This is a genomic window from Pseudomonas sp. B3(2017), from assembly GCF_002113595.1.
In the GTDB taxonomy this organism is placed as follows: Bacteria; Pseudomonadota; Gammaproteobacteria; order Pseudomonadales; family Pseudomonadaceae; genus Aquipseudomonas; species Aquipseudomonas ekonensis.
The window spans coordinates 286,904-341,899 of the sequence record NZ_NEIU01000001.1 but is presented as its reverse complement, the minus strand read 5'-3'; the positions used below and the strand labels follow the sequence as shown (position 1 = coordinate 341,899).

The window sequence follows — 54,996 nt, the reverse complement described above, 5'->3', positions numbered from 1 at the left end:
GGCGGGAGATGGGGGGATTGTAAGGACAGTTCTCAGCCCGGCCTTGTCGCCAAGCGACAACTTCTTATAGCGCAAACCCCGGTTTTTCCCGGGTTTACGGCAATGCGACAAATAGGGTCGCAAAGGCGCAGTTTAACTGGCGACCGGGGTTTGCGGCAGACCTGTCACTTTGTATCCGATGCCGTTTTTCCGTGTGCGGTACATATGTACCGCACATGGCGCTCACCGATGGAGTCTGCTGTCCGCCCATCAATCAGCACGGCTCGCCCTGCGATGAACCCCCACCCTGTTGCCATCATCCGACCGACAATGCCATCACCGAAATGCCCCCCCGGATATTCTGGAATTGCCCATGGAAATCGCCCAAATCATTGAGTTGCGCGGCAATCCGCTTGCGCAGGAGAGCATGCGGTGCTGTCGGCTTGTTTCCGAACGGCAGCGGTCGATTTCGGCGCGCAAGCCATCATCGAACAAACGGAGGGGAGATTACGGACAGCGGGGCCTGCGGAACCGAAGAGCAAGCGCCCTCAAGCGCGGATCAACCGCGCTCCGGCGGCACCGAGGACAGCTCGAACGGGCTGCTGCTGCGCCGCTGGTTGCGGTCTTCCCGCGGCGTGGCGCCGAAGAAGTTGCGGTAGGCGCTGGAGAAATGCGGCCCCGAGGAGAAACCGCAGGACAGGCCGATCTGGATGATCGACTTGCTGGTCTGCATCAGCATCTGCCGGGCCTTGTTCAGGCGCAGCTCCAGGTAGTACTGGCTCGGCACACGGTTGAGGTACTGCTTGAAGATCCGCTCCAGCTGCCGGCGGGACACGCACACGTGCTGGGCGATTTCGTCGGTGGTCAGCGGCTCTTCGATGTTGGCTTCCATCAGCAGCACCGCCTGGGTGAGCTTCGGATGGCTGGAGCCCAGGCGGTTCTGCAGCGGAATGCGCTGACGCTCGCCCCCTTCGCGGATGCGCTCGACCACCAGTTCCTCGGAGACCGCGCCGGCCAGTTCAGCGCCGTGGTCACGGGCCAGCACCGCCAGCAGCAGGTCGAGCACCGACATGCCGCCGCAGGCCGTGAGACGGTCGCGGTCCCAGTCGAACAGATGGCTGGTGGCGATGACCTTGGGGAAGCGCTCGGCGAAATCGTCCTGCCAGCGCCAGTGCACGGCGGCACGGTAGCCGTCGAGCAGCCCCAGTTGCGCCAACGGGTACACGCCGGCGGACAGCCCGCCGATCACGCAACCGGCGCGCACCAGTTGCTTGAGCGCGCTGGTGAGGTTCGGCGCCAGGGCGGCCGGCGGCTCGTCGGCGAGCAGGAACAGTTTCTGGAAGTTCTCCAGCTTGCCGGACCAGGGTTCGCCAGGCAGTTGCCAGCCGCTCTCGCTCGGCGGTTCGGCCTGCAAGAACGACAACTCGTAGACCACCTCCGGATGCACCCGCTGAGCGACACGCAAGGCTTCCTCCGCCAGCGCCAGCGTCAGAGCTTTAGTGCTGGGCCAAATCAGGAAACCAATTCGATGGGCAGTCATGGGCGGGCAATCCGAAACGAGGTAACAGTATTGAAGGCATGGGCCAATGCTAGCCCGTAATCCTGAACCCGACATAGATCCAGTGTGGGAGCGAACCCGCTCGCGAAAGGGTTGGGTCAGTCAACGATGAGAATGACTGACCTGCCGCTTTCGCGGGCAGGCTCGCTTCCGCAGGGGAAATGAGCCAGCATCCAGGCTGCGAAGCATGCACTAACGTGGTGCATAAAGGGAGCGTTTACTTGAGGCTGCCCGAGAGGAATTGCTGCAGACGTTCCGACTGCGGGTTGACCAGCACTTCGCGCGGGTTGCCGCTCTCTTCCACCAGGCCTTTGTGCAGGAACACCAGCTGGTTCGACACTTCACGGGCAAAGCCCATTTCGTGGGTCACCACCACCATGGTGCGGCCTTCCTGGGCCAGGGACTGCATGACCTTGAGCACATCGCCCACCAGTTCCGGGTCGAGGGCCGAGGTCGGCTCGTCGAACAGCATCACTTCCGGCTCCATCGCCAGCGCACGGGCGATCGCCACACGCTGCTGCTCGCCACCGGACATGTGCCCCGGGAAGGCGTCCTTGCGATGGGCCACGCCCACCTTGTTCAGGTAGTGCTCGGCCTTCTCGCGGGCCTCGGCCTTGGACACGCCCAGCACATGCACCGGCGCTTCCATGATGTTTTCCAGCGCGGTCATGTGCGACCACAGGTTGAAGTGCTGGAACACCATCGACAGGCGCGAGCGCATGCGCTGCAGCTGTTTCGGGTCGGCCGCCTTCAGCGCGCCGTCCTTGTTCGCCACCAGCTTGAGCTCTTCGTTGTTGAGCAGGATCTTGCCCGCGTGCGGCTGCTCGAGCAGGTTGATGCAGCGCAGGAAAGTGCTTTTGCCGGAGCCACTGGAGCCGATGATGCTGATCACATCGCCGGCTGCCGCCTTCAGGGACACGCCCTTGAGCACTTCGTGACTGCCGTAGCGTTTATGCAGGTCTTGGACTTCAAGTTTGTACATGCGGTCGGTTCTCACAAAAACAGTCAGTCAGTCGTTGAGCAAGCGCCCGTGACGCAGCGCTTCGCGCCCCGCCACCTTGGCCAGCCAGAAACCGGGTTGGGCATATCGCAGCCGTTCAATGGCAAACAGCACCCCGGACGTACCAGCACACACCGTGCTGACCCGATCGGACACAGGGTCGATCACTTCAAAAATCTCATCGCCGGCCTCGACCCATTCGCCGGGCCTGCGCAAAAAGCTCACCACACCGGGGTGCGGCGCGAACAGCAACTCAGTGCCCTCGAACGGCATGCCTTCGCAAGGCTCGTGCGCCGGCTTCGGCCACTCGCCGCCGATCAGGCCCTGCTCGGCGAGGAACGCCAAGATACCTTCGGCCCAGTCCTCGGCCTGCGCCCGGCCGGTGTCGGCCTGGCCGCCCAGCTCGACGGTGGTCGCCAGGCAGGCCAGGGGAATCGACGCCTCCGGGAACTGGCGCGACAGGCGCAGCCACGGCAGCGAGCAGGCTTCGTCGAAGGAGCTGCCGCCGGAGTCTTCCGCCAGCAATCCCACTTTAACGTTCAGGTGCGCGGCCAGCGAACGCCACTGCGGCCAGTGCTGCGGCAACGCGTACAGGTGCAGCGCGGCTTCGGCGTCGCAGTGCAGGTCCAGCACCACGTCAGCGGTGCAGGCGTGGCTGAGCAGCACGCGCTGCATGCCTTGCAGTTGGCTGCTCGCCTCGGGCAACGCCGCCAGGTGATCGGCCATCGCCTGACGGATCAGCCGGACGTTGGCGTGCGGATCATCGCCCAGGCGTTCGCCCAGCGCCGCTGCGACCGGTGCGCTCAACTCGACGAAGTCGCGGTTGAAGTTCTTGCCGCTGCCCGCCTCGAACCGGCCCTGGTGATTGCCTTGCAGCAATTGGCCAAGACCCAGCGGGTTGGCCACCGGCACCAGTTCGATGACGCCGTTGAGCAGGCCTTGGGCTTCGAGCTCGCCGAGGCGCTTCTTCAGTTCCCAGGCGGTACGCATGCCCGGCAGTTCGTCGGCGTGCAGGCTGGCCTGGATGTAGGCCTTGCGCTCCCCGCCTCCGAAGCGGAACACCGAAATCCGGCGCTCGCTGCCCAGGTGGCTCCACGGCAATACGTGGTCGATGCGTTCCATGTCAGTGCTTCCGCGGGGCCAGGTAGCTCAGCCAGCGGCGCTCGGCCAGCTTGAACAGGCGCACCAGGATGAAGGTCAGGCACAGGTAGAACACGCCGGCGGTGATGTACGCCTCGAACGGCAGATAGAACTGCGCGTTGACGGTGCGGGCCGCGCCGGTGATGTCGATCAGGGTCACGATGGACGCCAGGCTGGTGGTCTGCAGCATCATGATCACTTCGTTGCTGTACTGCGGCAGCGCCCGGCGCAGGGCCGACGGCAGCAGGATGCGCTTGTACATCTTGAAGCGCGACATGCCCACGGCCTTGGCCGCTTCGATCTCGCCGTGCGGCGTGGCCTTGAGGCTGCCGGCGATGATTTCGGCGGTGTAGGCGCTGGTGTTGATCGCGAAGGCCAGGCATGCGCAGAACGTCGCGCTGGACAGCCACGGCCACAGGAAGCTTTCGCGCACGGCCTCGAACTGGGCCAGGCCGTAGTAGATCAGGAACAGCTGCACCAGCATCGGCGTGCCGCGGATCACGTAGGTGTAGAGCCAGGCCGTCATGTTGACCACCGGGTTCTTCGAGACGCGCATCAGGCCCAGCGGCAGCGCCGCGAGCAGGCCGAACAGCAGCGACAGCGCGAGCAGTTTGAGGGTGGTCACCAGCCCGCCGAGGTACAGCGGCAGCGACTCCCAGATGACGTTGTAGTCGAAGATCATAGCTCAGCCGCCCTTACGCCTACCGAGTAGCGCTTCTCGAGGTGACGCAGCGCCAGCAACGAGACGCTGGTGATCACCAGGTACATCGCCGCCACTGCCAGGAAGAAGGTGAAAGGCTCGCGGGTGGCGTCGGCCGCCTGCTTGGCCTTGAACATCATGTCTTGCAGGCCGACCACGGAAATCAGCGCGGTGGCCTTGGTCAACACCAGCCAGTTGTTGGTGAAGCCCGGGATCGCCAGGCGGATCATCTGCGGCACCATCACCCGGAAGAACACCTGCACACCGCTCATGCCGTAGGCCATGCCCGCTTCGGCCTGCCCCTTGGGAATGGCCATGAACGCGCCACGGAAGGTTTCCGAGAGGTACGCACCGAAGATGAAGCCGAGGGTGCCGATGCCGGCGGCCAGCGGGTTCAGGTCGATGTATTCGTCGTAGCCGAGCATCGGCGCCACGCGGTTGAGCATGTCCTGGCCGCCGTAGAAAATCAGCAGGATCAGCACCAGGTCGGGCACTCCGCGGATCACCGTGGCGTACAGGTCGCCCAGCCACGCCAGCCAGCGCACCGGCGACAGCCGCAGCGCGACACCGATCAGACCGAGAACGATCGCCAGGGCCATGGACGACAAGGCGAGCTGAAGCGTCAGCCATGCGCCGTCGAGGATGACAGCCCCGTAGCCTTTCAACATGATTCAGGTCCTCGAAAGTTGGGATGAAAAAATGGCGCAAACCGCAGAGATTCTGTTGCTTGCGCCATTTCGGACGGATCGTGCGACGAACTTACTTGCCGTAAATGTCGAAGTCGAAGTACTTGTCCTGGATTTGCTTGTACTTGCCGTTCTCGCGGATGGCCGCGATGGCAGTGTTGATCTTGTCCTTGAGCGCGTCGCCCTTGCGCACGGCGATGCCGACGCCGTCGCCGAAGTACTTCTCGTCGGTGAACTGCGGGCCGACGAACGCGAAGCCCTTGCCGGCGTCGGTCTTCAGGAAGCCGTCATTCAACAGGGTAGCGTCTGCCACGGTGCCGTCGAGGCGACCGGCGGCCACGTCGAGGTAGATTTCGTTCTGCGAGCCGTACGGCTTGATCTCGGCACCCAGCGGGGCCAGGACCTCACGGGCGAAGCGCTCGTGGATCGAGCCGCGCTGCACGCCGATGTTCTTGCCCTTGAGCTCGGTCAGGCCGTCGCTGACAGCGGTGCCTTCCTTCATGACCAGTCGGGCCGGGGTGTTGTAGTACTTGTTGGTGAAGTCCACGGATTTCTTGCGGTCTTCGGTGATCGACATGGACGACAGGATCGCGTCGATCTTGCGCACCTTCAGGGCCGGGATCAGGCCGTCGAACTCTTGCTCGACCCACTGGCACTTAACCTTCATCTCTTCGCACAGGGCGTTGCCGATGTCGTAGTCGAAACCGACGATGCTGCCGTCCGGGGCCTTGGAGGCGAATGGAGGGTAGGCCGCTTCGATACCGATCTTCAGAGGCTTTTCGTCAGCGAACGATGGCAGGGACAGCACGGACAGTGCCAGGGCGCCAAGCAGCACAAGTTTCTTCATCTTGGGACTCCATCGGTAAAGGGCAAAAACGGCAGAGTGAGCGACAGCCCAATATGCGAATGGGTGGATCGGAAAGCGGCGCTGCATCGGTCGGACGTTTCCCGGCGAAAACGCCTGGGGTTTAAACACGAGCCACGACGAGCGAGTGATCGGCATTCTAGCGACAGGCCCGAAGCCGATATTTCTTCAATGCGACAACTAATTACAGATGCACCGAGAAACCCGCCCGAGCAGATTGACAGCTCCGCAATTTCATGCAAGAGCAAAAGACAGTGAACCGATCTATGTTGCAAATTGCGGGCCTATTATTCGCAAACCCTTCTAATCCGGCAAGCGCAGCGTTCCGTCTAATTTTGCGCAGGGCATTTTGAGGCCCTGAAACCGGGCGCGGCGTTTCCCATTGCCCCGTTGCGGAGCGGGCGGTTACACATTCAGTAACTTGAAGACGGGCCGGTAACAGCGGGAAGCGTCTGACGGGGGAAACCGATAATTATTGGTTGGGGAGTTTTCGCAGATTCTTCACTTGCCTGACCGATTGCCATCGCTGGCAAGCCAGCTCCCACAAGGTTTCGTGGCGGGTTAGGGATATCGGTTTCCATGCAAATCCCTGTGGGAGCTGGCTTGCCAGCGATGACGCCAACCCTCCCGCCCGAGAATCCGCAGACAGAAAAAAGCCCCGCCCGGCATGCGCCGGACGGGGCTTTTCAGCACGTCAGACCCGCCGCTTACGCGACATTCATGGTCTTGTGGGTATCGATCAGGTGCTGCACCACGCTTGGGTCCGCCAGGGTCGAGATATCACCCAGCCCTTCGTACTCCGCGGTGGCGATCTTGCGTAGGATCCGGCGCATGATCTTGCCCGAACGGGTCTTCGGCAGCCCCGGCGCCCACTGGATCACGTCCGGCGAAGCGATCGGGCCGATTTCCTTGCGCACCCAGTTCTTCAGTTCCAGGCGCAGTTGCTCGGTCGGCTCCTCGCCGTTCTTCAGGGTGACGTAGACATAGATGCCCTGCCCCTTGATGTCGTGCGGCACCCCGACCACCGCCGCTTCGGCGACTTTCGGGTGGGCGACCATCGCGCTTTCGATCTCGGCGGTGCCCATGCGGTGGCCGGACACGTTGAGCACGTCGTCCACCCGCCCGGTGATCCAGTAGTAGCCGTCGGCGTCGCGACGGGCGCCGTCACCGGTGAAATACATGCCGCGGAAGGTCTTGAAGTAGGTGTCGACGAAACGGTCGTGATCGCCGTACAGGGTACGCGCCTGGCCCGGCCACGAATCGAGGATCACCAGGTTGCCCTCGGCCTCGCCCTCGATGATGTTGCCCAGGTTGTCCACCAGCGCCGGCACCACACCGAAGAACGGACGCGCCGCCGAACCCGGCTTGAGGGCGTGGGCGCCCGGCAGCGGGCTCATCATGTTGCCGCCGGTCTCGGTCTGCCACCAGGTGTCGACGATCGGGCAGCGGGACTGGCCGACGTTCTTGTAGTACCAGTCCCAGGCTTCCGGGTTGATCGGCTCGCCCACCGAACCGAGCAGGCGCAGGCTGCTGCCGTCCGCCCCTTCGACGGCCGCCGTGCCGGACGCCATCATGGCGCGGATCGCGGTCGGTGCGGTGTAGAGGATGTTGACCTTGTGCTTGTCGACGATCTTCGCCACCCGGGTGATGTCCGGGTAGTTCGGCACGCCTTCGAACAGCAGCGTGGTCGCGCCGTTGGCCAGCGGGCCGTAGACGATATAGGAGTGCCCGGTGACCCAGCCCACGTCGGCGGTGCACCAGTAGATTTCCCCCGGACGGTAGTCGAACACGCGCTCGTGGGTCATGGCCGCATACAGCAGGTAACCGCCGGTGGTGTGCTGCACGCCCTTCGGCTTGCCGGTGGAGCCGGAGGTGTAAAGGATGAACAGCGCCTCTTCGGCGCCCATCTCTTTGGGTGCGCACACGGTGCCGGCCACTTTCATCAGGTCTTCGTACCAGATGTCGCGGTGCTGGTTCCACTTGATGTCGCCGGCGGTGCGCTTGCACACGATGACTTTCTGGATGCTGCTGGTTTCCGGGTTGGTCAGCGCGTCGTCGACGTTGGCCTTGAGCGGGATCTTCTTGCCGGCGCGGATGCCTTCGTCGGCGGTGATCACCACTTTGGAGCGGCAGTCGATGATGCGCCCGGCCAGGGCTTCCGGCGAGAAGCCGCCGAACACCACCGAGTGGATCGCGCCGATCCGGGTGCAGGCCAGCATGGCGACCACGGCTTCAGGGATCATCGGCATGTAGATGGTGACCACGTCACCGCGGTGCACATCCTGGCCGCGCAGGGCGTTGGCGAACTTGCAGACTTGTTCGTGCAGTTCGCGGTAGGTGATGTTGCGGCTTTCGGAAGGGTCGTCGCCCTCCCAGATGATCGCGATCTGATCGCCGCGCTCGGCCAGATGACGGTCGAGGCAGTTGTAGGAAACGTTCAGGGTGCCGTCGGCGAACCACTTGATGTCGACGTGATGGTCGTCGAACGATGTCTGCTTCACCGCGGTGAAAGGTTTGATCCAGTCGAGGCGCTTGGCCTGTTCGCGCCAGAAGCCGTCCGGGTTGACGACCGACTGCTGATACATGGCTTTGTAGGTTGCCTCGTCGGTCAGCGTATTGGCCGCAACTTCAGGGCGAACGGGATACAGGGAAGCCGCACTCATCTTTCCTACCTCGGTGTAATAGTTGTTTTTGTATGACCCTGTTGTAGCCGGGGCGCCCGTATAGAACCATTCGACGATGGTAGTAACAAGCCCCTACAAAACATCCAGACAATCCCGAAGCACGCCATAACCGAGCCCGCCCAGTTAACCGCAGCCCTTGTGGGATCTGGCCTGCCGGCGATTCCGGCGACTGGGTATTCCAGGCGGTCCACCTCCGCGGTAAGCCTCCGCTTACACGATATCGGGCGATTGTTACGAAATCTGCCAAAGGTGTTTATCAAAACCCGCTCTGTTTACCCCCACCCCGCCTCCCTAGAATCTGCCTCGCCGACAAGGCAAAGCGATTAACAACGTTACAGCCCCCACGAAGGCCGTTAATCACGCTCCGCTTCAAGTAACCCAAGCAATGAAGTTCCACACGCAACCCCAAAAAGGTTGCGTGCCCCCACTCGACCTCAAGAAGGTAACTTTGAAATGAAAGCTTTATTGGTTCTGGCCCTCAGCAGTCTGTGCGCAACCGCCATGGCAGACGAGGTCCCGACTGATGTCGCGCAGCAACAACCGGTGATCGAGGAATACACTTACTCCACCCACCTGGACATCGCCAAAGTGGTGTCCATGAGCGAAGTGCCGAATGTGTGTGAAGTGGTGCCGATGAAAATGGAATACGACGACTCCAAGGGCCAGCGCCATATCCTGCGTTACAGCGTCATGGGCAACGGCTGCTCCAACGGCTGACCGGGACTGCACCGCACCGGCCCGTTCAGCGATGCGCTGAACGTCGATTCCAGCCCGGCTTCGGCCGGGCTCAGTTGTGTTTTCCGATGCCGAAAGGGCTTGCAAAACACAACATATAGTGAAAACACGGTTTTTTTGTTCGTTTTTTGAACAAACCCGCAAACGCGAGATTTTTGCGAAAAAAAATCTTCTGCCGCCAAAGCCCCATAAACTCTCGCTCCGACCGAAAAAGCCGCCCTCCTGACCGCCCCATGCGCGGATTCGCCCCACCACGGCGGGGAAAAATTCCCTATAATGCCGCCCTAAACGGGCCTGCAATATTCCCTTACAGGGATCCGCAGCCAGTCCGGAGCCTCGCAGCAGCGTCCGACGACGCCTGCGCCCGTCAGAGGCTCCCGGCACCCGTACAAATTCAAGTTTTATTGCCTGCCTTAGCTGCTGCAAAAAACGATTCCTTTAGATCCAACGCGGCCGGTACGGCCGTGTGAACAACCCACAACCGGTTTTCACACGGGCATCCGGCCCTCACGCAGGAGACGACACGTCATGCTGAGCTGGGACGATTTCGACAAAGAAGACAGTGAAGCAGCGGCCAAACCAGCCGCCGCCGGCAACAATGCCGAAGCCACCCTGGACCGCCTCGACAGCGCCGGCGGCGCCGCCGCCCTCGAGGCCCGCGCCGTGACCGCCAACGACTCGGCCGCCGTCGCCCGCGCCAAGGCCGCACTGGATTCGCTCGACGTCGCCGAAGGCCTCGCCGAACTCGAAGGCTCCGCCGCCCGTGTCGCCGTCGACGAAAAGCGCATGATCAACTGCCGCGCCGACCTCAACCAACTCGTACCGTTCAAGTATGACTGGGCCTGGCAGAAGTACCTGGACGGCTGCGCGAACCACTGGATGCCGCAAGAAGTCAACATGACCGCCGACATCGCCCTCTGGAAAAACCCGGAAGGCCTGACCGAAGACGAGCGCCGCATCGTCATGCGCAACCTGGGCTTCTTCTCCACCGCCGACTCCCTGGTCGCCAACAACCTGGCCCTGGCCGTGTACCGTCTGATCACCAACCCGGAATGCCGCCAGTACATCCTGCGCCAGGCTTTCGAAGAGGCGATCCACACCCACGCCTACCAGTACTGCATCGAATCGCTGGGCATGGATGAAGGCGAAATCTTCAACATGTACCACGAGATCCCGTCGGTCGCGAAGAAAGCCGCCTGGGGCCTGAAATACACCCGCGCCATCTCCGACCCGGAATTCAACACCGGCACCGTCGAAACCGACAAGGAACTGCTGCGCAACCTGATCGCCTACTACTGCGTCCTGGAAGGCATCTTCTTCTACTGCGGCTTCACCCAGATCCTCTCCATGGGCCGCCGCAACAAGATGACCGGCGTCGCCGAGCAGTTCCAGTACATCCTGCGCGACGAATCCATGCACCTGAACTTCGGCATCGACGTGATCAACCAGATCAAGATCGAAAACCCGCACCTGTGGGACGCCGAAATGAAGGAAGAAGCTTCGCAGATGATCCTGCAAGGCACCCAGCTGGAAATCGAATACGCCCGCGACACCATGCCTCGCGGCGTGCTGGGCATGAACGCGGCGATGATGGAGGACTACCTGAAGTTCATCGCCAACCGTCGCCTGTCGCAGATCGGTCTGAAGGAAGAATACCCAGGCACCACCAACCCGTTCCCGTGGATGAGCGAGATCATGGACTTGAAGAAGGAGAAGAACTTCTTTGAGACTCGTGTGATCGAGTACCAAACCGGTGGTGCGTTGAGCTGGGATTGATCCCCGGTTCGCCACGGTTTGACGGTTGCGGTCTGAGTCGACCAGCCGAAAAAGCAAAAGCCCCGATCTGATCGGGGCTTTTTTATTGGGGAAGGAATAGTTTTGCTCCTTCCCATCGGTTCAGAACATCTTCAGCGTTGTGTCCTTGTAGGAATGTTCGCGAGATTAATCGCGATTCTCTGTAGGAATTTTCGTAGACATCCGTAATGGCCACTCAGTATCGTCCAAGGGATTCCAACCCTCGGCGAATGTATGAGCGACAAAACGAAAGACAGCGACTGGACAGTGTTTGAGATCGAGGCGGCCGTTGACGCCTATCTGAAGATGCTGGAGCAAGAACTGGCCGGCCAAAAATTCAACAAGGCCCATGAGAATCGCGCTCTGCGTGCCTCAGCCCTGCCCACCCGCACCAAAGGCTCCGTCGAATTCCGAATGCAGAACATCTCCAGGGTTTTGATGACAATGGATCGGCAACCGATCAAGGGCTACAAACCGGCGAAGAACGTGGGGCCGAAAGTTGAGCATTGGATTCGGGACGCGCTTGCTGATCGGGGTGTTCAACCGGGCAACCCTACTGTTCCGACGGCGGATGAAGAAACGCTGGAGCGCCGTGCCGCTGCACTTCAAAAGCTTGAGTTCAAGGAACCACCGAAGGGCATCAAAAAGCCGAAGAAAGCTGAAAACTCCCGCACCGTCTTTGTTCGCGATCCCGGCGTCAGGGCGTGGGTTCGCAATGAAGCCAACGGTCATTGCGAAGGCTGCGGAGAACCCGCCCCCTTCCACAAATTCGATTTGCCGTTTCTGGAAGTCCATCACGTCAAACCGCTTGCCGATAAGGGCTCCGATCAAATCACCAACGCTGTAGCGTTGTGCCCGAACTGTCATCGCCGTTGCCATCACTCCAATGACCGTGAGGCATTCACTGAGAAGCTCTACCAGCGGGTTAAGCGGTTAGTGCCCGAATAACCGTCCTCTCTGGCGCCTTGACCTGGTCGCCGCAACGCTCCCATGCTTGTCCGCAGACGCAAGCCCCAAGAGGCGGATCGGTATGTGCGCAGACCGGATCACGGCAGAGCAGCGCTCCAGGCTCATGGCGCAGATCAAGGGCAAGGACACCAAGCCTGAACGGGTCGTCCGCTCCTTGTGCCATGCGATGGGGCTGCGGTTTCGTTTGCATCGGCGAGACCTGCCGGGGTCGCCTGACCTGGTCTTTCCCAAGCATCGGCTGTGCCTCTTCGTGCACGGTTGCTTTTGGCATCGGCATGGCTGCAAGTTCGCGTCCGTTCCTAAAACGCGCCCTGAGTATTGGTCGCAGAAGTTCGAGGCCAATGCCCAACGGGACGAGCGTTGCATTAACAAGCTGAAGCTGTTGGACTGGCGTGTCGATGTGATCTGGGAGTGCGAACTCAAGGATCTTGATCGCATCAAGGAACGCATTCAGACGCTCACCGCCCCGCTCCACTGAAGGAACCAGTCCCCGCCATGAAGTTCGACCTCGCCTATTGCGTCAGCCTCGACGACAAACTTTCGATCTATGACGTCCGCGACCTCAACTTCGACGAGACAGTGGACTTCGATTCGGCCAAGGAACATTTCCAGTGCCCCAACAATGCCTGCCGTGCAGCATCCGAAGTGTCGAATGAATTGGGGACGTTCAATGCCAAGAACGTGAACTACGTACGCACACCGCACTTCAAGAACCTGCCGACGACGCAGCATGTGGCGGGATGTCCGTACGCGAGCCTGAAAGCGTCGGCGTCGGGAAGCGCAACAGAGGACGGCGACGAAGGGCGGGAAGAGCACTTTCCGTCTGAGTTGCTGCTGACCCGACGTGAGTACGTGCGCAAGCCGCCGGCTGTGGAAGTGGGGGCGGATGTGCGGCGGGACGATCCGCTCCGTGCAGAGCCGACGAACGCCAAGCCGTCCGCAGGCCGCGACACGGCGCCGGACAAGACCACGGTCTTCGCCCACCCGGTGGAATGTTTCGTGTCGAACTTCGCCGACAAGGAACTGCTCAAGCGCATGCCGCTCAAGATCGGCGAACACACCGCGCCCTATGGTTCGTTCTTCAAGAAGGTCGAATACCTGCTGGACAACAAAGGGCTGATCTACTGGGGCAAGATCAAGGAGATCAAGGACTACACCCAAAGCCTGCGCATCGACTTCGAACAGAAGGTCTGGTTCAAGCAAGCGGACGAGGCGAAGAAGAAACCGTATTCGGTGAACGTGTACCTGAGCAAGAAACTCATCGACAACTACCGCAAGCGCAAGGCGTTCCTGGAAGAGATCAAGCACGCTATCGACAGCGACAAGGAACTGTTCTGTTTCTTCTATGGCGTGACGCCGGAGCTGAAGCAGGTGCCGAGCAAGAAAAACCCCGAACAGACGTTCGGGGTGTTCAGTGCAAACATTGAAAACCTGGATCACTTCATAGTGCGGGAAGCGCCGGGGTTGGCGTGACCCTCAGCCCTGGGGCAGTTGCAGTTTGACGACGCCGGGGTGTTGCTTGACCACCGAGTACGGCAACACGGACCACTCGGGGTTGTCACAGTTGCGTTGGATGCGCGCGAAGTAAGCGCCCATGTAAATGCCCTTCGCCGTGAAGTGCCAGTTGGAATATCCCCAGACACTTTCGTCGGTGTAGTCGCACTCGCCGTCGTCTTCGGCAGGCTTCTTCATTTCTTCGGGATAGAGCGTGGCGAACTGTTTGACCAGCCATGGCGCCATCACCTTGCCTTGATCGTATTCGGTCGCTTGACTGTCGGGCTCGCCGATCCACAGCACATCCTTGAGCTTCAACAGTTCGCCGGTGCGCACATCGAGGTTGATCGGCGAACTGCCGAAGTCCGGATGCGCACCGCCGCAGTTGTAGCCGGTGGAAATCTCCAGGCTGACCACTTCCGGCGACAGGAACGTGGGGGCAGCCCCTTGATCGAACTCGGCATATTCGCCGCCATCCATCATGCAGCGGTGATAGTCGCTGACTTCGCTCCAGAGCCGGCCGAGCAGATGTTCGTTGATGCGTTGCCGTTCTTCTTTTGCGTAGCCGGACTCGACCGTGAACAGTGAAATCTTCGACTCAGGCTCTGCCCACCATTGCAGGTCGTAGCCCATGAACGTCTCTTTTTTCACCGGCTTGAGCGTGAGCCCGCGCAGCCGCAGATACTCGTAGGGGTCGCTGCCCGGCAATGCAGCGACATAGGGCAATGCGCCTGGCGCCGGGGCAGGCAATGCGGCTTGGGTGAGACGCACCGGCAGCTTTTTGCCCTGCGGGCTCTGCCACTCGCCCTGCCAGCCGTTGCCGGCCCGTGTCAGCGTGAGAGTCGGCAAGGGTTTGTCTTCTGCGCTGTAACGGGAGTTGCCTTCGTTGAGCGTGAGCACGCCGTCCTGCAGCGTACCGCCGAGCTCCAGGTCACGGTGGTACTTCTCGTAGAAATAGCGACCGCTCACCTGTTCCGCATCGGCGGTGTTCACTTCCAGGACGATCGGCATCTTGCCCAGCGTACCGGTAAAGACCTGACGGGTATCGGCGGCGTGAGCAGCCGTCATAAGCGCGAACAGCGCAGTGGCCGCCAAGGCCGGACGCAACAATCCCTTGAACATGAATCGATCCCTGAATGAGTAGGAGGTCGCGCCGGGCTTGGAACCGGCGCAGTCAAACGCGGGGCGCATTATGGCGAGGTTGCGTGCGGGAATCGAGGCGCAGCCGCTTGCACCGTTCGTCCGGTCAGCTGCCGTTGGTTCGCAAAAACGCGAAATTGCGTTTGATCCGGCCTGAAAACAACTGTACAAAAACACAGTACACTTTCAGCCAGCATTTCTGCGCCCGGAGCACACCACCATGGCCACTTCTGCGATGAACCTCATTCTCGAACGCATTGCCCTGTTCCAGTTCACCCCGACGCACTGCGCCCAGGCCCGGGCGATGCTGGGCTGGAGTGTGGAGGCGCTGGCGCGGGAGGCCGGCGTCTCCACGGATGACATCCAGCGCTTCGAAGCGCAGCAGGACGTGGCGGAGGCCTCGCGCCTCGCGTTGACCTACCGCTTCGAGGCGCAGGGGCTGGTGTTTTTCCCCGGCTTTGCGCCGGCGCGGGGCGGGAATGTGAAGGGCATGACGCAGGACCTTGGCGGCCGCAGCGACTTCGCGATGGCGGAATAGTCCGGTTTGCCTCGCAGGCGCGAACCGGTTCGGTACCCTCAGGCCCCCTGCACCAGCACCTCTGCATCCCCTTCCACCGCCAGCCACCACGCACTCCCGCGATGTGGCTGCGCCAAGTTGAAGACCTCCCCCATCTGCGGAGTGGTGATGGCGACGCTGCGGTCCCAGGCGAGGGCCAGGATACGGTCGAAGGGTTCATGCCAGGCGTGCATCGCCAGGTCGAACGTGCCGTTGTGGATCGGAAACAGCCAGCGGCCCTTGAGGTCGAGGTGGGCCTGCAGGGTCTCCTCCGGTTGCATGTGCACGTGGGGCCATTCGACGTTGTAGGCACCGGTTTCCATCAGGGTCAGGTCGAACGGGCCGAACTGTTCGCCGATGCGCCTGAAGCCATCGAAGTAGCCGCTGTCGCCGCTGAAGAAAATTCGCGTGTCACCGTCGATGATCACCCACGAAGCCCAGAGGGTGCTGTTGCCGTCGAACAGGCCACGACCGGAAAAGTGCTGCGACGGCGTGGCGATGAAGCGGATGCCGGCGACGTCGGTGCCTTGCCACCAGTCGAACTGGCGAACCTTGTCCGCGTCGATGCCCCACTTGGTCAGGGTGTCGCCCACGCCCAACGGGGTAAGGAACACCTTGACCTTGTCCGCCAGCGTAAGCACGGCCTGTTGGTCGAGATGGTCATAGTGGTTGTGGGACAGGATCACCGCCTCGATCGGCGGCAGTTCGTCGATGCTGATCGGCGGCTGGTGAAAGCGCTTGGGGCCGGCCCATTGCACCGGCGAGGCACGTTCGGCGAACACCGGGTCGGTGACCCAGAACTTGTCTTGCAGCTTGAGCAGCAGGGTCGAATGGCCAAGGCGGTAGACGCTGTGGTTCGGTGCCGCCAACAGGTCGGCGCGGGTCAGGGCCTGCACCGGAATGGCGGCGGCCGGACGGGTATTGCGCGGTTTGTGGAAGATCATGTTCCACATGATGCGCATCATCTTGCCAAAACCTTCACGCTGCACCGGCGCATGGTTGCGAAACAGCCCCTGGGCCTGGCGGGAGGCTTCGGGCGCGGTGGCGTTGCTCATCGAAGAAACGGATTCGGCCATGACGGAATGACTCCAGAGAACCGCGCCATGCACGGTCTTCCAAGGGTAGGACAGTAAATGGCCAAGGCACGCACGCATCAGCCGGACATCTGGTTTTAGGGTGCACCGATTAACGCAACATTACACTGACCGGTGTACTTTCTAGGTTGCATCAAACCGGACGACAAGTAAACTGCCGAGTGTAATTTCACCCTCTGCCTGCCGAATCGAACTTATGACAGCCCCCCAACGCCTCACCGACCGCAAACGCGAAGCCATCATCCAGGCGGCGATCGCCGAATTCCGCGCCAACGGGTTCGACGTCACCAGCATGGACAAGATTGCGGCCACCGCCGGGGTGTCGAAACGCACGGTGTACAACCACTTCCCCAGCAAGGAGGAGTTGTTCACCGAAATCCTCAACCAACTGTGGGCGCGGATTTCCGCCGAGCAGACCACGCCCTACAGCGCCGACCAGCCCCTGCGCGAGCAATTGCGCGAGCGGGTAATGGCCAAGGTGCAACTGATGGCCGACGAAAACTTCCTCACCTTGGCCCGGGTGGTGATCGCCACCACCATTCATTCCCCGGAAAGGGCACAGAACATGGTGGCGCGTCTGGGCGAGCGGGAGGAAGGCCTGACCTCCTGGATACGGGCCGCCCAGGCCGACGGCCGGTTGAAGCCGGCGGATCCCGAATTCGCGTCCCAGCAGATACAGGGCCTGATCAAGGCGTTCGGTTTCTGGCCACAGATGTCCATGGGCCGTGCGGCTCTGAACCCAGACATGCAGCACACCGTCGTGGAGGCGGCGCTGGACATGTTCCTGGCCCGCTATCAGCTCTAGCCCGGGCTTCCGTTGCTTCTGCCCACGGTTAAATGGCTCGGAAGGACACTGATTATTCCCGCTGGAATAAATGACAATGTCCGACAATTTGCCGATGAACGGTAAGTCCGAGAAGAACACATCAAAGTGTTTCAGAATGAATCTGGCGCAGAACATCATGGAAAACCAACGCGGCAAAGGCTTGTCATTCGCCAGACGCATTTACCTGCCGCGGGCCATCGGCCTGGGTGTCGGCTTCTTCAGCGTCGGCGCCGCCCTCTATCCGCTGGGCATGCCGGCCTGGCTCTGGGCCTTGCTGGTGTTCAACGGGTTTATCTGGCCCCACCTCGCCTACCAATGCTCCAGCCGCTCGGCCTTCCCCTACCGCGCCGAACGCCGCAACCTGCTGTATGACTCGGTGTGCGGCGGTTTCTGGACCGCGTGCTTCCAGTTCAACCCGCTGACCACCGTGACCATCCTCTCGATGATGACCATGAACAACGTCGCCGCCGGCGGCCTGCGCCTGTTCGTGCCCGGCGCCCTCGCCCAGCTGGCCGGCGTGCTGCTGGGCTGGGCGCTGTTCGGCGTGCGGTTCACGCTCACGGCCACGCCGATTCAGGTCTGGGCCTGCCTGCCGATGCTCACCCTCTATCCGCTGGCGTTGGGCATGGTCTGCTACCGGTTGGCGATCAAGCTGGCCGAACACAAGCGCACCCTCAGCGCCTTGAGCCGCACCGACAGCCTGACCGGCCTGCTCAACCACGGCGCCTGGAAAGACCTGCTGCACCTGAAGTTCGACCAATGCCGGGCGCACGGCAGCCAGGCCATTCTGGCCTTGATCGACATCGACCACTTCAAGGCGATCAACGACAGCTACGGTCACATCGTCGGCGATACCGTGCTGCGACAACTGAGCCATGAAATCAAACGCCTGCTGCCGGACAGCGAACTGGCGGGCCGCTACGGCGGCGACGAGTTCTGCGCGATCCTGCCCAACCTGCCGCTGAACAAGGTCGAGGCCTTGATGGAGCAACTGCGCCAGGCCCTGGATCGCTACCGCCACCCGGACGTGCCCGCCTTGCGGGTCAGCCTGAGCATCGGCCTGGCCCGTTACCAAGGCCTCTACCCCGACGCACTGGACTGGCTGGATGACGCCGACAAGGCGCTCTACACCGCCAAGCACACCGGACGGAACACCGTCTGCGTGGCCTTGAGCCGATCCAGCGTCTGAGTCCGCCCAGGCGTCTTGCAGCGCCGAGGCTGCCGCCATCGCCAGCAGGCTGGCTCCCACAGTGTTTTACGTGACCACCAGCCCGGCCTCGGCCATCCGCCCCCCGCACAACGCTATAGTGACCCGTAACCCCAGAGCCCCACCGAGCCGACCATGACCCCGTCCAAACCCGATTCAGCCGCTGTCGACCACCTGCGTTTCCACCGCCCCCATGCCCACCTCGCCCCCACCTTCGGCACCGACGCCTTCGCCCTGCGAGCCGAGGCCTTTGCGCGGTTCTTCGGCACGCCCATGTTCTTGGGGGCGCAGACGCTGGTGGTGGTGCTGTGGGTCGCGCTCAACATGTCCGGCGTCACCCATTTCGACGTGTACCCGTTCATCCTCCTCAACCTCGCGTTCAGCCTGCAATCGGCCTACGCCGCGCCGCTGATCCTGCTGGCCCAGACCCGCCAGGCGGCCCGGGACAAGGCCCAGTCGGAGGCCGACGCGCAGCACCGCGAAGCGCTGGCCGTGGCCAACAGCGAACGCCAGGCCCAGGCCGCGAAGAACGCCGCGCAACTGCTCGAATTGCTGGAGCAGAACACCCGGCTCACGGAAATGACCAAGAACCTGACCGAGCGCATCGAAAGCCTGACCAGCGAGCTGCATCAGCACATGCGCGACAATCCGCAGCGCTGAGCCGCGTCACGGCAAGCGCAACGCCCGCCCGAGCTCGTCGAACAGCGTGACCACCGCACGCAACACCCGGCAGTCCGGCCGGGTCAGCAGCCAAAGGGCCGTGTCGTGGCCGTGCAGCGGTTCGCTCAAGGCTTGCAGACCGTCGCCGATGAGAAAGTCCGGCAACGCCGCCACCCCCAATCCGCCCCGCACCAGTTCAGTGACAGACAGCATGCTGTTGCACCGATAGGCAGGCGTCACGCCCGGCCAGTGCTGACGGCGCCAGACCACGGTCGGGTGATCGGGCAGGAAGTCGTCCGGTGCGATCCAGGCCAGTGCGCCAAGATCCGTGGCATCGACGTTGCGCAGGTAACGTTCGCTGGCGCACACCCGGTAGGAAATCTTCGCCAACTGCCGTCCGACCAGATGCTCCGGCGGCGTGCGGGTCAGGCGCAGGGCGATGTCGGCGTCGCGGCGGCTGAGGTTGGCGAAATCGTTGGAGGTGCAAAGCTCCAGGGTCAGCGCCGGATAGTTGGGCATGAACTGCGCCAACGCCGGCAACAACAGGCCCTGCAAGACCGAGTCGGTGCAGGTCAGGCGCACGGTGCCGCTGACCACTTCCCCGCCCTGCTCCACGCCGATCCGCGCCGCCTCCAGCGCCTGCTCGGCGCGCTCCGCCTGTTCGGCCAGCGTCCGCGCCAGCGTGGTGGGCAGGTAACCGGCGCGGCTCTTTTCGAACAGTTGCTGGCCGAGCGCGGATTCGAGGCGGCGCACCGCGCGGAACACGGTCGACACATCCACCTTCAGCAACTGCGAGGCCCGGGCCAGGGAGCCGCCGCGCACCAAAGCGAGGATCAGCGACAGATCCGGGTAGTCGAGACGATAGTGCGTGGCTGCATTGATCACTTGGGCAAACGCCAATATTGAGTGCGTGGACGCCAATCTATAGTGGGCCCGATCCCACAACAAGCACGGTGAACCCTCATGGAATCCAGAGCCCTGCGCATCGCCCTGATCGGCGACCGCGACCCGAACGTCACCGCTCACCAGGCAATCCCCGTCGCCCTCGGCATGGCTGCCGAACACACCGGCCTGACTGTGCAGTTCGAATGGCTGGCCACCGACCGGATCGACGCCGATACGCCCTTGGCGGCCTTCGACGGTGTCTGGTGCGTCCCGGCCAGCCCTTACAGAAGCGAAGACGGCGCGTTGCGGGCGATCCGTTTTGCCCGCGAACGGCAGCGCCCATTCCTCGGCACCTGCGGCGGCTTTCAGCATGCGGTGCTGGAGTTTTCCCGCCATGTGCTGGGCTGGGCCGATGCCGAACACGGCGAAGTGTCCCCGGATTCGAACCGCGCAGTGCTTTCGCCGCTGAGCTGTTCGTTGGTGGAGACGATGGACAGCATTCACCTGGAAGCCGGTTCGTTGATCGCCAAGGCGTATGAAACGTCGCAGATCCTTGAGGGCTATCGCTGCCGCTACGGTGTGAATCCGCAGTTCCAGCAAGACTTGCTGAACGGCCCTCTGCACGCGGTGGGCCACGACTCGTCCGGCGATCTGCGCGCCATCGAACTGACCGGTCACCCGTTCTTCGTCGCCACGCTGTTCCAGCCCGAACGGGCGGCGCTCAAAGGCCAGTTGCCGCCGTTGGTGCGTGCGTTTGTCCAGGCCTGCGCGGAGGTACGACCATGATCGCCCAGACCCCGAAGGCGCCCTACTACGCGGTGATTTTCACCTCGTCCCGCACCGAAGGGGATCAGGGCTATGCCGAGGCGGCCGCCCGCATGGTGGAGCTTGCGCAACGCCAGCCGGGTTTCCTGGGCACCGAGTCGGTCCGGGGTGACGACGGCGTGGGGATCACGGTGTCGTACTGGACGAGCGAGGCGGCGATCCTGGCGTGGAAAAACCATCCGGAACACCAGGCCATCCGCGAGCGCGGGCGTTCGACCTGGTATTCGGCGTTTCATACGCGGGTGTGCAAGGTGGAGCGGGATTACCGGTTCGGCTGAAGGCTGCAGTGTCATTGAGGCCCCATCGCCAGCAGGCTGTCACCAGATCCCCTGTGGGAGCCAGCCTGCTGGCGATGGCGATAGGCGGGTCACCCCGGACTCAGCCCTTGACCAGGCTGCGCACCGCCACGATCTCCGGCACCTCCCGCTTGCGCATGTACACCCGCAGCGGTTCGGTGATGTTGATCCGGTCATCGATGTGTTGGTCGAGCAGCAGCTGGATCAGTTCGCGCTTGAGGGTCATGGCCTGGTCCGGGGCCTGGGCCCAGACGAATTCGCTGGCCGGCACGATGCCGTCGTCGGCCACGTCCATGCCGAAGGAGTCTTCGCTGAAGCGCACGATGTAGCGGCCGGTCTTGCGGTTGAGGCCGACGAAGCCCTTGAGGTCGTCGGCCGCCTGGCAGATGAGTTGGGATGTGATGCGCATGGTAAACCTCACAAGAGTGATCGAAGGTTTACACGCAGGGCATTGAGGCACACCCTCTGCCGGGGTGGTTGCCGTGGCCAAGCGTACTGCAAACAAACGCACAAAAGTGCGGAAATTTTCGCTTTCAGTACGTTTATGTCGGTCTTGCGATAGCACGTTTTCGTTTGAGTTGCTAAAAGGGACATCTTCGAAAATACCTGCGAAAGGACCTCGACATGCCCGTCACTTTCACCAAAAGCGCCCTGATGCTGAGCCTGATGCTCGGTCTCGGCCAGGCCCACGCCGCCCAGCCGGCCCCTGCCGAACTGGCCGCTTCCCTGGGGATTCCGCGCCCGGCGGTGATCGCCCACCGCGGTGCCTCCTTCGACGCGCCGGAATCCACCGCCGCGTCCTACAAACTGGCCCGCGACCTGGGCGCCGATTACCTGGAGATGGACCTTCAGCGCAGCAAGGACGGCGTGCTGTTCGCCCTGCACGACAACAACCTGCAGCGCACCACTGACGTCGCCACCAAGTTCCCTGAGCGCAAGGACAGCCCGGCCAACGCCTTCACCATGGCCGAGCTGAAAACCCTGGACGCCGGCAGCTGGTACAACAAGGCTTATCCGGACCGCGCACGCGCCTCCTATGCGGGCCTGAAGATCCTGACCCTCGACGAAATCATCGACATCGCCCAGGCCAACCCCAAGCACAAGCCGGGCCTGTACATCGAGACCAAGGAGCCGCAACTGTTCCCCGGCATCGAACATGACCTGAAGGAAAAGCTGCAGGACCGCGGCTGGCTCAGCCCGGCCGGTTCGAAACTGGCCAAGAGCGAACTGGGCGTCGGTCAGGGCAAAGGCAAGGTGATCCTGCAGACCTTCGAGAAGAACAGCCTTGAGCTGCTGGAGAAGGAAATGCCGCAGGTGCCGAAGATCCTGCTGCTGTGGGTCGGTGAAGGCAGCATCGAACCGAAATCCAAGGTGGCCTTCGCCGACTCCGGCGAGAAGGACAAGAACGCCTACTACGGCAAGCAGGAGCCGAAGTCCGAGGCCGAGTTCAAGCAGTGGATCGACTACGCCAAGGCCCAAGGCGCCATCGGCACCGGCCCGTCGGCGAAGCTGACCCACGGCGGCGACCAGAGCTACTCGGACCTGGTGCAGCCATGGATGAACCAGTACACCCACGATCAGGGCCTGCTGGTGCACGTCTACACCGTCGACGAGCCGGTGGACTTCGAGAAGGTCATGGCCGCAGGCGTGGACGGCATTTTCACCAACCGCGCCAGCGAACTGCTCAAGTTCTACAAGCGCCCGGCCGCCGCCAGTGTGGATCAGGTGCTCAAGAACAACGGTTTCTGAGTGAAGCCGGACACCCCGTGGACAGGCCGCCTGTGGCTCGGGCACGACCATGGCCTGATCCACGGGATATCGGGGCGCACCGCGCCCCATTCCCACTACGCCCACCAACTGATTCTGGCCCCCGACCGCCCGGTGACGGTGTTGCTGGATGATGCCCCCATCACCGCCTCCCGCCTGCTGATCCCTTCACAGGTTCGTCATGCCATCGTCGAGGCGCCGGATCCGCTGTTCACGGTGTACGCCGAGCCCTTGGCGCTGGAGGCGCAGGTACTGCGCGATGCGCTGTTCGATGCGGATCTTTCCCTGACCGCGCTCGAACAGACGCTGCGCGACTGCCCCCGCCGCCGGCACGCCGATCCCCGGATCGAACGTGCGCTTGTGGCCATCGACGCCTCGCTGGCGGACAAGGTCGCCGCCCGTACCGTGGCCGACAGCGCCCATGTGTCCCTGAGCCAGTTGCAGCGGCTGTTCGTCAGCCAGGTCGGCCTGCCGGTGCGGCGCCTGGTGCTGTGGCGGCGCCTGCGGTTGGCGATGGCGCAGGTGCTGGCCGGCCGACCGGTGACGGAGGCCGCCCATGCCGCCGGGTTCGCCGATTCGGCGCACTTTTCCCGCAGCCTGAAGAAACTGTTCGGCGTCACCGCCCGCCAAGCCTTGCAGCACATGGAACTGCGGCTGCTGGACTGACTCAGCGGCGCAGCGCCTCGGGCACCGCCGGCTCCTTGGCCAGGTGCGCTCTCGCAAACGGGTCGAGCAACTGCGCCACGTAGTCCCGGGGGAAATCCGGCCGGCTGCCGATGCCCAGATCGCCTGCACCGATCCGGTAATCCTGCGTGTGGAAAGCGGTGCCCAGCAGCCGATCCCACACGGTGAAGAACAGCCCGAAATTGACGTCCCCCGCCCGCCCGTACTTCATGTGATGGAAGCGGTGCAGCGGTGCCCAGGCGAAGACATGGCGCAACGGCCCCAGGCGCATGTCGACGTTGGAGTGCTGCAGCAAGAGCTGGATCGCGATGGCGAACGCCAGCAGCACCGCGACCTCGGCGGGTATCCCCAGCACCAGCAGCGGAAGCAGCCCCGCCGTGGCTTCCAGCGCCTGATGCAGCGGATGCTTCATCAAGCCGTTGAAGCCGTACAAGCGCTCGACGCTGTGGTGCACCGCATGCAGCCGCCATAGCCAGCGCACCCGGTGGCTGGCGTAGTGCATCAGGCTCATGCCGGCGTCGGCCACCAGCACCGCCAGGCCCAGTTGCAGCCACAACGGCCACGCCCGCGGCCACAGCCCGTCGACCGCCAGCAGCGCCGCCAGCCCCGGCAGCGCCAGCAGGCCGAGGGCGTTCAACGCCTCGTTGACCGACGCGTGCAGCAGGTCACGGCGGCGGTCGCCGATGGGCCGGTTCCAGTCGGGTTCGTAGGGCAAGGCCCGTTCCGCCGCGAACGACACCGCCAGCGCCAGCACAAACAACAGCAGCAGCCACCCGGCCGATCCGCCCGCCAGCCACACGGCGGCGCCGATGAATCCCACGAAGAACAGCGGCGCGTAACACCACGCAAGGATGAGTCTCATGTCCACCTCCATTGATTGAAGGCCGAGCATGAAAGGGAGGGACACCAGGCAATTGAACAAACGACGCAAACCGCCGCGGCGCTTTTTAAGGGTGAATTAAGTTGCGGCGGTTAACCTGAACTCACTTGAACGAATCACCTGAAAGGAATAACCCATGAAGACTTTGACTGCCCTGTTCACCGCCGCCGCCCTGACCCTCACCGCTGGCCTGGCCCAGGCCGACGTGCGCGTCGACCAGATCCCGCAACTGGTCAAGGACGGCAAGATCAAGCCGCTGGAGGACATGAACCAGGCCGCGCTGAAACTGCATCCCGGCGCCACCATCACCGACACCGACCTGGACAACCACTTCAACGGCTACGAATACGAAGTCGAACTGCGCACCGCCGACGGCAAGGAGTTCGACGTGGACTTCGACGCCACCACCGGCAAGGTGCTGAGCAACAAGCAGGACACCTGATTCGACAGATGGTCCCTCCCAGCAGGGCAATTGACTTGATCCTGGCCGGCGCTGGCTGAACGGACGCCATCGCCAGCAGGCTGGCTCCCACAGTGTCTGGGTTCAACCCTGTATCTGTGAACGACCCGGAACCTGTAGGAGCTTGCCTGCAAGCGATGAGGCCGGCACTGCCAACATCCCTGTTGCCTGCCCCACCGCCATCGCTGGCAAGCCAGCTCCCACAGTGTCTGGGCTCAACCCTGCATCTGAGAACGACTCAAAACCTGTGGGAGCTTGCCTGCAAGCGATGAGGCCAACCCAGTCGATATCCCTGTTGCCTGACCCACCCCCATCGCTGACAAGCCAGCTCCCACAGTGTCTGGGTTCAACCCTGCATCTGTGAACGCCCCGGAACCTGTGGGAGCTGGCTTGCCAGCGATAGGGCCGGCACTGTTGACATCTCCAGTGCCTGCCCACCGCCAACAGTCTGCCCCCCACAGGTTCGCAGGCGTCAGGCGCTCAGGCGGGCGGTGACTTCGTTCAGTTGCCCCGACAGCCCGTGCAGGTTCTGGCTGGCGCTTTCGGTGCGCTGGACGTTGTCGAGGTTGGTGCTGGCGATCGAGGTGATTTCGGTCAGGTTGCGCGAGATGTCTTCGGCCACCGACGTCTGTTCCTCGGCCGCTGTGGCGATCTGACGGTTCATGTCGCGGATCGCTTCCACCGCGTGGGTGATGCGCTCAAGCATGGCGCCGGCCTGGGTCACCTGCTCGACGCTTTCGTCGCTGCGGGTCTGGCCGCTGTCGATGGCGTGGGCGGCGTCCACCGCGCCCGTCTGCACGCTGTGGATGATCTGGTTGATCTCGATGATCGACTCCGCCGTGCGCTGCGCCAGGTTGCGCACTTCGTCGGCCACCACCGCGAAACCGCGTCCGGCCTCGCCGGCCCTGGCCGCTTCGATGGCGGCGTTGAGCGCCAGCAGGTTGGTCTGCTCGGCGATGCCGCGGATCACTTCCAGCACCTTGCCGATGCGGCCGCTGTCGGCCTCCAGGCGACGGATCACCGTGGCGGTGTTGGCGATCTCGCCGCGCATCTGGGTAATGGCGTGAATGGTGTTCTGCATGACCTTCTCGCCCTGCTGGGCGGACTGGTCGGCATCGTCGGCGGCCCGCGCCGCGTCCGCCGCGTGACGGGCGACTTCCTGGGCGGTGGCGGACATTTCGTTCATCGCGGTGGCCACCTGGTCGGTGCGGCTGAACTGCTCGTTGGTGCCGCCGGCCATCAGGGTGGCGATGGCGTTCAGCTCGCCGCTGGCGCTGTCCAGATCCTTGGCGCTGCGTTGCAGGTGGCTGAAGGTCTCGGCGAGGAAGTCGCGCAGGGTGTTGGCCGCCGCGGCCAGGTTGCCCAGCTCGTCCTGGCGGTTGCTGGCCACGCGCTCGGCGAACTTGCCCTGGCTCAACAGGCTGACGTAGTCGATCAGTTTGCGGATCGGCTCCACCAGGTTGCGGTTGACCAGCCACAGGCTGAGCAGGCCGATCAGCAGTCCGGAGGCGAGCATCACCAACAGGCCCAGCCACACGGTGCGGTCGGCGCTGGCGCTGATCAGCGCCGATTGCTCGGTGCCTTGCTTGCGCAGTTCGACCACCAGCTCGCTCATCTGGTCGCTGGCGGCGCGGTCCACGCCCTTGACGGCGGCGTCGCCGGCCGCAGGATCGGCCCCGGCGGCCACGTAGGCGTCACGGCCCTTCTGGTAGGCGGCGCCCAGCAGACGGTGCTCTTCGCGCAGGCGTTCGATGCGGCTCTTGAGTGAAGGCTCGATGCCGGACTGGCTCGCCAGTTCGCCCAGGATGGTCTGGACGTCACGCTGACGCTCCTCGAACTGGCCCCAGTACTTGGCCAGGTCCGCCGGCTGCTTGCCGCGCAGCAAGACGTTCTTCCACTCCTGCACCTGCACCTTGAACTGCAGGTTGGCTTCGTCGATCAGTTGCGAGGTGTGCAGCGGGCCGGCGATCAGCTGGCTGTAGCTCTGCACGCCGTTGGACAGGAAATGGAAGCAGGACAGCGCGATCAACAGCATCGCCAGCAGGCTGCCGCTCAGCAGGGCGAGAATTTGCGCTCTCAGGGATTTTTGCAGCATCGCAAGGTACTCATGACAGGGATGAGGCACGCCCGGTAAGACGTGAATGGTGCCGGACATCCGTGTCGGCGGGCCTTGGCTCTTGGCCGAAGGCGCGCAACCTAACCCATGCGTGATCGGCGCGCCAGCGCGCTTCTTGAGAAAGATCCGACCGCCGGTAAGCCCTTGACCCGCCGTCACTTTACCGTCACGCAACGGTCACAAAGCCTCGCCATGATGGGGCACACGTGAGCCTGTCTCTCCCGCGACAGACGCCCTCCCCTGCGAGTCTCCATGAACCACAGCCTCGACCTCGGTCATCGCGACCCCGACCTGTTCGGTTTGCTCTACGGTTTTCGCTTCCGCCCCGGCGAACGCGGCCGCGAAGTCGATTCGGCCACCGCCCTGCGCTGCCTGCAGAACGACGGCGAAGGCGACGAATTCCTCTGGCTGCACCTGAACCTGGCCCACGCCGCGTGCGAGCGCTGGATGAAGAGCCACCTGCAATTGCCGGAGGAGTTCTTCGAAGCGCTGCACGAAGGTTCACGCTCGACCCGCATCGAACACGTCGACTCGGCCTTGCTGGCGGTGGTCAACGACGTGGTGTTCAACCTCAGCAGCATGGTGTCCTCGGACGTCTCGACCTTGTGGGTCTGCGTGCGCGGCAAGCTGATCGTCAGCGCGCGCCTGCAACCGCTGCACTCGGTGGACAAGCTGCGCTCCTCGGTGAAGGCCGGCGAATGCTTCCGCTCGCCGCTGGAGCTGCTGGTGCACCTGCTGCGCGACCAGGGCGAAGTGCTCACCCAGATCGTGCGCAAGACCAGCCTCAGCGTCGATCAGGTCGAGGACGAACTGCTGTCCTCGCGGCTGTCGACCAACCGCGCCGAGCTTGGCGCCAACCGCCGGGTGCTGGTGCGCCTGCAACGGCTGCTGGCGCTGGAGCCGGGCTCGCTGCTGCGCCTGCTCAACCGCCCGCCGGCGTGGCTGCAGAAGGAGGACGTCAAAGAGTTGCGCAAATCCACCGAAGAGTTCGCCTTGATCATCAACGACCTCACGGCCCTGGGCGAGCGGATCAAACTGTTGCAGGAAGAGATCGCCGCCAACGTCAACGAACAGAGCAACCGCACGCTGTTCACCCTGACCGTGGTCACGGTGCTGGCGCTGCCGATCAACATCATCGCCGGTTTCTTCGGCATGAACGTCGGCGGCGTGCCCCTGGCGCAGGATCCGGAGGGGTTCTGGATCCTGGTGGCGCTGGTGGCGACGTTCACCCTGATCGCCGGACGCTGGGCGTTTCGCAAACGGCGCGATTACTGAGTCGCCGCTATCGCCAGCAGGCTGGCGATGATCCGGACCAACGGCGCAGCCAATCCATCAAACACTGATCTACCGCAGTCTCTCTGTAATATTCAGCAACGATCATGGGCGACACTCCTTCCCCCGCTCAGGATTGTCCTCCCATGGCGACGCCCTCCCTGACCGCCGGCCAACCGACTGCCTCCAGCGGCCGGCCGACACTCGACAAGAAAACCGGCCCCTTTACCTACGTGGTGTTTTTCGCGGTGCTGGCCCTGGGGCTGCTGTTCACCGCCTACAGCCTGGTGCACGACATGCACGAGCTGGGCACGGTGGTCACCACCTGGACACCGTTCCTGCTGTTGGGCGTGGCACTGCTGATCGCGCTGGGGTTCGAGTTCGTCAACGGCTTCCACGACACCGCCAACGCGGTGGCCACGGTGATCTACACCCACTCGCTGCCGCCGCACTTCGCGGTGATCTGGTCCGGGTTCTTCAACTTCCTCGGGGTGCTGCTCTCCAGCGGCGCGGTGGCGTTCGGCATCATCGCCCTGCTGCCGGTGGAGCTGATTCTGCAGGTGGGCTCCTCCGCCGGTTTCGCGATGATCTTCGCCCTGCTGATCGCCGCGATCCTGTGGAACCTCGGCACGTGGTGGCTGGGCCTGCCGGCTTCTTCGTCGCACACCCTGATCGGCTCGATCATCGGCGTCGGCGTGGCCAACGCTCTGATGCACGGGCGCGACGGCACCAGCGGCGTGGACTGGGCCCAGGCGACCAAGATCGGCTACGCGCTGCTGCTGTCGCCGCTGGTGGGCTTCGGCTGCGCGGCGCTGTTGCTGCTGGCCCTGCGCGCGTTCGTCAAGAACCGCTCGCTGTACAAGGCGCCGAAGGGCAACACCCCGCCGCCATGGTGGATCCGCGGCCTGCTGATCCTGACCTGCACCGGCGTGTCGTTCGCCCACGGCTCCAACGACGGCCAGAAAGGCATGGGCCTGATCATGCTGATCCTGGTCGGCACCCTGCCGATGGCCTACGCGCTGAACCGCACCATGCCCGCCGACCAGACCCTGCAGTTCGCGGCGGTGGCCGAAGTCACCCAACAGGCGCTGGTCAAGAGCGCGCCGCTGCCGGCCCCGGCCGACCCGCGCCCGGTGCTGTCGGACTACGTGCGCAGCAAGGAAACGACGCCGCAGTTGGTCCCGGCCCTCGCTGCGCTGACCGGCCACATCGGTGAAGAAGTGAAAGGCTACGGCTCGCTGTCCAAGGTGCCCGCCGAGGCCATGGGCAACGTGCGCAACGACATGTACCTGGCCAGCGAAACCATCCGCCTGATGGACAAGAACAAGGTCGGCGGCTTCGACGCCGACACCACCGGCAAGCTGCAACTGTTCAAGCAGCAGATCGACAACGCCACCCGCTTCATTCCGCTGTGGGTGAAGATCGCCGTGGCCATCGCCCTGGGCCTGGGCACCATGGTCGGCTGGAAGCGCATCGTGGTGACGGTCGGCGAGAAGATCGGCAAGACCCACCTGACCTACGCACAAGGCGCCTCGGCCGAGTCCGTGGCGATGCTGACCATCGGCGCCGCCGACATGTTCGGCCTGCCGGTGTCGACCACCCACGTGCTGTCCTCGGGCGTGGCCGGCACCATGGTCGCCAACGGCGGCGGCCTGCAGATGAAGACCATCCGCAACCTGCTGATGGCCTGGGTGCTGACGCTGCCGGCGGCGATCGTGCTGTCGGGCAGCCTGTATTGGCTGTTCACCCTGATTTTCTGAACCGCCCGTCACCGTAAAATCCCGGCCCGCTTCAGGGCCGGGATTCTTTCGTGCCCGCCTGCCGGGCGCCCGGCCGTCCGATAACCCTGCCATCGGACACCGACCGCTCAGATTGCGCTTCAGTTTGCCGGCATGATGCCGACTCATAAGTCATTCGATGCATTCAGGGAAAAGAACCGTGAACCTGTATATCAATCAGCTGCAGCAAAAGGCTGACTTCAAAGAAGCCATCTACGCCGGCGACATCTTCCTGAACACCCAACTGCGCGCCGCCCGCCAGTTGTGCGAATTCGCCCAGGAAAGCATCACCGCAGCGTTCGACGGCGAAACCCGCCACCAGGCGCTGCACACGCTGATGCCGGTGGAAGAGTTCGTGGTGCGGGTGACCCGCCTCAAGGGCCAGTTCACCAACAGCCTGCGCGCCAAGGAGCTGATCCTGAGCTTCATCGACGAGATCGGCGTCGACCCGCACGAATACATCTTCGACGTGCCGCGCATCCGTGTGGTGCCGAACTACGACTACCTGCACGCCGGCGTCAGCTACGCCTACAAGCCGCACCGCGACACCTGGTACGGCAGCGTCGATTGCCAGATCAACACCTGGATGCCGGTGCACACCATTTCCCCGGACCAGACCATGATGATCAACACCGGCTACTTCGATGTGCCGGTGAAGAACTCGTCCGCCCAGTGGAGCCTCAACGACTGGATCAACAACCAGCGCCACAAGGCCAAGGACAACCTCAAGGAAGAAGTCCGCGTGCACCCGGTGCCGCTGGAAGAGATCGACACCGCAGCCGAACTGCGCGTGGCCGGCAACACCGGCGACATGCTGATCTTCTCCGGCTCGCACCTGCACGGCACGGTCGCCAACCACACGCAGCACACCCGTTTCAGCGTCGACTTCCGCCTGATGCACCTCGATGACCTCAAGCACAACCGCGGCGCGATCAACGTCGACAGCGCGTGCCCGGACGTCGGCGCCGGCTTCAAAGACTACTTCCACGCCCACGACTTCTCGAATTTCCAAGGAATCCAGCAATGACCAAGCGTCGCATCACGCCTGCCGAAGCCCAATACAACGAAACCCGCGCCGGCGTCCTCAAGCGCGTGGACGCCGAATACGTGGCCGACGCCCCGTTCGTGTTCGCCAACCGCATCGGCGTCACCGCCGCGCTGTCGCGCATGGAACTGTTCAAGAAAGTCGCCGAGATCCCGGGCGCGATCATCGAGTGCGGCGTGTACAAGGGCAACTCGCTGATGCTCTACATGCACCTGTCGATGATCCTGGAGCCGTACGCGATCAACCGCTCCATCGTCGGCTTCGACACCTTCGAAGGCTTCCAGAGCATCAGCAAGACCGACGATCCGGCCGACGTCAACGAAACCATGTTCTCCGACACCGACCAGTCGCTGATCCAGGACATGATCGACGCCAACGACCTGCTGCGCCCGGTCAACCGCATCCCGCGCTGCGAACTGGTCAAGGGCGACATCGTCAAGACCGTGCCGGAATGGGTCAAGACCCGTCCTGACCTGGTCGTGGCCATGCTGATCCTGGACACCGACCTGTACGAGTCAACCAAGGTCGCGCTGGAGACTTTCCTGCCGTACATGCCCAAAGGCGCCATCGTGGTGCTGGACGAAGTGGCCTACCGCAACTTCCCGGGCGAAACCAAGGCCCTGCGCGAAGTGCTGGACCTGAACAAGATCGAACTCAAGCGCCTGCCGTTCGATTCGTGCGTGGGTTACTTCCACGTTTGATCGCGTAGCGGGGGCAGTTGCCTTGCGCTGCCCTCACTGACGTATCGCCAGCAGGCTGGCTCCCACAGGGGATCCGGGTGAACGCAACCTTTGTGTTCACCGCAGAACCTTGTGGGAGCCAGCCTGCTGGCGATGGCGCCGGGCCGGCCGGCGCCGTTCCCTTCAGCCCTCGCAGGCACTGCGCAGCACCAGCCGCTCGCGCACCACGTCATACGCCCAGTGGTACACATAGGTGTAGGGCAGGAAGAACAGCAGCACGCCGATGTCGAGCAGGAACGCCTGCCACAGGCTCACCGACAGCCACCAGGCGATCAGCGGCACGCCCATCAGCACCAGTCCCCCCTCGAACAGCAGCGCGTGCACCACCCGCACCCAGGCGTTGTGGCGGATGCGCAAACGCTTGAGCACACGGTCGAACGCACCGTTGAACACCACGTTCCACACCAGCGCCAGCACGGCGACGACCACGGTGACCACGCCCATGTCGAGCAGCGGCTTGCCCATGATCCAGGCCAGCAGCGGCGTGCAGATGAGGATCGCCAGCACCTCGAAACCGATGGCCTGGCAAATGCGTTCAGTGATGGATTTAGGGGCCGTCATGACCTGACTCCTTGAGTGATGATGGTTGCCATCATCCAACCCCGCATCGATACTTCATAATCAATAACCATCGATCAAGGCGATAGTTCATGGCCTCTCAAGAAGTGCTGCAGGCGTTTGTCCAGGCCGCGACCCAAGGCTCGTTTTCGGCGGCGGCGCGCAAGCTGGGGCGCAGCCAGTCAACCGTCAGCGCCGCAGTGGCGAGCCTTGAGATCGACCTGGATCTTGTCCTGTTCGACCGCAGCAGCCGCAAGCCGACCTTGACCCCGGCGGGCCATGTGATGCTGCAGCGGGCCGAGGCGATCCTGGCGGCCGGCAGCCGCCTGGAAATGACCGCGCGGCAACTGGCCCAAGGGGTCGAGCCGAAGCTGACGGTGGCGATTTCCGACACCTACCAGTCCGACCGCTTCGAAGCGTCGCTCAGCGCGTTCGAACAGCGTTACCCGGATCTGGAGCTCGAATGCCTGATCGCCGAATGCGACGACCTGATCGCCTTGGTGCAACGGGGCCGGGCCCATCTGGCGTTCGTCGAGATGCGCGACCATTACCCGCCGGACCTGGAGACCGCCACGGTGAACGAGCGCACTGAGATCGCGTTGTTCGTCGGACGCGGACATCCGCTGGCGGCGCTGGAATCCATCGATCCGCAGACGCTGGAGCAACACCGCGAACTGCGCCTGGCGACCATCGTCAATCCCTACGGCTCCCGGGCCAAGGGCCGCGTCTGGTCGGCGCCCAGCTACCTGATGCTGTTGGAGATGGCCCAGCGCGGGTTCGGCTGGGCGCCGCTGCCGCGCTGGCTGGTGGGGCGCTTCGGCAACGGCACGTTGACGGAGCTGAACGTGCGCGGCTGGCCGAAACCGGTGTTCGTCGATGCGCTGTGGTCGCGGCAGTTTCCGCCGGGACCGGCGGGCAGCTGGATGCTCAGCCAGATGCTGGAATAGCGGCGCGGCCGATCGCGAGCAGGCTCGCTCCTACAGAGGAATGAGCGCCCTTGCGGGAGCGAGCCTGCTCGCGATGGCGTCCCCGCAAACAACCGCTCAAGCCGCGTCGATCACCGCAGGCCCGTTCACCTGAAAGAACTCATGCAGGCCACGCATCGCCGGCAGCTCCAGCGCCTGCGCCGCATAGCACAGGCCCACCCGCCGGGTCGGTGCCGGCAGGTGCAGCGCCCGCACCGCCACCCGCTCGTGCCCCGCCGCCAAGGAGCGTGGCAGCATCGCCGCGCCGATGCCTGCCGCCACCATGTGCAGCGCCTGACGCAATGATCCGGCATGCCCGGCCACGGCCTGAGGCGAACGGCCGTACAGCGCCATCAGGCGCTGATGGGACGGGTGCTGCGGGCAGGTGATCCAGTCTTCGATGGGGGCCCACGCCGTCTCGGCAGCGGCCATCGGGTGATCGGCCGGCAGTGCCAGCACGTAGGGTTCCTCCCACAGCGGCAGGAACAGTTCGTCCTCGCAGCACATCTCTTCGACCGCCAGCCGACCGTCGCCCAGGCACCCCTCCTCCAGCGTCAGCAGCAGGTGAGGCAAGGCTTGGCGGGCCATGCGCACGAAGGCTTCGATGTGGCTGGCGGCGATGTCGCCTTCGATGCCCAGGGTCAGTGGCACACGGTGCTCGCCGCTGCGGAACATCCGGCTCAGGGCCTGGGCCTCGGCCACCATGCGCCGGGCCTGCGGGTACAAAAGGCGCGCCTCGTCGCTGACCTCCACCCCGCGCGGCTGGCGCAGGAACAAGGTGGCGCCGAGCTCCTCCTCAAGCTGTTTGACCGTCACCGACAGCGTCGGCTGGCTGATGAACAGGCGCTGCGCCGCTGCGGTGATGTTGCGTTCCTCGAACACGGCGAGAAAGGCTTTGAGATGGCGGATATCCATAGAGCGTTCCGATGCCAGACAGAGAAATAAGGCATTTTTCAGCCTGAAACGGGCTAAATATACTGCGCCGCACATCCAGCCATTCGTTTTTTTTGCTTCAGGAGTGCAGTCATGAGCAAACCGTTGATCATCGTCACCGGAGCCAGTTCCGGCATCGGCGAAGCCGCCGCCCGCCGCCTGAGCGCCGCCGGCCACCCGCTGCTGTTGCTGGCCCGGCGCATCGAACGCCTGGAGGCCCTGGCGCTGCCGAACACCCTCAGCCGTCGGGTGGACATCACCGACCGCACCGCGCTGCTGGCCGCCGTCGCCGAGGCCGAAGCGCAGTTCGGTCCGGCCGATGCGCTGATCAACAACGCCGGGGTGATGCTGCTGGGCGAGATCAGCCAGCAGGATCCGGCCCAGTGGGAGCGCATGCTCGATGTGAACGTGAAGGGCCTGCTCAACGGCATCCATGCCGTGGTGGCCGGCATGATCGAGCGCAAGCGCGGCACGATCATCAACGTCAGTTCCGTGGCCGGGCGCAAGACGTTCCCCAACCACGTGGCGTACGTCGGCACCAAGTTCGCCGTGCACGGGCTGTCGGAGAACCTGCGCGAGGAACTGGCGCCGCACAACGTGCGCGTCACCACCATTGCGCCGGGTGCGGTGGAGACCGAACTGCTGAGCCACACCACGGACGAAGCGATCAAGACCGGCTACCAGGCGTGGAAACAGGAAATGGGCGGCACCGTGCTCAGCGCCGAGGACGTGGCCACGGCGATCGCCTATGCCTATGAACAGCCCCAGGGCGTGTGCATCCGCGAAATCGTCATGGCCGCGACCCGGCAGCAGGCCTGATTGCCGCGCTGCCGGCCTTGAGGGCCCCATCCCAGCAGGCTGGCTCCCACAGGAGGACGATGTGCACCGCAACACTTTGTGAGGGCCAGCCTGCTGGCGATGGCTGCGTATCAAGCAGCATGGATGCCGTCAGTGCCGGCCTCATCGCTTGCAGGCAAGCTCCTACAGGATTTTGTGGTGGGCGGGGATCTTGCGGACACCGGCGATCATTGTGGGAGCTGGCTTGCCAGCGATGGGGCCGGCACTGCCCCCCCACAACGGCGATGCACACCGCAACATCTTGTGGGAGCCAGCCTGCTGGCGATGAGGCCGGCACCGGTACACAAGGCTCAACCCAACTCGCGCAACCGCCCCTCGATGAACCGCCGCTCCGGCGCCTGCCGGGTCAGTTCCAGTGCCCGGGCATACGCCGTCCGCGCCTCGTCGGTCCGCCCCAACTGCCGGCAGAATTCCGCCCGCGCCGAATGCGCCAGGTGGTAATCCTGCAGCTCGCCACGCTCCAGGATCCCTTCGATCAGCGTCAGCCCGGCCAGCGCCCCGTCGCGCTTGGCCACCGCCACCGCCCGGTTCAGCTCGATCACCGGCGACGGCGTCACCCGCAGCAGCACGTCGTACAGGCCGACGATCTGCGCCCAGTCGGTCTCGTCCGCCATCGGCGCCTCGGCATGCACCGCCGCAATCGCCGCTTGCAGGCAGTACGGCCCGAACCGCCGGGTGGTCAGCGCCCGCTCGACCAGCGCGCCGCCCTCGGCGATCAATTGCGCATCCCAGCGCGTACGATCCTGGTTCTCCAGCAAAATCAGCTCGCCTTCAGGCGACGTCCGCGCCGCCCGCCGCGACTCATGCAGCAGCATCAGCGCCAACAGGCCCATGACCTCCGGCTCCGGCAACAGCTCCATCAGCAGCCGGCCGAGGCGGATCGCTTCGCGCGTCAGGTCTTCGCGCACGACCTGCGCGCCGTCGGAGGCCGAATAGCCTTCGTTGAACACCAGGTAAATCACCCGCAGCACGCTGTCCAGCCGCTCGGGCAGCTCACTCAGGCTCGGCACCTGATAGGGAATCTTCGCGTCACGGATCTTGGCCTTGGCGCGTACGATGCGCTGGGCGATCGTCGCCGGCGCGCAGAGGAACGCCCGGGCGATCTCTTCGGTGGTGAGGTCGCAGACTTCCCGCAGCGTCAGCGGCACCTGCGCATCCGCCGCCAGGGCCGGGTGGCAACAGGTGAACATCAGCCGCAGGCGGTCGTCTTCCACGTCATCGTCGCTCCACTGGGCCTGTTCCAGTTCTTCCACCTGGGCCAGCAGCCAGGGCCGCGACGCCTTGAACCGCGCACGGCGGCGCAACACGTCGATGGCCTTGAAGCGCCCGGCGGACACCAGCCAGGTGCGCGGATTGTCCGGCACGCCGTCGCGCTGCCAGCGCTCGACCGCGACGAAGAACGCCTCGTGCAAGGCTTCTTCGGCGAGGTCGAAATCCCCCAGCAGACGGATCAGCGTCGCCAGGATCCGCCGCGAGTCTTCGCGGTAGACCTGCTCGACCCGCGCCTTGACCTCTGCGTCCGCCATGGGTCAGACGTTCAGCTGACGAACCGGGCGCACCTCGACGCAACCGACCCGGGCCGCCGGAATGTGGCCGGCGACCTGAATGGCTTCGTTGAGATCCCGGGCGTCGATCAGGTAGAAGCCGGCCAACTGTTCCTTGGTTTCGGCGAACGGGCCGTCGGTGACCGACACCTTGCCGTTGCGCATGCGCACCGTGGTGGCGGTCTGCACCGACTCCAGCGCCTCGGCGGCGACCATCCGGCCGCTGCCCTGGATCGACTCGGCATACGCCCAGCATTCGGCGTCTTCGGGGCTGTCGGGCGACGAGTGCAGCAAGCGCTCGTCGCTGTACACCAGGCATAGGTATTTCATCGCTCACTCCTGAACCGGACGGATCAACTATGGCCGCAGATCGGCGCTTTGGCGAACCGTGCGCCGCTTACGGCTGCACGTCGAACAAGGTCGCGCCGCTCATCGGATCGAACGGGGCCGACCAGTGCTCGTGGACGATCTTCCATGCGCCGCCCTCCTGCCGGTAGCACGCGGTGACCCGCATCCAGCAGCTCTGGGTTTCGCCCTTGTCGTTGGTGCCGCCGCAATTGGCCACCCAATGGGCGAAGGCGATTGTGTCCGCCGTCTCGATGGCGACTTCGTGGAACTCGAAGATGTGCGGGCCGGGGCACATTTCCATGCAGGCGATCCAATGCGCCCGGTAGGCGGCCTTGCCCTTGAATTGCAGGGCCTTGATCGCGTCGAAGGAGACGATGTCGTCGGCGTAGAGGGCCATGACCTTGTCCACGTCCTTGGACATGACGGCTTGGCGGTAGGTGTCGATCAGGGTCTGGATCTGCGCTTGTGCGTTCATGGGTGTTCTCCGTGATTGTTGTTGGAAGACACCCTTAGTCGTACGGCGATCCGCCGGATCGACAAGGCACGAAAATTAAATGTTTCGCCCTCACCGTGCTCGGTAGAATCCGTTGCTCCACTTCGTAGGAAAAAGGAAATTCCCGTGTCAGCCAAACTCGTGCCGTACGACAGCCTGAATGCCGCCCAGCGTCAGCAGATCGAGACGATCGAAATCCACCCCGGGCAGATCAAGTTTTCCGGCGACATCCACACCGCCCTGCAGACCCTGCGCACGAATGCAGGCGTGAAGGGCTTTGCCCTGCTGGACGACGACGTGCCCGTCGCCTTCCTGCTGCTCAAGCGCCCGCCGGCGATGCCGGAATGGGCCGACGAGCACAGCGCCACCCTGCATGCGCTTCAGGTCGACCACCGCGCCCAGGGCCGTGGCTACGGCAAGGCCTGCCTGCGAGCGCTGCCCGAGGCCGCGCGCCAGGCCTGGCCGCAGATCAAGGGCCTGCAACTGGCGGTGGACGCCGACAACGACGCGGCCATCGCGCTGTATGCCCGGCACGGTTTCGTCGACAGCGGTCAGGCGATCCTGGGCCGGGTCGGCTACGAACGGCGCATGGGCCTGGTGTTCTGAAACCGTGGAGGGATGCACGATGATCGATTCGATTGAAGCCCTGGAAGCCCTTTACGGCCTGCCCCACGAACGTGCGGTGCGCAAGCAGATTGGCTTTCTCAACGAGGACTACCAGGCGATGGTGCGGCTCTCGCCGCTGGTGATCGTCAGCTCCGTGGGCGCCGACGGCCTCGACAGTTCACCGCGCGGCGACACCGCAGGCTTTGTGCGGATCCTCGACGAGCGCACCCTGGCCCTGCCGGACCGGCCGGGCAACAACCGCATCGATACGCTGCGCAACGTGCTGCACGACCCGCGGGTGTCGCTGCTGTTCATCATTCCCGGCATCGGCGAGACGTTGCGGGTCAACGGCACGGCCGCCATCAGCGCCGATGCCGACCTGCTGGCCAGCTTCGCGGTCAACGGCAAGCCGGCGCGCACGGTCCTGCTGGTGACGGTGGAGGCGGCGTTTTTCCATTGCGCCAAAGCGTTCGTGCGCTCGGATGCGTGGAACCCGGACACCCACCTGCCGCGCTCGGCGCTGCCCAGTGCGGGGGCTTTCCACAAGCGCCTGAACGATGGCCAGTTCGACGCCGAAGCCTACGACCGGGAAGCGCCGGCGCGGGTGCAGAGCACGCTGTACTGAGCGAAGTCATGCGGTGTCTTCAATGACGCCATCGCGGGCAAGCCCGCTCCCACAGGGGACTCGGCCGGATGCAGAGTCTGCGATCACCCCGATCCAATGTGGGAGCCAGCCTGCTGGCGATGGCATCAACGCATCGTCACTCCCACAAAGAAATCCTGTGGGAGCGGGCTTGCCCGCGATAGCGGCCTGTCAGCCAACACCGCTCTCAGAGCGTCAGGATCATCTCATGCCACGCCATCCCGCCGTGGTCGGACTCGGACGGTTTGATGTAGGCAAAACCGAACCCGGCGTACAGCGGGATGTGCCGCTCTTTGCACATCAGATGGATCGTCGCCTTGCCCAGGCCGCGCATGCGCTCGATGAAGGCGGTCATCAGCAGCTTGGCCAGGCCTTGCCCCTGATAGTCCGGGTGCACCACCACCGACATGATCACCACATTGGGGCCGGCCGGGTCGTGGCCGATCAGTTCCTTGAAGGCCTCGTCCGACATCTGCACCTCGAACGCCGCACCGGCGTTGACGAACCCGGCCACGACGCCGTCCACCTCGGCGACGATGAAACCGTCCGGCCAGGTGGCGATGCGCGTGGCGATCTTCTCGCGGGTGGCGGCCTCATCGCCTTCGTAGGCGAGGGTTTCGATGGCGTAGCAGCGATCCAGGTCGGCAGCGGTGACGTGGCGGATGACGGGGTTCATGGCGGCTCGGAATCAGTGAAGACAGGGCCGCCAAGAATAAAGGAATAAGGTGTTCATATCGATCCGCATGGGCGCCGTAAAGCCTGCGTAAAAGCGCTTTTCTTCGGATTCGGGACGGTCTATTCCTGACGCCTGTCTCTGATCACCCGAGGGGGGGGAACCGTTTATGAGCAGCGTGGAAATCGGTTTGTTGATGGTGTTGGGCATCAGCTTCTTCGGCTTCGTCACCCTGGGCATCGACCTGTGGCGGGCACGACGGATCAAGGGCAAGTAAGGCTCGACCGGCAGCGCGAATCGGATTCGCGCTGCCGATGGCCGATCAGGTCTTCTTTTCGACCGGGACGCAGATTTCCAGCTTGCCGGTCTTGAGCTTCGGATTGAAATCGGCGCTGTAGCGTTCCAGCTCCGGGGCGTTGAGCCCTTTGTACTCGGACGCCGGCAGCCAGGTGTTGTAGATGTAGTCAATGGTCTGCGGCAACAGATCCAGCGAACCCTTGTGTTCGAACACCGCGTACTGGCGCGGAAGGATTTCGATCCACGGATACTTTTCCTGCGGGAAGTCATCCAGCTTGCGGATTTCGACCCCGGCCATGTAATCGAAACCGCCGTTGCCGTCGAAATTGCTGCAGACGCCGTAGGTGACTTCGCCCTTCTGCCCCGGAATGTTTCCGATGTGCGGAATCAGTTTTTCCCATAGCGCGGGGATGTCTTGAACAGTCTCTTTGGTGAAGCGATCGCGAAAACCTGCAATCAGCAGGAAGTGTCCATGTTCGAAGCGAGGTTCAGCCACTTCGACGCGTTTCTGCTCATCCATGACTCGACTCCTTGAACGAAAAAAGTGGGTTCGGCTGGGAGTATAGAAGCCAAACCCGATTCGCACATTCAGAGCGAATGCAGGGCCTCGGCGGCGCCGGAACCGACGAATTCGTTATAGCCGGATACGATCACGTAGACCGCGAAATAGCAGAAGATCGCTGCAGATGCCAGGTAGGAGTAGCGCAACAGCTTGTCACCCAGCAGCTTGCCGCCATGGCTCGCGGCGAAGCACAGCCCCGCCGACCACAACAGCCCGGCGCACAGGAAACCGCCGAGGAACAGCGCCGAGCTCAAAGGGCCGCCGCCACCGGAGCGGGCGATCAACGTGCCGCCCACCGCCGCGAACCAGAGGATGGCGCTGGGCGACGACATGGCGAGAAAGATCCCGCGAAAGAATTCCTTGCGGTGGGAGTTCTGGCTCACCTGCGCCGTCTCGGCCAGCAGCGCTTCGTGATGGATCGCCGAATAGATCATCTTCGCCGCGAAGTAGACCAACAGCGCGGAGCCACCGATCCACAGCGTCCAGCGCACGGTTTCGTACTGCAGCAGCACGGTCATCCCCGCCAGCGCCAGCACCGCGTAGACCAAATCGCCGACGCAAGTGCCGAGGCCCAGCGCGAAGCCTTGAAAATAGCCGCGCTGCATCGCCAGGGTGATCATCGCGATGTTGGCCACGCCGATATCCAGGCACAGCGAAAGGCTCAGCAAGAAGCCGCTGGTGAATTCCATTGACCGTTTTCCTTGGGAAAAAATTGTTGTCGTGCACGCTGGACAGTCTGCCACCGCTGCCCTTATCTTCCGCCACAGGTCACCGCAGTGACCAGCGTCGCTCGGACGGTTCCGGGCGCTTACGTTATCCGAGGCAACAATGGCTGAACAAGGTTCGCCGCGCCGCTTTGCGCGCATCGATCGACTCCCCCCTTACGTCTTCAACATCACCGCCGAGCTGAAGATGGCCGCCCGCCGCCGTGGCGAAGACATCATCGACCTGAGCATGGGCAACCCCGACGGCGCCACGCCGCCGCACATCGTCGAGAAACTCGTCACCGTCGCCCAGCGCGAAGACACCCACGGCTACTCGACGTCCAAGGGCATTCCGCGCCTGCGCCGGGCGATCTCCAACTGGTACAAGGAACGCTACGAGGTCGACATCGATCCGGAAAGCGAAGCCATCGTCACCATCGGCTCCAAGGAAGGCCTGGCGCACCTGATGCTGGCGACCCTGGACCAGGGCGACACGGTGCTGGTGCCCAACCCGAGCTACCCGATCCACATCTACGGTGCCGTGATCGCCGGCGCCCAGGTGCGCTCGGTGCCGCTGGTGCCCGGCGTGGACTTCTTCGCCGAGCTTGAGCGGGCCATCCGCGGCTCGATCCCGAAACCGAAGATGATGATCCTCGGCTTCCCGTCCAACCCCACCGCCCAGTGCGTGGAACTGGACTTCTTCGAACGGGTGATCGCCCTCGCCAAGCAGTACGACGTGCTGGTGGTGCACGACCTGGCCTACGCCGACATCGTCTACGACGGCTGGAAGGCCCCGTCGATCATGCAGGTGCCCGGCGCCAAGGACATCGCGGTGGAGTTCTTCACCCTGTCCAAGAGCTACAACATGGCCGGCTGGCGCATCGGCTTCATGGTCGGCAACCCGGAACTGGTCAGCGCCCTGGCGCGGATCAAGAGCTACCACGACTACGGCACCTTCACCCCGCTGCAGGTGGCGGCCATCGCGGCGCTGGAAGGCGACCAGCAATGCGTGCGCGACATCGCCGAGCAGTACCGCCAGCGGCGCAACGTGCTGGTCAAGGGCCTGCACGAACTGGGCTGGATGGTCGAGAACCCGAAGGCTTCGATGTACGTCTGGGCGAAGATCCCCGAGGCCTACGCGCACCTGGGTTCGCTGGAGTTCGCCAAGAAACTGCTGGCCGAGGCCAAGGTCTGCGTGTCGCCGGGCGTCGGTTTCGGTGAGTACGGCGACGACCACGTACGCTTCGCCCTGATCGAGAACCAGGACCGGATCCGCCAGGCCGTGCGCGGGATCCGCGGGATGTTCCGGGCGGACGGGCTGGCCCCGAAGACCGGCGCCTGATCTGGCGGCACTCAATGTGGCGAGGGCGCTTGCTCCCTCGCCGCGAAAGATCCCTGTCCCATGGCTTCAGGCACAAAAAAACCGCATCGCTGCGGTTTTTTTGTGCCTGCCGGATCGTTTACACGAACAGCGACAGCAGCAGGATGAAGCCCAGGCCGACCACCGACAGGATGGTTTCCATCGCCGTCCAGGTCTTGAAGGTTTCCGCCACGGTCATGTTGAAGTACTGCTTGACCAGCCAGAAACCGGCGTCGTTGACGTGGGACAGGATCAGGGAACCGGCGCCGGTGGCCAGCACCAGCAGCTCACGGTTCACGCCCGGGATCATCCCCACCACCGGCACCACGATGCCGGCGCCGGTGATGGTCGCCACGGTGGCCGAACCTGTCGCGATGCGGATCACCGCCGCCACCAGCCAAGCCAGCAGGATCGGCGAGATCTGCGCGCTGACCGCCATGTGGCCGATCACGTCGCCCACGCCGCTGGTCACCAGCATCTGCTTGAAGCCGCCGCCGGCGCCGATGATCAGGATGATCGCGGCAGTCGGCGCCAGGCTCGCGTCGAGCCACTTGAGCATCTGGTTCGAGCCGATGCCCTGCTTGTAGCCGAAGGTGTACAGCGACAGCAGCAGCGCCAGCAGCAAGGCCGAGATCGGGTGGCCGATCATGTCCATCCAGGTGCGGAAGAAATGGCCGTCCGGCAGCGCCACGTCGGCGAAGGTCTTGAGCAGCATCAGGAACACCGGCAGCAGCACGGTGAGCAAGGTGATGCCGAAGCTCGGCAGGTCGGTCGAATCGGTCTCGCGGGCCAGTTGGTCCACCAGTTCCTGGTTCGGGTGACCCGGAATGTGCTTGGCGATGAACGTACCGAAGATCGGGCCGGCGATGATGGCGGTCGGCAGCGCGACGATCAGGCCGTACAGGATGGTCTTGCCGATGTCGGCGCCGAACACGCCGATGGCCAGCAGCGGGCCCGGGTGCGGCGGCACCAGGCCGTGCACGGCGGACAGGCCGGCCAGCAGCGGGATGCCGATCTTGATGATCGACACGCCGGTGCGCCGGGCGACGATGAACACCAGCGGGATCAGCAGCACGAAGCCGATCTCGAAGAACAGCGGAATGCCCACCAGGAACGCGGCGAACATCATCGCCCACTGCACCCGCTCCTTGCCGAAGGCGCGGATCAGGGTCTGGGCGATCTGATCCGCACCGCCGGATTCGGCCATCATCTTGCCGAGCATGGTGCCCAGCGCCAGGATGATGCCGACGAAACCGAGCACGCCGCCGAAGCCGTCCTGGAACGCCTTGATGATGGTGCCGATGGGCATGCCGGAAGTCAGGCCGAGGAACGCGGCGGCGATGGTCAGGGCGATGAAGGGGTGGATCTTGAACTTGGTGATCAGGACGATAAGCCCGATCACCGTGACCACTGCATCGAGCAGCAGGTAGGCGTCGTGGGACATGCCAAACATAGGGGGTGTCTCCTGGTTTGTTGTTGTTATTAAAGCGGGTTGATCAGAAGTCGGGAGGACAGCGCTATCTCTTCGAACACAGTCATACCGCCTGTTTCAGACCGTTGGCCAGCCACCATTGGTGGGCCTGGGCGGCCAGCTCGTCGACGCTGTGCACCGAGGCGTCGAGCGCCAGGGTCAGCGGTTCGCCCTTGGGCGATTCGAGCGTGGCGAACTGGCTTTCGATCAGCGTGGCCGGCATGAAGTGGCCCGGCCGGTGGGACACGCGGTCGGCGGCCACTTCGGGGGTCAGTTCGAGGAACACGAAGCCCAGGCCCGGCAAGGCGCTGCGCAAGCGTTCGCGGTAGGCATGCTTGAGGGCCGAGCAGGTCAGCACCGGGCGCTCGCCCAATGCGTCGACGCGGCGCAGCTCTTCGCACAGGCTGTCGAGCCAGCCGGCGCGGTCTTCATCGTTCAGGGGGATCCCCGCGCTCATCTTGTCGATGTTCGCGGCCGGATGGAAAGTATCGCCTTCAATGGCAGTGGCGCCGCTCAACTGGCACAGGGCCTGACTGACGCACGTCTTGCCGCAACCGGCAACGCCCATGATGACCAGGGCGGTGATGGGATGATTCATGTAACACCTCAGCGCGCAGACAGCGCTACCTTTGCTAGCTATGACTCTAGTGCACAGGCAGACATTGCCGACGCCTTCTTGTCGTTTTTTTGGGTTGCAGCAGGTTGATGCCCCACGCCAAAGAGCGAGGATCAGGCAAGCCTCGCTCACGCATTTGCAGCTGCAAAAGGACAGCGCTACCTTAGTGCCTTGATTTTTGTTTGGCAAGCCGCCCGATGACCACCCCCAAGAACGATAAAAACACCCGCACCACCGGCCGTCCCACCCTCAATGAAGTCGCCCGCCTGGCCGGGGTCAGCCCGATCACCGCATCGCGCGCGTTGCGCGGGGTCAGCACCGTCGCCACCGAACTGGTGGAAAAGGTGCAGAAAGCCGCCCTCGACCTCAACTACGTGGTCAACCCCGCCGCCCGTGCCCTGGCCTCGGCCCAGAGCCATTCGGTGGTGGTGCTGGTGCCTTCCTTGTCCAACTTGCTGTTCATCGACACCCTGGAAGCCATTCATCGGGTGCTGACGCCCAAAGGCTTCGAAGTGCTGATCGGCAACTTCCACTACTCCCGCGACGAAGAAGAGAAACTGCTGCGCAACTACATGGCCTACCAGCCGCGCGGCCTGCTGCTGACCGGCTTCGACCGCACCGAAAGCTCGCGGCGGATGATCGAGGCCAGCAACATCCCTTGCGTCTACATGATGGAACTGGACAGCGCCGCCGGGGTGAACTGCGTCGGTTTCTCCCAGCTCAGCGCCGGCGAGACCGCCGCCGAGCACCTGTTGTCCCGCGGGCGCAAGCGCCTGGCTTACATCGGCGCGCAGCTCGACCAGCGCACCCTGCTGCGCGGCGAAGGCTTCCGCCGCGCCGTGCAGCAGGCCGGCCTGTACGACCCGGACCTGGAGGTACTGACCCCGCGCGCCTCGTCCGTGGGCCTGGGGGGCGAGCTGTTCCTGCAACTCTTGGCGACGCACCCGGACGTCGACGCGATCTTCTTCGGCAACGACGACCTGGCCCAGGGCGCCTTGCTCGAAGCCCTGCGCCACGGGATCAAGGTGCCCGAACAGGTGGCGATCCTCGGTTTCAACGACCTGCCCGCCTCGGAACACATGGTGCCGCGCCTGAGCAGCATCAGCACCCCGCGCGAGGCCATCGGCCGGCGCGCGGCGGAACAGATGCTGACCCTGATGGCCGGCAACAGCGTCGCCCGGCCGGTGGAAGACATGGGCTTCGAACTGAAGGTCCGCGAAAGCACCTGACCGCGAAAAGCCTGCTCGCGATAGCGGCGCGTCAGCGCGGCATCGGTCACTGACCGATCGCCATCGCGGGCAGACTCGCTCCTACAGGGGCAATCCGCCGGGCTCAGGAGCCCAACAACTCGACCAGCGCCAGCGCCCCCTTCTGCAAGGGCTGGCGCTTGAGCCACACCGCATGCACCGGCAGCACCAGGCCGTTTTCGATGTTGCGAAAGTTCAGCCGCTTGAGCCGCCCCGCATCGAGCCACGGCTGCACCACCGACAACGGGAAGTTGCCCCAGCCCAACCCCGCCTCGACCATCTCTAGGGCCGTGGCCAGGCTGTCGGTGCGCCAGTGGGACTCGGCCACCAGCGGGCGGGTGTCGCTGACCGGCAGGTCGCGGCTGGCGACGACGATCTGCCGCACGTGCACCAGATCCTCCAGAAACAGGTCCTGCCCTTGCCACAGCGGACTGTCCGCCGCCAGGGTGGCGATCATCCGTTCGCTGCCGACGAACTGAAACCGCTCGAGCACGTTCATGCTCAGCCCGGCGAACGCCAGGCACACACTGACCCGTCCGCTGTGCAGCATCGCCAGCACGTCATCCTGCGGGGCGGTCAGCACTTCGACGTCAAGCAGCGGATGGCGTCCGGCGAGCACCTTGATCGCCACCATCAGCCGGCGCCGGTCGATGTCCGCCGCCACGCCGATCGACAGCCTGCTCTCCAGCCCCAACGACAACTGCACCGCGTGCACCTGCAACTGCTTGAGCTGTTCGGCGATCAGACGTGCGTGGGGCACCAGCGACAGGGCCATCGCCGTGGGCTGCGGCTCGCGGTGATGGCGGTCGAACAGCGGATAGCCAAGTTCAGCCTCCAGGTTGCCGATGCCCATGCTCACCGCCGACGGCACCTTGCCCAAGGCCCGGGCGGCGGCGGAAAACGAGCCGCGCTCGATTACCGCCAGGAACAGTTCGATGCTGTCGCTGCTGAAATTCAAACCCGTCACCTATCAATAAACCTGAAAGCTTCTGACTTTTTCTGTCACTAACATTGAAGCTATCTTTCGCCGACTTGGCCAGCCCCGCTGGCCGTCAGTCGCAAGAAAGAGGCAATCCCCATGCAAGGCGTCAACCGCAAACTGGTCTACGTGTCGCTCTACGAAGTGATCGGCATGACCTTCTCCGCCCTCGGCCTGGCGCTGTTGTCCGGCACCTCCCCCGGCAGCACCGGCCCCCTGGCGGTGATCATCACCACCATCGCCGTGACCTGGAACTTCATCTACACCTCGCTCTTCGAGCGTTGGGAAAGTCTGCAGAAGTCCCGCACGCGCACGGTCAAACGGCGCATCGCCCATGCCGTGGGTTTCCAGCTGACGCTGATCGTGTTCCTGATTCCGCTGATCGCCTGGTGGATGGACATCAGCTTGGTGCAGGCCTTCCTGTTGGATCTGGCGCTGATCGTGTTCATCCCCTGCTACACGTTTGCCTTCAACTGGCTGTTCGACCGGGTGTTCGGCCTGCCGGCCTCGGCGTTGCCGGATCCGGCCTGAGGCGGACGGCCCCTGCCGCCAGCGGCAAGGGTTGACCGTTAACCCGACAGTTAAAACGCTCAAGTCTTTGATTTTATTAAGCTTTGCAGATGGGCACGGTAATTGCTGCCTCACCCGGGTCAGTCATTACCTACAGGCCCATCCATCATGTTGGTCAGTGCTAAACAACAGGCAATCATCCACCTGCCCAAGCGCCTTTCCGAGGACGCCACGGCCACCGCAGCCGCCGGCCTGCAAAGCGGCCTCCACGGCGCCATGCTGCAGACCCTGCAGAACCAGGCGCCGATGCAGTCCACCGAAACCGCCAACAAGGTGCAGGCTTCGGCCACCCAGGTCGCCACCCAGCAGGTCAGCGAAGCCAACCGCATCAACGACAACGTCGACGAAGCCTTCGCCAAGACCCGCGTCGGCCTGCAGACCACCGACGCTTCCGACGCCAAGGTCGGCGCCAAGACCGCCACCGAAGAGTTCAAGGACTACATGAGCAAGTCGCCGGAGCAGCGCCTGCGCGACAGCATCCTGCAGGAAATGGGTCTGACCGAGGACGACATCAAAAACATGCCGCCGGAGAAGCAACTGGCCGTGGCCAAGGAAATCGCCCAGCGCCTGCAGGACAAGATGAAACTGGCGCAATCGGACAAAGAGAACGTCAACGACATCAAGGACAGCGACAAGATGGCGGACAAGTTCCTCGCCTCGCTCTGAGCCCCTTGAATCGGTCGTAAAGGAAACCCCGTGGGAGCCAAAGCCAGCAGGCCGGCTCCCACAGGGATCGTGGGTGAACGCCGAATTCGCGGCCGCCGCAAGACAATGCGCGAGCCGGCCGGCGATGGCGTCAGTTCAACTGCAACGTCTCGTTGAACTGGCTGATCGCATCCACCACATGCCGCGACCCCTGCTGGATCTCGCGGATCGCATCCCCCGCCTCGTTCGCCAGCTCCACCCCCAGCCCGGTGCGGCTCAGGCTCGACTGCATGCTCGACACCGCGCTCAACGACAGGTCATGGTTCTTGCGCACCACTTCGACGATTTCCAGGGTCGCCTGACTGGTCCGCGCCGCCAGGCTGCGCACCTCGTCCGCCACCACCGCGAACCCGCGCCCGTGCTCCCCCGCCCGCGCCGCCTCGATGGCCGCGTTGAGCGCCAAGAGGTTGGTCTGGTCGGCGATGCCGCGGATGGTCTGGACGATGGTGCCGATGATGTCCGACTGCTTGCTCACCGCATCGATGCTCAGCGCCGCCTCGTTGAGGTCGCGGGAAATGTCCTGAATGATCTGCACGGTCTGCTGCACGACCTGCGAACCCTTTTGCGCGCAGGCGTCGTTTTGCACCGAAGTGCTGTGGGCCGATTCCGCAGCGGTCTGCAACGTGTTCATCTGGTGGGTGATGTCGCTGGCGAACTTCACCACTTTGTACAACCGTCCCTTGGCGTCGAACAGCGGGTTGTAGGAGGCTTCGAGGTACACCGTCTGCCCGGACTTGTTCTTGCGCTCGAAACGGTGCGAGTGATATTCGCCGCGGTTGAGCGACGCCCAGAACGCCTTGTACTGCGCCGACTCGGCCTCGGCCCGGTGACAGAACAGGCTGTGGTGGTGGCCGATGATCTCATTGAGCGAATACTGCATGGTCTTGAGGAAGTTTTCGTTGGCGGTGATGACATTGCCTTCGGGCGTGAACTCGATCACCGCCATGGATCGGCCGATCGCCGCGAGCATGTTTTCCTCTTCGTGCTCCTTGTTGACGCGGTCGGTAATGTCCGACGCCACTTTGATCACGCTGCGCACTTGTTTGTCCGGGCCGTACACCGGCATGTAACTGGCTTCGAGCCAGATTTCCCGACCGCTCTTGTGCAAGCGCAGGAACGTACCGCTGATCGGCTCCCCACGGGCCAGGTCGCGCCACAGCTTCGCGTACTCTTCGCTGCGGTAGAACGCTTCCTCGCAAAAGATCCGGTGATGCTTGCCGCGCACCTCGTCGGCACCGTAGCCCATGGTCCGGCAGAAGTTTTCGTTGGCATCCAGCACGATGCCTTCGGGGGTGAATTCGATCATGGCCATCGACCCGCTGATGGCCGCCAACTTGGCGTTGGCTTCGGTCAGGGCACAACTGAAACGTTCGATTTCCTGCAGGTCAGCCTTGTGATGTAGGTTGAACATGTTTCTGTCACCTTCCGCGCGGTCTTTTGATTTGATGAAAGTTCAGGTCTTTCAAGATCCACCACTACGTTCCACAGAACAGGCACACGCCTTCCTCCACGGGAGGAAGTTGTCAGGTGATAAATGATGTTTAATCCGAGCGTCCCTGTGGCGACGTTCTTATCAAGACATCCTTCTCTTGATAGCCCGCACGCGGGCCAACCCTAACATGCACGAGAACTTCCATTTAACAGATGCTCCTTGTCGGTACAGTGTCGGTGCCTTTAATTGCGCACTCTGGCAGCTATTGTTCAGCCACTAACTGTTTGCGGTCGAATCGCATTGAGTTGCGATCGACATAGTTAGTTACACGTGAGCATAGACAGGGCAATACCCGGCGCAAGGCCATTAGTCGGCCAGTACCGAGGGCGAAATGAACAAGAAACGGTTCAGCACAAGGGACGCGGAGAAGGAAACCGGGTGAAGTGTGTCGCCCCTGCTCCAGACCTGCCGGAGCGACAACATGGATCAGGCCAAGGGGCGTTTTGACGGAAGCCATCGCCAGCAGGCCGGCGCCCACCCTATTTGCCCGTCAGTGAACTTCAAAGGCCCGCCGTCACGTTGCTGGCCACCTGCGCCGGCACCCACGGTGTCCATACCTGCGGCTGATCGCGCAGGAACGTTTCGGCGACCTGGCGCGGCGGCTGGCGTTTCTCGCTCATGCCCGCCAAGGTGCGGTTCAGCTGATCGATGGGAAAATCGACCTTCTCGAAAAACGCCACCAGATCCGGGTACTGCGCCTTGAACGGCGCCGACACGCCGATGGCCAGGCTGGCCGGCATCGAACGGGTGCCCTTGGGGTTGGGGTTGCTCGCGTCGGCCAGGGTCTTCCAGGCTTCGGCGTCGAACGGCGGCTCGTCGAGCTTGACCAGTTTGTAGCGGCCCAGCAAAGGCGTGGGCGACCAGTAGTAGAACAGCACCGGCTTGCCGCGCTTGATCGACGACGCCACTTCCGCATCCAGCGCCGCGCCGGAACCGGTGCGGAAGTTGACGAAACTGTCGGTCAGCGCGTACGCCTTGAGCTTCTGGCTGTTGACGATCTCCGACGTCCAACCGGTCGGGCTGTTGAGGAAACGCCCGCGGTTCGGATCCTCTGGATCGCGGAACACGTCCTTGTAGAGCGGCAGGTCCGCCACCGACTTCAGCTCCGGCGCCAATGGCTTGATGCCGCGCTCCGGGTCGCCCTTGATCACGTATTCCGGCACCCACCAACCTTCGGTGGCGCCCTTGACCGTGTCGCCCAGGCCGAACACCTTGCCTTCGGCGGCCGCCTTGACCCACGCCGGACTGCGCCCGGCCCACTCTTCGCCGATCACCTGGATATCGTTCTTCGCCAGTGCCGCTTCCAGGCTGACGGTGCTGCCCGGCAACGTGTCGGTCGGGTAGCCGTAGCCCTTCTCGACGATCAGGCGCAGCACTTCGGTGATGAAGCTGCCGCTTTCCCAGGTGATGTCGCCGAAATGGATCGGCGCGGTTTTCTCGGTGGCCACGGCGTGGCCGACGGTCAGGCTCAGGGCGAGCAGCGAACCACCGAGCAGTGTTTTGATCGATCTCATGCGGACCTCTTGTTCTGTAGGGGGCGGATCAGGGGTTGGTTGGCGCTGTGGCGGTCGCACAGGGCTTGGGAACGGGTCATGTAGTCGCTGACCGAGCGCTGGGAAATGCCCAGTTCGGCGGCGATCTGCGGGTAGGTGAGGCCATCGACGCGGGCCAGCAGGAACGCCGAGCGCACCTTGCCCGGCAAGCGCTTGAGGCTGCGGTCCAGACAGCCGAGAGCCTGCGACAGCTGCGCCAGCTCTTCGGGAGACGCGCAGGCCTGCGGCTCGCACGGGTGCAGGGCATTCAAGTGACGCCGCTCTAGGTCGGCCCGCCGCCAACGCTGGTACAGCAGGCGCCGGGCGATGGTGGTGAGCATGGCCCGGGGCTCGCGGATCGCGTCGGGGCCGGAGGACTCGAGCAATTGGGCGAAGGTTTCGGCAGCGATGTCCTCGACGCCGGCATCGTCGCTCAGGTGCTGCCGTAGGCGAGCGCACAGCCAGCGGTAATGGGCCCGGAACAGGCCTTCGACGGGGTGACGACGGGACAGGACGGCGCCGGACATGTGGGCTCCTTGGGTTAGGGTCGCGGTATGTCCGGTTGTCCGGTGGCGCGATCCTAGCAAGGCGCCTTATGCGTTAAAAATACTCAAAAAGAATTTTTATATTCCAGATTTGAATTGATGAACCCGCTACTGCACATGGCCATAACCCAACGCCTGCGCCTCGTCCCGATAGCCGAGCAGGATCCGGTAATCGCTTTCGTTGGCCGGCAGCACTTCCGGCAGGCCGAGGGTCTGCGCCACGTCCGGCAACGCCCTCAGCGCCCGGTTCATTGCCTGACGCAGGTTCTCGGCCTGTTCGTCCGTGGCGCCGATCCGGGTGATGAAAGGCAAGGTCGGGCTCGGTTCGCTGCGCTCCACCACCCGCAGCCCCTCGACCTCGACGGCGGCATGTCGCGCCAGGTAGGCGTAGGTCACGCTGTCGATGGCCGCCAGATCCGCGCGCTCCTCGCGCAGCCAGCGCAGGCTCTCGCGGTGGCCGCCGCTGTGCCCGACCGATCCGAAGAACCGCCCCTCACGTTGCAGCGGCGCCAGGCGCTGGCGCAGCAGGTTCATGCCGCTGTTGGAATCGTCGCTGTTGATCACCCCGCGACTGCCGCGAAAGTCCGCCAGTGCGCTGCGCGGATCGGTGGCCCGGGCGAGGATCAGGCTGCAATGGTGGCCGGCGCCGCTGTCGGGCAGTTCGTAGCGGGGCCGTCCGACGAGGCGCACCCGGCCGTTCAACGCCGTCATCAACGGATAGCCGCAGGTCTGGGTCAGCAGCAAATCGGGGGACAGCCAGAGCTCAGGCAGCGACAGGCCTTCGGCGCTGAGCCGGCTATGGCCCAGGTGGTCGAGGATCTGCGCCAACCAGCGTTCGTTGGCGGCGCGGATCGGTTCCGGGGCCGTGTACATCAAGAGTTCGGCGTGGCGTCGGGTCATGAACGGTCATCCATTCAGCGAGTTTCCTGTGTAGGCGCGAGCCGGCTCGCGATGGCGGTGGATCAGTGAAAGGGATGCTCAGGGCTGTCGATCGGCTTGAGCCCATGCCTGCGCCACAACTGCCCGTACCCCTGCACCACGAACCCGCCGCTGCGCGCCACCCACTGCGCCCGGCGCATCCGGTAGGCCTGGGGCAGGTCGTACCACGCCAGTTTCGGCAGGTCATGGTGCACCAAGTGAAAGTTGAGGTTCAGGAACAGCCAGCGCCATGGCCATCCCGCCTCGTTGAGCACGGTGCGCTGCTCCGGTCGCACGTGCGGGCGGTGTTCGTAGTAGGAGCGGATCATCGCCACCGACAGCGCCGGCACGCTGATCAGCAAGAGGTAATGCCATACCGGCAGTACGCTGCAACGGGCGATGAACACCAGCATCAGCACGGTCAGGGCGCCGTGGGTCAGCCACATGCGCCAGGCCTGCCGCTCGCCGCGCTTGAGGCGTTGCAGCTCTTCGCCGGCCAGCGCCAGCAACGCCAGCGGCGCGCCGAGGATGAAGCGGCCGAGCACGGTCTTGTTCAGCCAGTGCAGGCTGCGCCCGAGCAGCGAACTGCCGCGCCAATGTTCGGCGCTCAGGTAGCGGCTCTCGGGGTCGATGCCGGGGGTCGTCAGGTGTTCGTCGCGATGGTGCTGCAGGTGACTGTCGCGGTAGAGGGTGTACGGATACCAGACCGCGAACGGCGCATAGCCCAGCAGCTTGTTCAGCGCCACCCAACGGGTCGGGTGGCCGTGAAGCAGTTCGTGCTGCACCGACAGCCACAGCACCAGCAACGGGATCAGCAGCGCGGTGCTCCACCACAGACCGAGCCGACCGCTGCCCAGCACCACCGCGAACCAGGCACCGTAAACGCCGATCAGCAGCAGCCAGGTCGGCCATTCGGTGCGGGCGGTGAAGCGTCGGCGCAGGGCTTCGATCTGCTGGCGATGGTCATCGTCGAAATAGTGGGTCATGGCAAGGCTCGGCACAGGATTCACCTCCTTCTGTGCAACGGCCCTCGCCAATCTTGCAGATTATTTATTCAGGGATGCGCGCCGTATAATCCGCCCCTTTCGCCAGCCCGGTGCCCCGCCATGCCCGACACCCTGTACGCCCGGCTCGACGCCCTGTCCTGGCCGCTGATGAACAAGTTCTACCGTACCCACGGCTCGTCGATGAAAGCCGTGCGCGAAGCGCAGCTGTGGGTGGCCCGGCGCGAAGAGATCGTCGCCGCGCTGTGCCTGCGGCCGGTGGCCGGCGGGCACTGGCTGACCGGCTTGTTCGTCGCTCCCGACTGCCGCGCGCAGGGCCTGGCGGCCCGGCTGATGGCCCAAGCGGTGAGCGGTGTGGATGAACCGGTGTGGCTGTTCTGCCATCCGGACTTGCGGGGTTTCTACGAGCGGCACGGGTTCAGCGTCGACACCGCCCTGCCCTACGCCCTGGCCGAACGCCTGAGCCGCTATGCGCGAAGCAAGCCGATGATTGCGATGGGGCTTGAGCCGCGTCGGAGCTGACCGGCGGGCTGATTGGCTGATTGGCTGATTGGCTGATTGGCTGATTGGCTGATTGGCTGATTGGCCAGGATTCTCCTGTGGGAGCCAGCCTGCTGGCGATAGCGCAATGTCAGCCACCTCTTCCTCGACGGACGCGCCGCCATCGCCGGCAGGCGGGCGCCTGCAGGTCCAGAATCAGTCGTCGGCGTTGGGATCGAGGTCGGGGAACATCACCTCGGTGAAACCGAACTTGCTGAAATCGGTGATGCGCGACGGGTACAGCCGGCCGATCAGGTGGTCGCACTCATGCTGCACCACCCGTGCATGGAAGCCCGACGCCGTGCGCACGATCGGCTGGCCCTTGGGGTCGACGCCTTCGTAGCGGATCTGTTGATAGCGGTCCACCGCGCCACGCAGGCCGGGCACCGACAGGCAGCCCTCGAAGCCCTCTTCCGTCAGCGGGCTCAACGGCGTGATCAGCGGGTTGATCAGGATCGTCTGCGGCACCGCTTCGGCGTCCGGATAACGCTCGCTGCGCTCGAAGCCGAAGATCACCAGCTGCAGGTCGACGCCGATCTGCGGCGCCGCCAGCCCGACGCCGCCGACGCTTTCCATGGTCTGGAACATGTCGTCGATCAATTGCCACAGTTCAGGGGTGTCGAACATCTCGGCCGGCACCGGCGGCGCGATGCGCAGCAGGCGCTCGTCGCCCATCTTCAGGATTTCACGGATCATGGTCAGGCTTCGTCTGCGTTCGGCTTGAGCGAATGGTCGCGCCCCAGGCCGGAAACGTGTTGTTTGGGATGTTCGGCGAGCTCGCCGGGGACTTTCTCGCCCGGATCCTTGCCCTCGCTGGACATGTGTTCGATCACCGCGTTCATCTCCGCGCCGAGCAGCAGCACCGCCGCGGAAATGTAGAAGTACAGCAACAGCACGATGATCGCGCCGATGCTGCCATACATCGCGTTGTAGTTGGCGAACGTCTTGACGTAGAACGCGAAGCCCAGGGAGGCGACGATCCAGACCACCACCGCCAG

Annotated in this window: 57 protein-coding genes and 2 pseudogenes (1 of these 59 running past the window's edge); 27 read left to right on the top strand and 32 right to left on the bottom strand. The window is 63.8% G+C overall.

The window, feature by feature from the left end; translation table 11 throughout:
- Positions 1–538: 538 nt before the first annotated feature.
- The 7 genes from argR to acs all read right to left on the bottom strand — a co-directional run bounded on the left by argR (position 539) and on the right by acs (position 8,591).
- Positions 539–1,519 (bottom strand): transcriptional regulator ArgR, encoded by a 981-nt coding sequence (gene argR / locus CAG33_RS01455; protein WP_085636663.1) that lies wholly within the window; start codon positions 1,517–1,519, stop codon positions 539–541.
- Positions 1,520–1,754: 235 nt separating this feature from the next.
- Positions 1,755–2,519: an ABC transporter ATP-binding protein gene (locus tag CAG33_RS01450; protein WP_085578237.1), complete on the bottom strand. Its 765-nt coding sequence runs from the start codon at positions 2,517–2,519 to the stop codon at positions 1,755–1,757.
- Positions 2,520–2,546: 27 nt separating this feature from the next.
- Positions 2,547–3,659 carry a M14 family metallopeptidase gene (locus tag CAG33_RS01445; RefSeq protein ID WP_085578238.1) on the bottom strand — a complete coding sequence of 371 codons (1,113 nt, stop codon included), beginning with the start codon at positions 3,657–3,659 and terminating at the stop codon, positions 2,547–2,549.
- Position 3,660: 1 nt separating this feature from the next.
- Positions 3,661–4,359, bottom strand: coding sequence for an ABC transporter permease (locus CAG33_RS01440; protein WP_085578239.1), 699 nt, complete (start codon positions 4,357–4,359; stop codon positions 3,661–3,663).
- Entirely contained in the window at positions 4,356–5,045 is a 690-nt protein-coding gene (locus CAG33_RS01435; RefSeq protein WP_085636661.1) for an ABC transporter permease, read from the bottom strand. Before CAG33_RS01435 ends, CAG33_RS01440 begins: the two co-directional genes overlap by 4 nt.
- 91 nt (positions 5,046–5,136) lie before the next feature.
- Positions 5,137–5,910, bottom strand: coding sequence for an ABC transporter substrate-binding protein (locus tag CAG33_RS01430; protein ID WP_085578241.1), 774 nt, complete (start codon positions 5,908–5,910; stop codon positions 5,137–5,139).
- A 725-nt stretch (positions 5,911–6,635) separates the two neighbouring features.
- Positions 6,636–8,591: an acetate--CoA ligase gene (gene acs, locus CAG33_RS01425; protein WP_085578242.1), complete on the bottom strand. Its 1,956-nt coding sequence runs from the start codon at positions 8,589–8,591 to the stop codon at positions 6,636–6,638.
- A gap of 474 nt (positions 8,592–9,065) precedes the next feature.
- On the opposite strand from acs, the gene CAG33_RS01420 reads away from it, so the two are divergent.
- From CAG33_RS01420 to CAG33_RS01400, 5 genes are all read left to right on the top strand, one after another.
- Complete coding sequence (locus CAG33_RS01420) at positions 9,066–9,329, top strand: DUF2790 domain-containing protein (protein WP_085578243.1); 264 nt, start codon at positions 9,066–9,068, stop codon at positions 9,327–9,329.
- A gap of 546 nt (positions 9,330–9,875) precedes the next feature.
- The gene (locus CAG33_RS01415) at positions 9,876–11,123 is read left to right on the top strand and encodes a ribonucleotide-diphosphate reductase subunit beta (RefSeq protein ID WP_085578244.1); all 1,248 of its coding nucleotides are present in this window, start codon (positions 9,876–9,878) and stop codon (positions 11,121–11,123) included.
- Between the two features lie 252 nt (positions 11,124–11,375).
- The gene (locus tag CAG33_RS01410; RefSeq protein WP_085636659.1) at positions 11,376–12,089 is read left to right on the top strand and encodes an HNH endonuclease signature motif containing protein; all 714 of its coding nucleotides are present in this window, start codon (positions 11,376–11,378) and stop codon (positions 12,087–12,089) included.
- A gap of 82 nt (positions 12,090–12,171) precedes the next feature.
- Positions 12,172–12,588: a very short patch repair endonuclease gene (locus CAG33_RS01405; protein WP_085578245.1), complete on the top strand. Its 417-nt coding sequence runs from the start codon at positions 12,172–12,174 to the stop codon at positions 12,586–12,588.
- A gap of 17 nt (positions 12,589–12,605) precedes the next feature.
- Positions 12,606–13,583, top strand: coding sequence for a hypothetical protein (locus CAG33_RS01400; RefSeq protein ID WP_085636656.1), 978 nt, complete (start codon positions 12,606–12,608; stop codon positions 13,581–13,583).
- A gap of 3 nt (positions 13,584–13,586) precedes the next feature.
- Here CAG33_RS01400 and CAG33_RS01395 read toward each other — a convergent pair whose 3' ends face one another.
- Entirely contained in the window at positions 13,587–14,726 is a 1,140-nt protein-coding gene (locus CAG33_RS01395) for a hypothetical protein (RefSeq protein WP_085636654.1), read from the bottom strand.
- A gap of 238 nt (positions 14,727–14,964) precedes the next feature.
- Here CAG33_RS01395 and CAG33_RS01390 point away from each other — a divergent pair, with 238 nt between their 5' ends.
- Positions 14,965–15,282, top strand: a complete 318-nt coding sequence (locus CAG33_RS01390) for a hypothetical protein (RefSeq protein ID WP_085636652.1) — start codon at positions 14,965–14,967, stop codon at positions 15,280–15,282.
- A 38-nt stretch (positions 15,283–15,320) separates the two neighbouring features.
- On the opposite strand, the gene CAG33_RS01385 is transcribed toward CAG33_RS01390, so the two are convergent.
- Positions 15,321–16,376, bottom strand: coding sequence for an MBL fold metallo-hydrolase (locus CAG33_RS01385; protein WP_085578249.1), 1,056 nt, complete (start codon positions 16,374–16,376; stop codon positions 15,321–15,323).
- A 214-nt stretch (positions 16,377–16,590) separates the two neighbouring features.
- Here CAG33_RS01385 and CAG33_RS01380 point away from each other — a divergent pair, with 214 nt between their 5' ends.
- The 3 genes from CAG33_RS01380 (at position 16,591) to CAG33_RS01370 (ending at position 19,087) form a co-directional block, all read left to right on the top strand.
- Entirely contained in the window at positions 16,591–17,199 is a 609-nt protein-coding gene (locus CAG33_RS01380; protein ID WP_085578250.1) for a TetR/AcrR family transcriptional regulator, read from the top strand.
- 157 nt (positions 17,200–17,356) lie between these two features.
- Entirely contained in the window at positions 17,357–18,409 is a 1,053-nt protein-coding gene (locus CAG33_RS01375) for a diguanylate cyclase (RefSeq protein ID WP_085578298.1), read from the top strand.
- 153 nt (positions 18,410–18,562) lie between these two features.
- On the top strand, positions 18,563–19,087 hold the full coding sequence (locus CAG33_RS01370) for a DUF1003 domain-containing protein (protein WP_085578251.1): 525 nt from the start codon (positions 18,563–18,565) through the stop codon (positions 19,085–19,087).
- A 6-nt stretch (positions 19,088–19,093) separates the two neighbouring features.
- Here the strand turns inward: CAG33_RS01370 and CAG33_RS01365 are convergent, their stop codons facing one another.
- Positions 19,094–20,008 (bottom strand): LysR family transcriptional regulator, encoded by a 915-nt coding sequence (locus CAG33_RS01365; protein WP_371857663.1) that lies wholly within the window; start codon positions 20,006–20,008, stop codon positions 19,094–19,096.
- Positions 20,009–20,050: 42 nt separating this feature from the next.
- Here CAG33_RS01365 and CAG33_RS01360 point away from each other — a divergent pair, with 42 nt between their 5' ends.
- Together CAG33_RS01360 and CAG33_RS01355 are read left to right on the top strand one after the other, a co-directional pair.
- Complete coding sequence (locus tag CAG33_RS01360) at positions 20,051–20,758, top strand: CTP synthase (RefSeq protein WP_085636648.1); 708 nt, start codon at positions 20,051–20,053, stop codon at positions 20,756–20,758.
- Positions 20,755–21,075: an antibiotic biosynthesis monooxygenase gene (locus CAG33_RS01355; RefSeq protein ID WP_085578256.1), complete on the top strand. Its 321-nt coding sequence runs from the start codon at positions 20,755–20,757 to the stop codon at positions 21,073–21,075. The genes CAG33_RS01360 and CAG33_RS01355 overlap by 4 nt, the downstream gene beginning before the upstream one ends.
- Before the next feature lie 100 nt (positions 21,076–21,175).
- On the opposite strand, the gene CAG33_RS01350 is transcribed toward CAG33_RS01355, so the two are convergent.
- Complete coding sequence (locus CAG33_RS01350) at positions 21,176–21,502, bottom strand: DUF2025 family protein (protein ID WP_085578258.1); 327 nt, start codon at positions 21,500–21,502, stop codon at positions 21,176–21,178.
- A gap of 215 nt (positions 21,503–21,717) precedes the next feature.
- Here CAG33_RS01350 and CAG33_RS01345 point away from each other — a divergent pair, with 215 nt between their 5' ends.
- Positions 21,718–22,842: a glycerophosphodiester phosphodiesterase gene (locus CAG33_RS01345; protein WP_085578260.1), complete on the top strand. Its 1,125-nt coding sequence runs from the start codon at positions 21,718–21,720 to the stop codon at positions 22,840–22,842.
- Entirely contained in the window at positions 22,843–23,526 is a 684-nt protein-coding gene (locus CAG33_RS01340; RefSeq protein WP_085636646.1) for an AraC family transcriptional regulator, read from the top strand.
- A 1-nt stretch (position 23,527) separates the two neighbouring features.
- On the opposite strand, the gene CAG33_RS01335 is transcribed toward CAG33_RS01340, so the two are convergent.
- On the bottom strand, positions 23,528–24,406 hold the full coding sequence (locus CAG33_RS01335; RefSeq protein ID WP_085629597.1) for a sterol desaturase family protein: 879 nt from the start codon (positions 24,404–24,406) through the stop codon (positions 23,528–23,530).
- A gap of 154 nt (positions 24,407–24,560) precedes the next feature.
- Between CAG33_RS01335 and CAG33_RS01330 the strand changes: the two genes are divergently transcribed.
- Positions 24,561–24,866, top strand: a complete 306-nt coding sequence (locus CAG33_RS01330; RefSeq protein ID WP_085578264.1) for a PepSY domain-containing protein — start codon at positions 24,561–24,563, stop codon at positions 24,864–24,866.
- A 490-nt stretch (positions 24,867–25,356) separates the two neighbouring features.
- Here the strand turns inward: CAG33_RS01330 and CAG33_RS01325 are convergent, their stop codons facing one another.
- Complete coding sequence (locus CAG33_RS01325) at positions 25,357–26,979, bottom strand: methyl-accepting chemotaxis protein (protein ID WP_085580636.1); 1,623 nt, start codon at positions 26,977–26,979, stop codon at positions 25,357–25,359.
- Positions 26,980–27,252: 273 nt separating this feature from the next.
- On the opposite strand from CAG33_RS01325, the gene CAG33_RS01320 reads away from it, so the two are divergent.
- From CAG33_RS01320 to CAG33_RS01305, 4 genes are all read left to right on the top strand, one after another.
- On the top strand, positions 27,253–28,275 hold the full coding sequence (locus tag CAG33_RS01320) for a transporter (RefSeq protein ID WP_085629593.1): 1,023 nt from the start codon (positions 27,253–27,255) through the stop codon (positions 28,273–28,275).
- Between the two features lie 143 nt (positions 28,276–28,418).
- Complete coding sequence (locus tag CAG33_RS01315) at positions 28,419–30,032, top strand: inorganic phosphate transporter (protein ID WP_085629591.1); 1,614 nt, start codon at positions 28,419–28,421, stop codon at positions 30,030–30,032.
- A gap of 178 nt (positions 30,033–30,210) precedes the next feature.
- Positions 30,211–31,077 carry a hypothetical protein gene (locus tag CAG33_RS01310; RefSeq protein ID WP_085580630.1) on the top strand — a complete coding sequence of 289 codons (867 nt, stop codon included), beginning with the start codon at positions 30,211–30,213 and terminating at the stop codon, positions 31,075–31,077.
- On the top strand, positions 31,074–31,796 hold the full coding sequence (locus CAG33_RS01305) for a TylF/MycF/NovP-related O-methyltransferase (protein WP_065259304.1): 723 nt from the start codon (positions 31,074–31,076) through the stop codon (positions 31,794–31,796). The genes CAG33_RS01310 and CAG33_RS01305 overlap by 4 nt, the downstream gene beginning before the upstream one ends.
- Before the next feature lie 162 nt (positions 31,797–31,958).
- Here the strand turns inward: CAG33_RS01305 and CAG33_RS01300 are convergent, their stop codons facing one another.
- Entirely contained in the window at positions 31,959–32,396 is a 438-nt protein-coding gene (locus CAG33_RS01300; protein ID WP_085580628.1) for a multidrug/biocide efflux PACE transporter, read from the bottom strand.
- 89 nt (positions 32,397–32,485) lie between these two features.
- On the opposite strand from CAG33_RS01300, the gene CAG33_RS01295 reads away from it, so the two are divergent.
- The gene (locus CAG33_RS01295; RefSeq protein WP_085580626.1) at positions 32,486–33,340 is read left to right on the top strand and encodes a LysR family transcriptional regulator; all 855 of its coding nucleotides are present in this window, start codon (positions 32,486–32,488) and stop codon (positions 33,338–33,340) included.
- A 96-nt stretch (positions 33,341–33,436) separates the two neighbouring features.
- On the opposite strand, the gene CAG33_RS01290 is transcribed toward CAG33_RS01295, so the two are convergent.
- A complete protein-coding gene (locus tag CAG33_RS01290; RefSeq protein ID WP_085629587.1) occupies positions 33,437–34,273 on the bottom strand; it encodes a LysR family transcriptional regulator in 837 nt (278 codons plus the stop codon).
- Positions 34,274–34,384: 111 nt separating this feature from the next.
- On the opposite strand from CAG33_RS01290, the gene CAG33_RS01285 reads away from it, so the two are divergent.
- Entirely contained in the window at positions 34,385–35,110 is a 726-nt protein-coding gene (locus CAG33_RS01285) for an SDR family oxidoreductase (RefSeq protein WP_085580622.1), read from the top strand.
- A 329-nt stretch (positions 35,111–35,439) separates the two neighbouring features.
- Here the strand turns inward: CAG33_RS01285 and CAG33_RS01280 are convergent, their stop codons facing one another.
- The 3 genes from CAG33_RS01280 to CAG33_RS01270 form a co-directional block, all read right to left on the bottom strand.
- Positions 35,440–36,675, bottom strand: a complete 1,236-nt coding sequence (locus tag CAG33_RS01280) for an RNA polymerase sigma factor (RefSeq protein ID WP_085636644.1) — start codon at positions 36,673–36,675, stop codon at positions 35,440–35,442.
- Positions 36,676–36,678: 3 nt separating this feature from the next.
- Positions 36,679–37,023, bottom strand: a complete 345-nt coding sequence (locus CAG33_RS01275) for a YciI family protein (protein WP_085580618.1) — start codon at positions 37,021–37,023, stop codon at positions 36,679–36,681.
- Positions 37,024–37,090: 67 nt separating this feature from the next.
- A complete protein-coding gene (locus CAG33_RS01270; RefSeq protein WP_085580616.1) occupies positions 37,091–37,516 on the bottom strand; it encodes a nuclear transport factor 2 family protein in 426 nt (141 codons plus the stop codon).
- A 144-nt stretch (positions 37,517–37,660) separates the two neighbouring features.
- Here CAG33_RS01270 and CAG33_RS01265 point away from each other — a divergent pair, with 144 nt between their 5' ends.
- Both CAG33_RS01265 and CAG33_RS01260 read left to right on the top strand, forming a co-directional pair.
- Positions 37,661–38,140 carry a GNAT family N-acetyltransferase gene (locus CAG33_RS01265; protein ID WP_085580614.1) on the top strand — a complete coding sequence of 160 codons (480 nt, stop codon included), beginning with the start codon at positions 37,661–37,663 and terminating at the stop codon, positions 38,138–38,140.
- Between the two features lie 19 nt (positions 38,141–38,159).
- On the top strand, positions 38,160–38,765 hold the full coding sequence (locus CAG33_RS01260; protein ID WP_085636642.1) for a pyridoxamine 5'-phosphate oxidase family protein: 606 nt from the start codon (positions 38,160–38,162) through the stop codon (positions 38,763–38,765).
- A 205-nt stretch (positions 38,766–38,970) separates the two neighbouring features.
- Here CAG33_RS01260 and CAG33_RS01255 read toward each other — a convergent pair whose 3' ends face one another.
- From CAG33_RS01255 to CAG33_RS01245, 3 genes are all read right to left on the bottom strand, one after another.
- Entirely contained in the window at positions 38,971–39,459 is a 489-nt protein-coding gene (locus CAG33_RS01255) for a GNAT family N-acetyltransferase (protein ID WP_085636640.1), read from the bottom strand.
- A gap of 319 nt (positions 39,460–39,778) precedes the next feature.
- Complete coding sequence (locus CAG33_RS01250) at positions 39,779–40,273, bottom strand: GyrI-like domain-containing protein (RefSeq protein WP_085580608.1); 495 nt, start codon at positions 40,271–40,273, stop codon at positions 39,779–39,781.
- 68 nt (positions 40,274–40,341) lie between these two features.
- On the bottom strand, positions 40,342–41,004 hold the full coding sequence (locus CAG33_RS01245; RefSeq protein WP_085580605.1) for a LysE family translocator: 663 nt from the start codon (positions 41,002–41,004) through the stop codon (positions 40,342–40,344).
- A 139-nt stretch (positions 41,005–41,143) separates the two neighbouring features.
- Between CAG33_RS01245 and alaC the strand changes: the two genes are divergently transcribed.
- Positions 41,144–42,361 (top strand): alanine transaminase, encoded by a 1,218-nt coding sequence (gene alaC / locus CAG33_RS01240; protein ID WP_085580603.1) that lies wholly within the window; start codon positions 41,144–41,146, stop codon positions 42,359–42,361.
- A gap of 118 nt (positions 42,362–42,479) precedes the next feature.
- Here the strand turns inward: alaC and CAG33_RS01235 are convergent, their stop codons facing one another.
- Together CAG33_RS01235 and CAG33_RS01230 are read right to left on the bottom strand one after the other, a co-directional pair.
- A complete protein-coding gene (locus tag CAG33_RS01235; protein ID WP_085580601.1) occupies positions 42,480–43,832 on the bottom strand; it encodes a GntP family permease in 1,353 nt (450 codons plus the stop codon).
- A gap of 82 nt (positions 43,833–43,914) precedes the next feature.
- Positions 43,915–44,448 (bottom strand): gluconokinase, encoded by a 534-nt coding sequence (locus CAG33_RS01230; protein ID WP_085580599.1) that lies wholly within the window; start codon positions 44,446–44,448, stop codon positions 43,915–43,917.
- 215 nt (positions 44,449–44,663) lie between these two features.
- Here CAG33_RS01230 and CAG33_RS01225 point away from each other — a divergent pair, with 215 nt between their 5' ends.
- Positions 44,664–45,695, top strand: coding sequence for a LacI family DNA-binding transcriptional regulator (locus CAG33_RS01225; RefSeq protein ID WP_085629583.1), 1,032 nt, complete (start codon positions 44,664–44,666; stop codon positions 45,693–45,695).
- A gap of 103 nt (positions 45,696–45,798) precedes the next feature.
- Here CAG33_RS01225 and CAG33_RS01220 read toward each other — a convergent pair whose 3' ends face one another.
- Positions 45,799–46,671, bottom strand: coding sequence for a LysR family transcriptional regulator (locus CAG33_RS01220; protein ID WP_085636638.1), 873 nt, complete (start codon positions 46,669–46,671; stop codon positions 45,799–45,801).
- A 120-nt stretch (positions 46,672–46,791) separates the two neighbouring features.
- Here CAG33_RS01220 and CAG33_RS01215 point away from each other — a divergent pair, with 120 nt between their 5' ends.
- Together CAG33_RS01215 and CAG33_RS01210 are read left to right on the top strand one after the other, a co-directional pair.
- Positions 46,792–47,223, top strand: coding sequence for a PACE efflux transporter (locus CAG33_RS01215; RefSeq protein ID WP_085636636.1), 432 nt, complete (start codon positions 46,792–46,794; stop codon positions 47,221–47,223).
- A 147-nt stretch (positions 47,224–47,370) separates the two neighbouring features.
- Positions 47,371–47,928, top strand: coding sequence for a hypothetical protein (locus tag CAG33_RS01210; protein WP_085629579.1), 558 nt, complete (start codon positions 47,371–47,373; stop codon positions 47,926–47,928).
- A 130-nt stretch (positions 47,929–48,058) separates the two neighbouring features.
- Here the strand turns inward: CAG33_RS01210 and CAG33_RS28940 are convergent.
- The 6 genes and pseudogenes from CAG33_RS28940 to CAG33_RS01185 form a co-directional block, all read right to left on the bottom strand.
- Positions 48,059–48,490 (bottom strand): annotated as a pseudogene (locus CAG33_RS28940) (methyl-accepting chemotaxis protein); the annotation flags it as partial.
- A 117-nt stretch (positions 48,491–48,607) separates the two neighbouring features.
- A pseudogene (locus tag CAG33_RS28935) lies at positions 48,608–49,273 on the bottom strand (PAS domain-containing protein); the annotation flags it as partial.
- Between the two features lie 686 nt (positions 49,274–49,959).
- Positions 49,960–50,973, bottom strand: coding sequence for an ABC transporter substrate-binding protein (locus CAG33_RS01200; protein ID WP_085580589.1), 1,014 nt, complete (start codon positions 50,971–50,973; stop codon positions 49,960–49,962).
- Complete coding sequence (locus CAG33_RS01195) at positions 50,970–51,518, bottom strand: sigma-70 family RNA polymerase sigma factor (RefSeq protein ID WP_085636634.1); 549 nt, start codon at positions 51,516–51,518, stop codon at positions 50,970–50,972. The genes CAG33_RS01200 and CAG33_RS01195 overlap by 4 nt, the downstream gene beginning before the upstream one ends.
- Before the next feature lie 126 nt (positions 51,519–51,644).
- Positions 51,645–52,436 carry a phosphate/phosphite/phosphonate ABC transporter substrate-binding protein gene (locus CAG33_RS01190; RefSeq protein WP_085636632.1) on the bottom strand — a complete coding sequence of 264 codons (792 nt, stop codon included), beginning with the start codon at positions 52,434–52,436 and terminating at the stop codon, positions 51,645–51,647.
- A gap of 62 nt (positions 52,437–52,498) precedes the next feature.
- Positions 52,499–53,440 (bottom strand): fatty acid desaturase, encoded by a 942-nt coding sequence (locus CAG33_RS01185; RefSeq protein WP_085580583.1) that lies wholly within the window; start codon positions 53,438–53,440, stop codon positions 52,499–52,501.
- Positions 53,441–53,560: 120 nt separating this feature from the next.
- Between CAG33_RS01185 and CAG33_RS01180 the strand changes: the two genes are divergently transcribed.
- Complete coding sequence (locus CAG33_RS01180; RefSeq protein ID WP_085580582.1) at positions 53,561–53,980, top strand: GNAT family N-acetyltransferase; 420 nt, start codon at positions 53,561–53,563, stop codon at positions 53,978–53,980.
- A 174-nt stretch (positions 53,981–54,154) separates the two neighbouring features.
- Here the strand turns inward: CAG33_RS01180 and def are convergent, their stop codons facing one another.
- Positions 54,155–54,694: a peptide deformylase gene (gene def, locus CAG33_RS01175; RefSeq protein WP_085580581.1), complete on the bottom strand. Its 540-nt coding sequence runs from the start codon at positions 54,692–54,694 to the stop codon at positions 54,155–54,157.
- 2 nt (positions 54,695–54,696) lie between these two features.
- Positions 54,697–54,996 carry the final stretch of a YihY/virulence factor BrkB family protein gene (locus CAG33_RS01170; RefSeq protein ID WP_085580580.1) on the bottom strand. Its footprint extends 651 nt past the window's final position, so the window shows 300 of its 951 coding nt (coding positions 652–951); the start codon falls outside the window, past its right edge — the gene reads right to left on this strand; its stop codon occupies positions 54,697–54,699.

Excerpts from the sequence above, each read along its gene's own strand:
- argR (WP_085636663.1), bottom strand. The coding sequence starts at position 1,519 with ATGACTGCCCATCGAATTGGTTTCCTGATTTGGCCCAGCACTAAAGCT.
- CAG33_RS01450 (WP_085578237.1), bottom strand. The coding sequence starts at position 2,519 with ATGTACAAACTTGAAGTCCAAGACCTGCATAAACGCTACGGCAGTCAC.
- CAG33_RS01445 (WP_085578238.1), bottom strand. The coding sequence starts at position 3,659 with ATGGAACGCATCGACCACGTATTGCCGTGGAGCCACCTGGGCAGCGAG.
- CAG33_RS01440 (WP_085578239.1), bottom strand. The coding sequence starts at position 4,359 with ATGATCTTCGACTACAACGTCATCTGGGAGTCGCTGCCGCTGTACCTC.
- CAG33_RS01435 (WP_085636661.1), bottom strand. The coding sequence starts at position 5,045 with ATGTTGAAAGGCTACGGGGCTGTCATCCTCGACGGCGCATGGCTGACG.
- CAG33_RS01430 (WP_085578241.1), bottom strand. The coding sequence starts at position 5,910 with ATGAAGAAACTTGTGCTGCTTGGCGCCCTGGCACTGTCCGTGCTGTCC.
- acs (WP_085578242.1), bottom strand. The coding sequence starts at position 8,591 with ATGAGTGCGGCTTCCCTGTATCCCGTTCGCCCTGAAGTTGCGGCCAAT.
- CAG33_RS01420 (WP_085578243.1), top strand. The coding sequence starts at position 9,066 with ATGAAAGCTTTATTGGTTCTGGCCCTCAGCAGTCTGTGCGCAACCGCC.
- CAG33_RS01415 (WP_085578244.1), top strand. The coding sequence starts at position 9,876 with ATGCTGAGCTGGGACGATTTCGACAAAGAAGACAGTGAAGCAGCGGCC.
- CAG33_RS01410 (WP_085636659.1), top strand. The coding sequence starts at position 11,376 with ATGAGCGACAAAACGAAAGACAGCGACTGGACAGTGTTTGAGATCGAG.
- CAG33_RS01405 (WP_085578245.1), top strand. The coding sequence starts at position 12,172 with ATGTGCGCAGACCGGATCACGGCAGAGCAGCGCTCCAGGCTCATGGCG.
- CAG33_RS01400 (WP_085636656.1), top strand. The coding sequence starts at position 12,606 with ATGAAGTTCGACCTCGCCTATTGCGTCAGCCTCGACGACAAACTTTCG.
- CAG33_RS01395 (WP_085636654.1), bottom strand. The coding sequence starts at position 14,726 with ATGTTCAAGGGATTGTTGCGTCCGGCCTTGGCGGCCACTGCGCTGTTC.
- CAG33_RS01390 (WP_085636652.1), top strand. The coding sequence starts at position 14,965 with ATGGCCACTTCTGCGATGAACCTCATTCTCGAACGCATTGCCCTGTTC.
- CAG33_RS01385 (WP_085578249.1), bottom strand. The coding sequence starts at position 16,376 with ATGGCCGAATCCGTTTCTTCGATGAGCAACGCCACCGCGCCCGAAGCC.
- CAG33_RS01380 (WP_085578250.1), top strand. The coding sequence starts at position 16,591 with ATGACAGCCCCCCAACGCCTCACCGACCGCAAACGCGAAGCCATCATC.
- CAG33_RS01375 (WP_085578298.1), top strand. The coding sequence starts at position 17,357 with ATGGAAAACCAACGCGGCAAAGGCTTGTCATTCGCCAGACGCATTTAC.
- CAG33_RS01370 (WP_085578251.1), top strand. The coding sequence starts at position 18,563 with ATGACCCCGTCCAAACCCGATTCAGCCGCTGTCGACCACCTGCGTTTC.
- CAG33_RS01360 (WP_085636648.1), top strand. The coding sequence starts at position 20,051 with ATGGAATCCAGAGCCCTGCGCATCGCCCTGATCGGCGACCGCGACCCG.
- CAG33_RS01355 (WP_085578256.1), top strand. The coding sequence starts at position 20,755 with ATGATCGCCCAGACCCCGAAGGCGCCCTACTACGCGGTGATTTTCACC.
- CAG33_RS01350 (WP_085578258.1), bottom strand. The coding sequence starts at position 21,502 with ATGCGCATCACATCCCAACTCATCTGCCAGGCGGCCGACGACCTCAAG.
- CAG33_RS01345 (WP_085578260.1), top strand. The coding sequence starts at position 21,718 with ATGCCCGTCACTTTCACCAAAAGCGCCCTGATGCTGAGCCTGATGCTC.
- CAG33_RS01335 (WP_085629597.1), bottom strand. The coding sequence starts at position 24,406 with ATGAGACTCATCCTTGCGTGGTGTTACGCGCCGCTGTTCTTCGTGGGA.
- CAG33_RS01330 (WP_085578264.1), top strand. The coding sequence starts at position 24,561 with ATGAAGACTTTGACTGCCCTGTTCACCGCCGCCGCCCTGACCCTCACC.
- CAG33_RS01325 (WP_085580636.1), bottom strand. The coding sequence starts at position 26,979 with ATGCTGCAAAAATCCCTGAGAGCGCAAATTCTCGCCCTGCTGAGCGGC.
- CAG33_RS01320 (WP_085629593.1), top strand. The coding sequence starts at position 27,253 with ATGAACCACAGCCTCGACCTCGGTCATCGCGACCCCGACCTGTTCGGT.
- CAG33_RS01315 (WP_085629591.1), top strand. The coding sequence starts at position 28,419 with ATGGCGACGCCCTCCCTGACCGCCGGCCAACCGACTGCCTCCAGCGGC.
- CAG33_RS01305 (WP_065259304.1), top strand. The coding sequence starts at position 31,074 with ATGACCAAGCGTCGCATCACGCCTGCCGAAGCCCAATACAACGAAACC.
- CAG33_RS01300 (WP_085580628.1), bottom strand. The coding sequence starts at position 32,396 with ATGACGGCCCCTAAATCCATCACTGAACGCATTTGCCAGGCCATCGGT.
- CAG33_RS01295 (WP_085580626.1), top strand. The coding sequence starts at position 32,486 with ATGGCCTCTCAAGAAGTGCTGCAGGCGTTTGTCCAGGCCGCGACCCAA.
- CAG33_RS01290 (WP_085629587.1), bottom strand. The coding sequence starts at position 34,273 with ATGGATATCCGCCATCTCAAAGCCTTTCTCGCCGTGTTCGAGGAACGC.
- CAG33_RS01285 (WP_085580622.1), top strand. The coding sequence starts at position 34,385 with ATGAGCAAACCGTTGATCATCGTCACCGGAGCCAGTTCCGGCATCGGC.
- CAG33_RS01280 (WP_085636644.1), bottom strand. The coding sequence starts at position 36,675 with ATGGCGGACGCAGAGGTCAAGGCGCGGGTCGAGCAGGTCTACCGCGAA.
- CAG33_RS01275 (WP_085580618.1), bottom strand. The coding sequence starts at position 37,023 with ATGAAATACCTATGCCTGGTGTACAGCGACGAGCGCTTGCTGCACTCG.
- CAG33_RS01270 (WP_085580616.1), bottom strand. The coding sequence starts at position 37,516 with ATGAACGCACAAGCGCAGATCCAGACCCTGATCGACACCTACCGCCAA.
- CAG33_RS01260 (WP_085636642.1), top strand. The coding sequence starts at position 38,160 with ATGATCGATTCGATTGAAGCCCTGGAAGCCCTTTACGGCCTGCCCCAC.
- CAG33_RS01255 (WP_085636640.1), bottom strand. The coding sequence starts at position 39,459 with ATGAACCCCGTCATCCGCCACGTCACCGCTGCCGACCTGGATCGCTGC.
- CAG33_RS01250 (WP_085580608.1), bottom strand. The coding sequence starts at position 40,273 with ATGGATGAGCAGAAACGCGTCGAAGTGGCTGAACCTCGCTTCGAACAT.
- CAG33_RS01245 (WP_085580605.1), bottom strand. The coding sequence starts at position 41,004 with ATGGAATTCACCAGCGGCTTCTTGCTGAGCCTTTCGCTGTGCCTGGAT.
- alaC (WP_085580603.1), top strand. The coding sequence starts at position 41,144 with ATGGCTGAACAAGGTTCGCCGCGCCGCTTTGCGCGCATCGATCGACTC.
- CAG33_RS01235 (WP_085580601.1), bottom strand. The coding sequence starts at position 43,832 with ATGTTTGGCATGTCCCACGACGCCTACCTGCTGCTCGATGCAGTGGTC.
- CAG33_RS01230 (WP_085580599.1), bottom strand. The coding sequence starts at position 44,448 with ATGAATCATCCCATCACCGCCCTGGTCATCATGGGCGTTGCCGGTTGC.
- CAG33_RS01225 (WP_085629583.1), top strand. The coding sequence starts at position 44,664 with ATGACCACCCCCAAGAACGATAAAAACACCCGCACCACCGGCCGTCCC.
- CAG33_RS01215 (WP_085636636.1), top strand. The coding sequence starts at position 46,792 with ATGCAAGGCGTCAACCGCAAACTGGTCTACGTGTCGCTCTACGAAGTG.
- CAG33_RS01210 (WP_085629579.1), top strand. The coding sequence starts at position 47,371 with ATGTTGGTCAGTGCTAAACAACAGGCAATCATCCACCTGCCCAAGCGC.
- CAG33_RS01200 (WP_085580589.1), bottom strand. The coding sequence starts at position 50,973 with ATGAGATCGATCAAAACACTGCTCGGTGGTTCGCTGCTCGCCCTGAGC.
- CAG33_RS01195 (WP_085636634.1), bottom strand. The coding sequence starts at position 51,518 with ATGTCCGGCGCCGTCCTGTCCCGTCGTCACCCCGTCGAAGGCCTGTTC.
- CAG33_RS01190 (WP_085636632.1), bottom strand. The coding sequence starts at position 52,436 with ATGACCCGACGCCACGCCGAACTCTTGATGTACACGGCCCCGGAACCG.
- CAG33_RS01185 (WP_085580583.1), bottom strand. The coding sequence starts at position 53,440 with ATGACCCACTATTTCGACGATGACCATCGCCAGCAGATCGAAGCCCTG.
- CAG33_RS01180 (WP_085580582.1), top strand. The coding sequence starts at position 53,561 with ATGCCCGACACCCTGTACGCCCGGCTCGACGCCCTGTCCTGGCCGCTG.
- def (WP_085580581.1), bottom strand. The coding sequence starts at position 54,694 with ATGATCCGTGAAATCCTGAAGATGGGCGACGAGCGCCTGCTGCGCATC.